Source organism: Azorhizobium doebereinerae UFLA1-100, from assembly GCF_000473085.1.
Lineage (GTDB): Bacteria > Pseudomonadota > Alphaproteobacteria > Rhizobiales > Xanthobacteraceae > Azorhizobium > Azorhizobium doebereinerae.
This window is the reverse complement of the sequence record NZ_AXBA01000013.1, coordinates 110,923-165,655: the sequence shown is the minus strand read 5'-3', so window position 1 is coordinate 165,655 and position 54,733 is coordinate 110,923. Positions and strand designations below refer to the sequence as shown.

57 protein-coding genes and 1 other RNA gene (1 of these 58 cut by a window edge) are annotated in these 54,733 nt (G+C 69.4%); 30 read left to right on the top strand and 28 right to left on the bottom strand.

What is annotated here, in order from left to right:
* The 11 genes from YU1_RS29110 to YU1_RS32650 form a co-directional block, all read right to left on the bottom strand.
* Positions 1–165 carry the start of a GNAT family N-acetyltransferase gene (locus YU1_RS29110; RefSeq protein ID WP_035715010.1) on the bottom strand. It extends 327 nt beyond the left edge of the window, so 165 of the gene's 492 nt are visible here — the first part of the coding sequence; its start codon is at positions 163–165; its stop codon lies off the left edge, out of view.
* A 31-nt stretch (positions 166–196) separates the two neighbouring features.
* The gene (locus YU1_RS0111625) at positions 197–1,216 is read right to left on the bottom strand and encodes a peptidoglycan -binding protein (protein ID WP_029004216.1); all 1,020 of its coding nucleotides are present in this window, start codon (positions 1,214–1,216) and stop codon (positions 197–199) included.
* Position 1,217: 1 nt separating this feature from the next.
* Positions 1,218–2,315 carry a hypothetical protein gene (locus YU1_RS29105; RefSeq protein WP_051356773.1) on the bottom strand — a complete coding sequence of 366 codons (1,098 nt, stop codon included), beginning with the start codon at positions 2,313–2,315 and terminating at the stop codon, positions 1,218–1,220.
* Positions 2,316–2,488: 173 nt separating this feature from the next.
* On the bottom strand, positions 2,489–3,277 hold the full coding sequence (locus YU1_RS0111615; RefSeq protein ID WP_029004215.1) for an inositol monophosphatase family protein: 789 nt from the start codon (positions 3,275–3,277) through the stop codon (positions 2,489–2,491).
* Positions 3,278–3,383: 106 nt separating this feature from the next.
* Positions 3,384–4,469 carry a tetratricopeptide repeat protein gene (locus tag YU1_RS0111610; protein ID WP_035715008.1) on the bottom strand — a complete coding sequence of 362 codons (1,086 nt, stop codon included), beginning with the start codon at positions 4,467–4,469 and terminating at the stop codon, positions 3,384–3,386.
* Entirely contained in the window at positions 4,466–5,083 is a 618-nt protein-coding gene (locus tag YU1_RS29100; RefSeq protein WP_198018907.1) for a thiamine phosphate synthase, read from the bottom strand. The genes YU1_RS0111610 and YU1_RS29100 overlap by 4 nt, the downstream gene beginning before the upstream one ends.
* Positions 5,084–5,289: 206 nt before the next feature.
* On the bottom strand, positions 5,290–6,315 hold the full coding sequence (locus YU1_RS0111600) for a class I fructose-bisphosphate aldolase (protein ID WP_029004213.1): 1,026 nt from the start codon (positions 6,313–6,315) through the stop codon (positions 5,290–5,292).
* 69 nt (positions 6,316–6,384) lie between these two features.
* On the bottom strand, positions 6,385–7,575 hold the full coding sequence (locus tag YU1_RS0111595; RefSeq protein WP_029004212.1) for a phosphoglycerate kinase: 1,191 nt from the start codon (positions 7,573–7,575) through the stop codon (positions 6,385–6,387).
* Positions 7,576–7,603: 28 nt separating this feature from the next.
* Positions 7,604–8,611, bottom strand: coding sequence for a type I glyceraldehyde-3-phosphate dehydrogenase (gene gap / locus YU1_RS0111590; RefSeq protein WP_029004211.1), 1,008 nt, complete (start codon positions 8,609–8,611; stop codon positions 7,604–7,606).
* Between the two features lie 170 nt (positions 8,612–8,781).
* A complete protein-coding gene (gene tkt, locus YU1_RS0111585) occupies positions 8,782–10,776 on the bottom strand; it encodes a transketolase (RefSeq protein ID WP_029004210.1) in 1,995 nt (664 codons plus the stop codon).
* Positions 10,777–11,028: 252 nt separating this feature from the next.
* A complete protein-coding gene (locus YU1_RS32650; RefSeq protein ID WP_198018906.1) occupies positions 11,029–11,547 on the bottom strand; it encodes a DUF3828 domain-containing protein in 519 nt (172 codons plus the stop codon).
* A 157-nt stretch (positions 11,548–11,704) separates the two neighbouring features.
* Between YU1_RS32650 and YU1_RS0111575 the strand changes: the two genes are divergently transcribed.
* The 6 genes from YU1_RS0111575 to YU1_RS0111555 all read left to right on the top strand — a co-directional run bounded on the left by YU1_RS0111575 (position 11,705) and on the right by YU1_RS0111555 (position 15,011).
* Entirely contained in the window at positions 11,705–12,007 is a 303-nt protein-coding gene (locus YU1_RS0111575; protein WP_051356771.1) for a DUF4164 domain-containing protein, read from the top strand.
* A gap of 23 nt (positions 12,008–12,030) precedes the next feature.
* Complete coding sequence (locus tag YU1_RS0111570) at positions 12,031–12,414, top strand: cell division protein ZapA (protein WP_029004207.1); 384 nt, start codon at positions 12,031–12,033, stop codon at positions 12,412–12,414.
* A gap of 73 nt (positions 12,415–12,487) precedes the next feature.
* Positions 12,488–12,642: non-coding RNA, 6S RNA (gene ssrS / locus YU1_RS32645), on the top strand.
* A gap of 14 nt (positions 12,643–12,656) precedes the next feature.
* On the top strand, positions 12,657–13,280 hold the full coding sequence (locus YU1_RS29095) for a 5-formyltetrahydrofolate cyclo-ligase (protein ID WP_051356770.1): 624 nt from the start codon (positions 12,657–12,659) through the stop codon (positions 13,278–13,280).
* Positions 13,258–14,082, top strand: a complete 825-nt coding sequence (locus tag YU1_RS0111560) for a TIGR00282 family metallophosphoesterase (protein WP_029004206.1) — start codon at positions 13,258–13,260, stop codon at positions 14,080–14,082. The genes YU1_RS29095 and YU1_RS0111560 overlap by 23 nt, the downstream gene beginning before the upstream one ends.
* Positions 14,083–14,264: 182 nt before the next feature.
* Complete coding sequence (locus YU1_RS0111555; RefSeq protein ID WP_029004205.1) at positions 14,265–15,011, top strand: YebC/PmpR family DNA-binding transcriptional regulator; 747 nt, start codon at positions 14,265–14,267, stop codon at positions 15,009–15,011.
* A gap of 86 nt (positions 15,012–15,097) precedes the next feature.
* Here YU1_RS0111555 and YU1_RS0111550 read toward each other — a convergent pair whose 3' ends face one another.
* Positions 15,098–15,517 (bottom strand): MerR family transcriptional regulator, encoded by a 420-nt coding sequence (locus tag YU1_RS0111550; protein WP_029004204.1) that lies wholly within the window; start codon positions 15,515–15,517, stop codon positions 15,098–15,100.
* 278 nt (positions 15,518–15,795) lie between these two features.
* Between YU1_RS0111550 and YU1_RS0111545 the strand changes: the two genes are divergently transcribed.
* The 4 genes from YU1_RS0111545 to ruvA are packed head-to-tail and all read left to right on the top strand — an operon-like array spanning position 15,796 to position 19,852.
* Complete coding sequence (locus YU1_RS0111545) at positions 15,796–18,189, top strand: tetratricopeptide repeat protein (RefSeq protein WP_156922075.1); 2,394 nt, start codon at positions 15,796–15,798, stop codon at positions 18,187–18,189.
* Positions 18,190–18,231: 42 nt separating this feature from the next.
* Positions 18,232–18,741, top strand: a complete 510-nt coding sequence (ruvC, locus tag YU1_RS0111540) for a crossover junction endodeoxyribonuclease RuvC (protein ID WP_029004202.1) — start codon at positions 18,232–18,234, stop codon at positions 18,739–18,741.
* Positions 18,742–18,778: 37 nt separating this feature from the next.
* Complete coding sequence (locus tag YU1_RS0111535) at positions 18,779–19,210, top strand: anthrone oxygenase family protein (RefSeq protein ID WP_029004201.1); 432 nt, start codon at positions 18,779–18,781, stop codon at positions 19,208–19,210.
* 21 nt (positions 19,211–19,231) lie between these two features.
* Positions 19,232–19,852: a Holliday junction branch migration protein RuvA gene (gene ruvA, locus YU1_RS0111530; RefSeq protein ID WP_029004200.1), complete on the top strand. Its 621-nt coding sequence runs from the start codon at positions 19,232–19,234 to the stop codon at positions 19,850–19,852.
* 48 nt (positions 19,853–19,900) lie between these two features.
* Here ruvA and YU1_RS0111525 read toward each other — a convergent pair whose 3' ends face one another.
* The gene (locus YU1_RS0111525; RefSeq protein ID WP_029004199.1) at positions 19,901–20,515 is read right to left on the bottom strand and encodes a DUF2239 family protein; all 615 of its coding nucleotides are present in this window, start codon (positions 20,513–20,515) and stop codon (positions 19,901–19,903) included.
* A 96-nt stretch (positions 20,516–20,611) separates the two neighbouring features.
* Here YU1_RS0111525 and YU1_RS0111520 point away from each other — a divergent pair, with 96 nt between their 5' ends.
* The 15 genes from YU1_RS0111520 (at position 20,612) to ubiG (ending at position 36,313) form a co-directional block, all read left to right on the top strand.
* Entirely contained in the window at positions 20,612–20,947 is a 336-nt protein-coding gene (locus YU1_RS0111520; protein ID WP_029004198.1) for a GIY-YIG nuclease family protein, read from the top strand.
* 87 nt (positions 20,948–21,034) lie between these two features.
* The gene (ruvB, locus tag YU1_RS0111515; protein ID WP_029004197.1) at positions 21,035–22,072 is read left to right on the top strand and encodes a Holliday junction branch migration DNA helicase RuvB; all 1,038 of its coding nucleotides are present in this window, start codon (positions 21,035–21,037) and stop codon (positions 22,070–22,072) included.
* Between the two features lie 116 nt (positions 22,073–22,188).
* The gene (gene ybgC / locus YU1_RS0111510) at positions 22,189–22,716 is read left to right on the top strand and encodes a tol-pal system-associated acyl-CoA thioesterase (protein ID WP_051356769.1); all 528 of its coding nucleotides are present in this window, start codon (positions 22,189–22,191) and stop codon (positions 22,714–22,716) included.
* Between the two features lie 280 nt (positions 22,717–22,996).
* Complete coding sequence (gene tolQ / locus YU1_RS0111505) at positions 22,997–23,695, top strand: protein TolQ (protein ID WP_035715070.1); 699 nt, start codon at positions 22,997–22,999, stop codon at positions 23,693–23,695.
* Positions 23,696–23,701: 6 nt separating this feature from the next.
* Complete coding sequence (gene tolR, locus YU1_RS0111500; RefSeq protein WP_029004194.1) at positions 23,702–24,154, top strand: protein TolR; 453 nt, start codon at positions 23,702–23,704, stop codon at positions 24,152–24,154.
* A gap of 11 nt (positions 24,155–24,165) precedes the next feature.
* Complete coding sequence (locus YU1_RS29090; protein WP_156922074.1) at positions 24,166–25,203, top strand: hypothetical protein; 1,038 nt, start codon at positions 24,166–24,168, stop codon at positions 25,201–25,203.
* A 47-nt stretch (positions 25,204–25,250) separates the two neighbouring features.
* Positions 25,251–26,558 (top strand): Tol-Pal system beta propeller repeat protein TolB, encoded by a 1,308-nt coding sequence (tolB, locus tag YU1_RS0111490; RefSeq protein WP_035715065.1) that lies wholly within the window; start codon positions 25,251–25,253, stop codon positions 26,556–26,558.
* Between the two features lie 420 nt (positions 26,559–26,978).
* Positions 26,979–27,473, top strand: a complete 495-nt coding sequence (pal, locus tag YU1_RS0111485; protein ID WP_029004192.1) for a peptidoglycan-associated lipoprotein Pal — start codon at positions 26,979–26,981, stop codon at positions 27,471–27,473.
* A gap of 282 nt (positions 27,474–27,755) precedes the next feature.
* Entirely contained in the window at positions 27,756–28,664 is a 909-nt protein-coding gene (ybgF, locus tag YU1_RS0111480; RefSeq protein ID WP_029004191.1) for a tol-pal system protein YbgF, read from the top strand.
* Complete coding sequence (gene tilS / locus YU1_RS34725) at positions 28,639–29,748, top strand: tRNA lysidine(34) synthetase TilS (protein ID WP_051356767.1); 1,110 nt, start codon at positions 28,639–28,641, stop codon at positions 29,746–29,748. Before ybgF ends, tilS begins: the two co-directional genes overlap by 26 nt.
* Positions 29,749–29,849: 101 nt before the next feature.
* A complete protein-coding gene (gene ftsH / locus YU1_RS0111470; RefSeq protein ID WP_029004189.1) occupies positions 29,850–31,775 on the top strand; it encodes an ATP-dependent zinc metalloprotease FtsH in 1,926 nt (641 codons plus the stop codon).
* 118 nt (positions 31,776–31,893) lie between these two features.
* Positions 31,894–33,417 (top strand): murein biosynthesis integral membrane protein MurJ, encoded by a 1,524-nt coding sequence (murJ, locus tag YU1_RS0111465; protein ID WP_035715003.1) that lies wholly within the window; start codon positions 31,894–31,896, stop codon positions 33,415–33,417.
* A gap of 39 nt (positions 33,418–33,456) precedes the next feature.
* Entirely contained in the window at positions 33,457–34,326 is an 870-nt protein-coding gene (locus YU1_RS0111460; protein WP_029004187.1) for an alpha/beta fold hydrolase, read from the top strand.
* A 131-nt stretch (positions 34,327–34,457) separates the two neighbouring features.
* On the top strand, positions 34,458–35,495 hold the full coding sequence (gene trpS, locus YU1_RS0111455; protein WP_029004186.1) for a tryptophan--tRNA ligase: 1,038 nt from the start codon (positions 34,458–34,460) through the stop codon (positions 35,493–35,495).
* Between the two features lie 77 nt (positions 35,496–35,572).
* Positions 35,573–36,313 carry a bifunctional 2-polyprenyl-6-hydroxyphenol methylase/3-demethylubiquinol 3-O-methyltransferase UbiG gene (ubiG, locus tag YU1_RS0111450; RefSeq protein ID WP_029004185.1) on the top strand — a complete coding sequence of 247 codons (741 nt, stop codon included), beginning with the start codon at positions 35,573–35,575 and terminating at the stop codon, positions 36,311–36,313.
* A 16-nt stretch (positions 36,314–36,329) separates the two neighbouring features.
* On the opposite strand, the gene YU1_RS0111445 is transcribed toward ubiG, so the two are convergent.
* The 7 genes from YU1_RS0111445 to YU1_RS0111415 form a co-directional block, all read right to left on the bottom strand.
* On the bottom strand, positions 36,330–37,718 hold the full coding sequence (locus YU1_RS0111445; RefSeq protein ID WP_029004184.1) for a hypothetical protein: 1,389 nt from the start codon (positions 37,716–37,718) through the stop codon (positions 36,330–36,332).
* Positions 37,700–37,981 (bottom strand): hypothetical protein, encoded by a 282-nt coding sequence (locus YU1_RS29085; RefSeq protein WP_035715002.1) that lies wholly within the window; start codon positions 37,979–37,981, stop codon positions 37,700–37,702. Before YU1_RS29085 ends, YU1_RS0111445 begins: the two co-directional genes overlap by 19 nt.
* Positions 37,982–38,327: 346 nt before the next feature.
* On the bottom strand, positions 38,328–38,798 hold the full coding sequence (locus tag YU1_RS0111435; RefSeq protein ID WP_029004183.1) for a DUF1178 family protein: 471 nt from the start codon (positions 38,796–38,798) through the stop codon (positions 38,328–38,330).
* Positions 38,795–39,676 (bottom strand): carbon-nitrogen hydrolase family protein, encoded by an 882-nt coding sequence (locus YU1_RS0111430; RefSeq protein ID WP_051356766.1) that lies wholly within the window; start codon positions 39,674–39,676, stop codon positions 38,795–38,797. The genes YU1_RS0111435 and YU1_RS0111430 overlap by 4 nt, the downstream gene beginning before the upstream one ends.
* 137 nt (positions 39,677–39,813) lie before the next feature.
* Complete coding sequence (gene grxC, locus YU1_RS0111425; protein ID WP_029004181.1) at positions 39,814–40,071, bottom strand: glutaredoxin 3; 258 nt, start codon at positions 40,069–40,071, stop codon at positions 39,814–39,816.
* 56 nt (positions 40,072–40,127) lie between these two features.
* Positions 40,128–40,940, bottom strand: a complete 813-nt coding sequence (locus YU1_RS0111420) for a ComF family protein (protein WP_245263300.1) — start codon at positions 40,938–40,940, stop codon at positions 40,128–40,130.
* Positions 40,941–40,988: 48 nt separating this feature from the next.
* Complete coding sequence (locus tag YU1_RS0111415; protein ID WP_084539817.1) at positions 40,989–43,667, bottom strand: heavy metal translocating P-type ATPase; 2,679 nt, start codon at positions 43,665–43,667, stop codon at positions 40,989–40,991.
* Positions 43,668–43,783: 116 nt separating this feature from the next.
* On the opposite strand from YU1_RS0111415, the gene YU1_RS0111410 reads away from it, so the two are divergent.
* Entirely contained in the window at positions 43,784–44,059 is a 276-nt protein-coding gene (locus YU1_RS0111410; protein WP_029004178.1) for a metal-sensitive transcriptional regulator, read from the top strand.
* A 1-nt stretch (position 44,060) separates the two neighbouring features.
* Here YU1_RS0111410 and YU1_RS33425 read toward each other — a convergent pair whose 3' ends face one another.
* Genes YU1_RS33425 through rph form a run of 4 tightly spaced genes read right to left on the bottom strand, consistent with a single transcriptional unit; the run spans position 44,061 to position 47,112 of the window.
* On the bottom strand, positions 44,061–44,528 hold the full coding sequence (locus tag YU1_RS33425; protein WP_156922070.1) for a hypothetical protein: 468 nt from the start codon (positions 44,526–44,528) through the stop codon (positions 44,061–44,063).
* 51 nt (positions 44,529–44,579) lie between these two features.
* Positions 44,580–45,767, bottom strand: a complete 1,188-nt coding sequence (hemW, locus tag YU1_RS0111405) for a radical SAM family heme chaperone HemW (RefSeq protein ID WP_245263299.1) — start codon at positions 45,765–45,767, stop codon at positions 44,580–44,582.
* Entirely contained in the window at positions 45,767–46,399 is a 633-nt protein-coding gene (gene rdgB / locus YU1_RS0111400) for an RdgB/HAM1 family non-canonical purine NTP pyrophosphatase (RefSeq protein WP_029004176.1), read from the bottom strand. Before rdgB ends, hemW begins: the two co-directional genes overlap by 1 nt.
* The gene (rph, locus tag YU1_RS0111395) at positions 46,396–47,112 is read right to left on the bottom strand and encodes a ribonuclease PH (RefSeq protein ID WP_029004175.1); all 717 of its coding nucleotides are present in this window, start codon (positions 47,110–47,112) and stop codon (positions 46,396–46,398) included. The genes rdgB and rph overlap by 4 nt, the downstream gene beginning before the upstream one ends.
* Before the next feature lie 239 nt (positions 47,113–47,351).
* Between rph and hrcA the strand changes: the two genes are divergently transcribed.
* Together hrcA and grpE are read left to right on the top strand one after the other, a co-directional pair.
* Positions 47,352–48,452 carry a heat-inducible transcriptional repressor HrcA gene (gene hrcA / locus YU1_RS0111390; protein WP_029004174.1) on the top strand — a complete coding sequence of 367 codons (1,101 nt, stop codon included), beginning with the start codon at positions 47,352–47,354 and terminating at the stop codon, positions 48,450–48,452.
* An 84-nt stretch (positions 48,453–48,536) separates the two neighbouring features.
* Entirely contained in the window at positions 48,537–49,166 is a 630-nt protein-coding gene (grpE, locus tag YU1_RS0111385) for a nucleotide exchange factor GrpE (RefSeq protein ID WP_029004173.1), read from the top strand.
* A gap of 84 nt (positions 49,167–49,250) precedes the next feature.
* Here the strand turns inward: grpE and YU1_RS0111380 are convergent, their stop codons facing one another.
* Positions 49,251–50,198, bottom strand: a complete 948-nt coding sequence (locus YU1_RS0111380) for a hypothetical protein (RefSeq protein ID WP_029004172.1) — start codon at positions 50,196–50,198, stop codon at positions 49,251–49,253.
* Between the two features lie 85 nt (positions 50,199–50,283).
* Positions 50,284–50,913 (bottom strand): alpha-ketoglutarate-dependent dioxygenase AlkB family protein, encoded by a 630-nt coding sequence (locus YU1_RS0111375; RefSeq protein WP_035715000.1) that lies wholly within the window; start codon positions 50,911–50,913, stop codon positions 50,284–50,286.
* Positions 50,914–51,136: 223 nt separating this feature from the next.
* On the opposite strand from YU1_RS0111375, the gene YU1_RS0111370 reads away from it, so the two are divergent.
* Positions 51,137–51,517: a DUF1236 domain-containing protein gene (locus YU1_RS0111370; RefSeq protein ID WP_029004170.1), complete on the top strand. Its 381-nt coding sequence runs from the start codon at positions 51,137–51,139 to the stop codon at positions 51,515–51,517.
* 146 nt (positions 51,518–51,663) lie between these two features.
* Here YU1_RS0111370 and pncA read toward each other — a convergent pair whose 3' ends face one another.
* Complete coding sequence (pncA, locus tag YU1_RS0111365) at positions 51,664–52,323, bottom strand: bifunctional nicotinamidase/pyrazinamidase (RefSeq protein ID WP_245263298.1); 660 nt, start codon at positions 52,321–52,323, stop codon at positions 51,664–51,666.
* A gap of 353 nt (positions 52,324–52,676) precedes the next feature.
* On the opposite strand from pncA, the gene YU1_RS0111360 reads away from it, so the two are divergent.
* Positions 52,677–53,642: an alpha/beta hydrolase family protein gene (locus YU1_RS0111360; protein WP_051356764.1), complete on the top strand. Its 966-nt coding sequence runs from the start codon at positions 52,677–52,679 to the stop codon at positions 53,640–53,642.
* A gap of 61 nt (positions 53,643–53,703) precedes the next feature.
* On the opposite strand, the gene YU1_RS0111355 is transcribed toward YU1_RS0111360, so the two are convergent.
* Positions 53,704–54,417, bottom strand: coding sequence for an alpha/beta hydrolase (locus YU1_RS0111355; protein ID WP_245263297.1), 714 nt, complete (start codon positions 54,415–54,417; stop codon positions 53,704–53,706).
* Between the last annotated feature and the right edge of the window lie 316 nt (positions 54,418–54,733).

Genomic DNA, 54,733 nt, shown 5'->3' with positions numbered 1-54,733 from the left:
GGCGCCCGCCGCGCGCAGCTTGGCGAGATGCTCCAGGAACCACGGGCGCCGCGCCTCGAAATCGATGTCCGGCATGGTGGCTGCCCAGGTGGCGACCCAGAGGTCCGCGGCGGCTTGAAGATCGCCATCCACGAAGGCGCGGACGGGAAAGGTCGGCCCGCTCATGCGGCGCGCCCGTGCCGGTTGATGCGCCCGCTCACCGCTCGGTCAGCTTCAGTTCGATGCGCCGGTTGCGGGCCTGCGCCTCGTCCGACGTGCCGGTATCGATGGGCTGGTATTCGCCGAAGCCCGCCGCGATCAGGTGCTGCGGCTGCACGCCTTTGGCGATCAGATACTGCACCACGGCGATGGCGCGGGCTGCGGACAATTCCCAGTTGGAGGGGAATTGCGGCGTGGAGATCGGCCGGCTGTCGGTATGTCCGTCCACGCGCAGCGCCCAGTTGATGTCCGGCGGGATCTGCTTTTCCAGTTCCAGGATGGCAGAGGCCAGCTTGTCCAGTTCGCTCAAGGCTTCCGGGCGCGGCACGGCGGCGCCGCGGTCGAAGAACACTTCCGACTGGAACACGAAGCGGTCGCCGATGATGCGGATGTCCGGCCGGTTGCCCAGGATGTCGCGCAGGCGGCCGAAGAATTCCGAGCGGAAGCGGCTCAGCTCCTGCACCCGCTGGGCCAGCGCCACGTTCAGACGGCGGCCGAGATCGGCGATCTTGGTCTGGCTCTCCTGGTCGCGCTTCTCCGAGACGTTGAGGGCCTCCTCCAGCGCGGCCATCTGGCGGCGCAGCGCGGCGATCTGCTGGTTCAGCAGGTCGATCTGCGACAGGGCCCGGCCTGCCGCGTCCTTCTGCATGTCCACCTCGCGGGCGAGCGCGGCCTCGCGGGAGGGATCCGGGGTCGAGGGCGCGACACCCGTCGCCGCCTTTAGCCGGTCGCGCTCGGCCTCGGTGGCCTGGAGGCTGGCGCGCAGAGCGGCCATCTCGCCGTCCTGGGTCTGGCCGCTGGCGCGCTCCAGCGACAGCAATTCTGTCAGCTGGCGGATCTGCGACTGGAGGCGCTGGAGCACATTGTCCTTCCCCGCCATGTCCTGGGTCAGGAAGAACTGGGTGACCATGAAGACGGACAGCAGAAAGATGAACACCAGCAGCAGCGTGGACAGGGCGTCCACGAAGCCGGGCCAGTAGTCGATGGTGCGCTCGCGGCCGCGCCGCCCGAGAGCCATCCTAGTTTCTCCTGTGGCCGCCGGCCGCCTCGGCGTCCTCCGAAGCGGTCAGCGCCTTGTCCAGGCGCTCGATGAGGCGGCGGATGTCCGCCTGCTGGGCGCCCTGGGTGTCCGCCATCTGCTTGAGCACGGCCTGTTCCGAGCGCATGTGCGTGACGAGGCCCTGGAGGCTCTCCGCCAGATGGGCCACCGCAGTCGTGACCCGCTGCGAGCCGGATTCGGTCATGGTCCGCTCCAGTCGGGCCATGGCGTCCACCAGGGGGGCGAGGTCGAGCGGGGCGGGCGGCGGCAGGAGGGCGGTGACGGGGCGGGCGTCCGGCAGCTCGCGCTCCACCACCTGGATCGGGCGAGCCTCCACCGGGCGGGCCGCGTAGCCGTCGTCGAGGTCGCGCACGGTGGTGGACAGCCAGTCCTCCAGATCGGTGTAGAAGCGCGTTTGCGCCTGGCTGGCCTGGAGGTCGAGAAAGCCGAGCACCAGGGAGCCGGCGAGGCCGAACAGCGAGGACGAGAAGGAGATGCCCATGCCGGCGAGCGGCGCGGCGAGGCCGGTCTTCATTTCCTCGAACACCGAGCCGGTATCCGGCCCCACCTGGAGCGAGGAGATCACGGCGCCGATGGAGCTGACGGTCTCCAAGAGGCCCCAGAAGGTGCCGAGCAGGCCGAGGAAGACCAGCAGTCCGGTGAGGTAGCGGGCCGTGTCGCGGGCCTCGTCCAGCCGGGTTCCGATGGAATCCAGGATGGAGCGCATGGTGACCTGGGAGATCGCCATGCGGCCCATGCGGTCGCCGAGCAGTGCGGCCATCGGGGCGAGCAGGGTCGGGGCGCGGGAGACGGCGAGGCCGGGATCGGCGAGGCGGAAGGAGTTCACCCACTCCACCTCGGGGAACAGCCGGGCCACCTGGCGGATGGCGAGGATGATGCCGATCCCCAGCACGCCGAAAATGACGCCGTTGAGGCCCGGGTTGTTCATGAAGGCAGCGAGGATCTGCTTGTACAGCACCGCCGCCAGCGCCGCGCAGAGCAGCAGGAACACGATCATCCGCACCAGGAAGATGCGGGGGGACGAAACTTTCAAGAAAGGGTCGACGGCCCGCGTCATGCTCGCTCCCGCTTGTCTTCCCCGCGATTCGAACTATCGCATAACAGACTGCAAAGGGAACCGGATGACATGAGGTTCTGCCGTCCGTAGCGGAATTTCGAACGCTTCTGAACGTGTTCCGCAGAAACTGGCCGCCAGATCAACCTTAAGCTGTGTTTTGCGGCCCGCTCCGGTCAGGCTTTCTTCAGCAGTCGGATCAGGTCTTCGCGGATGGTCTCGTTGCCGGCGATGATGTGGCCGGTGTCGAGCGACTTGTCGCCGCCGTCGAGGTCGGAGACATAGCCGCCCGCCTCGCGGATGAGGATGATGCCCGCCGCCATGTCCCACGGCGAGAGGTCGCGCTCCCAGAAGCCGTCGAAGCGGCCGGCTGCCACCCAGGCGAGGTCGATGGCGGCGGCGCCCGTGCGGCGCACGCCGGCCACCTGGCCCTGAACCAGGGCAAGCTCGCGCTGGAACTTGTTGTGGTCGCCGCGACCGAGATGGGGAATGCCGCAGCCGACCACGCTGTCGGCGAGCTTGCGGCGGGCGGCGACGCGCAGGCGGCGGTCGTTGAGATAGGCGCCCTGGCCCTTCTCCGCGACGTAAAGCTCATCGGTGACGGGATTGAAGATCACGCCGGCGAACGGTACGCCGTTGCGCACCAGGGCGAGCGAAATGGCGAAGATCGGGATGCCGTGCAGGAAGTTGGTGGTGCCGTCGAGCGGATCCACCACCCATTCGTTGGTCTCGTCCGTGCCCTCGACCCGGCCGCGCTCTTCCATGTTGAAGCCGTAGCCGGGGCGGGCGCGGGAGAGTTCGGCGAACAGCGTGTCCTCGGCCTTGCGGTCGGCGGAGGAGACGAAATTGGCCGGCCCCTTCAGCGAAACCTGCAGGTTCTCGACCTCGCCGAAGTCGCGGGCGAGGGCCCGGCCGGCCTTGCGGACGGCCTGGACCATGACGGTGATGAGGGGCGAACGGATCATGCGGACGAGGTTCCTGGGGGCGCGGCGCAGCGAAGGCGCGACCGCCGTGACGGGATAAGGAAGGGGTTCGTGTGCCCCCCTCTCATGGCAAGGTCAAGGCCGCGTTTCACTCGCCCGCCCACTTGCGGGCGGTGTCCTCGGCCTTCTTGCGGTCGGCTGGGGGGAGCGCGGCGACCACGCCGTCGAGATAAGGATCGCCGAGGCCCTTGGATTTGGCCAGCAGATGCCAGGCGGCGGCCATGGTCTTGTCCTGCGGCGCGCCGCGCCCGGCGGAGAGGATGCGCGCATAGCGGTTCTGCGCGATCGCGTTGCCGGCCAGCGCCGCCTTGCGGAACAGCCGCGCGGCGGCGGCCTCGTCCTTCGGCACGCCTTCGCCGTTGAACGTGGCGATGGCGAATTCCACCTCCGCGGTCACATGGCCTTCGGCGGCGGCGGCCTTTAGCATCCGGGTGGCCGCGGCGGGATCGGCGGGCACGCCGTTGCCTTCGCGCAGCAGCACCGCGAGGGCATATTGGGCGTCGGACACCCCGCCGTCGGCGGCCACCTTGAACCATTTGGCCGCGGCGGTGAAATCCTGCGGCATGGCCTCGCCCTGAAGATAGAGCAGGCCGAGATTGTAGGCGGCGGCGGTATGGCCCTTGCTCGCGGCCTGTTCGAACAGTTGCGAGGCCGCCTTCAGATTGCGGGGGCCGCCTTCGCCCATCAGGTTCATCATGCCGAGGGCGAACATGGCTTCGACCGAACCGTCCTTGATGGCTCGGCCGTACCAGTCGGCGGCCTTGGCGGCGTTGTAGGGCACGCCCAGCCCATGGGAGTAAAGCTCGCCCAGAAGGGTTTCGGCGGCCGGGTCCTTGCCGGCCTCGGCGCGCTGCGTCGCCTCCCGGAAGGCGGAGAGGTAGAAGCCGCGCTGGTAGGCGCCATAGGCGCCATCGCCGCCGGGCGGCACAGGCGACGTGTCGGCGGTCACGCTCGGCAGCAGCGGTATGGATGCGGGGGGCGCGGCCGGAGCCGGCGTGGCCGGCTTGGCAGGGGTCGCAGGCTTGGTCTGCTTCGCGGCGGGCTTGGCCGCCGGGTTCTGTGCCTCGGCGGGCGACACCGCGAGCGGGGCGGCGAGCAGCAGGGCGAGCAGGACGGCAGGCAGGCGCGCGCGCGGCAGCCGTGGCTGCACGGGCCGGGACCGGGCCAGCGTCATGCGCCGCGCTCCAGGCTCGCCAGGTGGCGGTCCACGGCGGCGATCAAAGCCGCGCCATCCGCGCCGTCCGGCAAGGCGGCGAGGGCGATGAAATCAGCCCCGGCGGCGGCGAGGGCCTGCGCATCCTCCAGCGTGGTGGCGACACCGACGCAGGGCACTTCGAACAGCTCGGCCCACCAGTTCACCAGATCGGCCACAGGCCCGATGGGGTCGGAACCGTCGAGGCCACCGAACAGCAGGTAGTCGGCGCCGGCCTCGCCCGCTTCCATGGCGTCGTGGCGGCTGGAGAGGCCGACCCCGGCGATGCCGTCGGGCTTCACGCTCTTGAGGGCACGGGCCAGGGCGGCGAGGCTCGCCACATGGACGCCATCGGCCTTGATGGCGCCGGCGATGTCGGGCCGGTCCTCCACGAGGAAGGCGGCGCCTGCCGCCTGCACCGTCTCGCAGAGAGCGCGCAGGGTTTCCAGCGCCGCCACCTCACCGCCGGCGGGCAGGGTGGCGATGACCGCGGCGACGTCGCCGGCCTTGACCCATGCAGCGGCGGCCTCCGCCGGAAGGGCGGGGGGCAGCACGAGCATCAGGCGGCAACGGGGGAGCACCGGATCAGAAGGCATGGCGAGATCGGTCGGCCAGAAAACAGGCAAAAGAGGGGCTGAGGGCGCGGGCTGCCTGGGACGCGCGGCCACCCCGGGCGGATGATCGCCCCGGGCCATCCGGCTCTAAGCCATGCACCGGCCATCAAGCAAGAGCCCGCCGCCCCTTTCGGAACGGCGGGCTCGTATCGGCACGGCCGGCCGGTTGCCCGGCCGGCGGGTCAGGCTCAGGCGGCCTTCTTCTTTTCCTGCTCGGAGCTCCACTGGCCCAGCGCGGCCAGGGAGTTCATGCGCGCGCGGTGGGTGAAGGCGGCCTGGGCGGCGGCCACGTTCTCGGCCTTGCCCGACCACGCCTTCTGCGGCGCCGCCTGGAGGGCGCGACCGTAGGAATAGGTGAGCTTCCAGGGCAGGCTGCCCAGCTTCACCATGGCGTCGAGATGGGCCGTGGCGTCCTCGTCCGACTGGCCGCCGGAGAGGAAGGCGATGCCCGGCACGGCCGCCGGCACGGTGGACTTCAGGACCCGCACGGTCTTCTCGGCCACTTCCGCGACGGAGGCCTGGGTGCGCGCCTTCTTGCCCGGCACGATCATGTTGGGCTTCAGCACCATGCCTTCCAGGCAGACACGCTGGAGGTAAAGCTCGGAGAACACCACCTTGAGGACGTATTCCGTCACCTCGTAGCAGCGCTCGATGCCGTGGTCGCCGTCCATCAGCACTTCCGGCTCGACGATCGGGACGATGCCGGCTTCCTGGCACAGCGCCGCATAGCGGGCGAGCGCGTGGGCATTGGCGGCCACCGCGCCCGGCGTCGGGATGCCGGCGCCGATGTCGATCACCGCGCGCCACTTCGCGAAGCGGGCACCGAGATCGTAATATTCCTTCAGCCGGCCGCCGAGGCCGTCGAGGCCTTCGGTGATGGTCTCGCCGGGGAACAGGGCCATGGGCTTGGCGCCCGCGTCCACCTTGATGCCCGGAATCGAGCCGGCCTGCTCGATCAGGGTCACGAGCGGCGTGCCGTCCTTGGCCTTCTGGCGGATGGTCTCGTCGAACAGGATGACGCCGGAGATGTACTCCTGCATCGCGTCCGCGCGGAACATCAGCTCGCGATAGTCGCGGCGATTGTCCTCGGTGGATTCGACCCCGATGGCGTCGAACCGCTTCTTGATGGTGCTGGTGCTTTCGTCGGCGGCGAGGATCCCCTTGCCGTCGGACACCATTTTCTGCGCGATCGCCTCGAGCTCAGCCTTCATCATCCTGCCTATCCCTGAAGCCGCCAGAGCGGCGCGTGCCAAAGCTTATGGTTGGAATATAACACCAGGGTCTCAGCGACGCAGCGCCTCGACCCCGGGTAACTGCTTGCCTTCCAGCCATTCCAGGAAGGCACCGCCGGCGGTGGACACATAGGAGAAATCCTGTCCGGCCCCGGCATGGTTGAGGGCCGCGACGGTATCGCCACCGCCGGCCACGGAGAGAAGCTCGCCCGCCTTGGTGGCCTCGGCCACCGCCCGCGCCACCGCCACGGTGGCGGCATCGAAGGGCGGCAGCTCGAAGGCGCCGAACGGGCCGTTCCAGACCACCGTCCTGGCGCCCTTGAGCTTGGCCTTCACCAGGTCGACGGTCGCCGGGCCGGCATCCAGGATCATCTCGTCGTCCGCCACCTGGTCCACCGGCACCACGCGGTGCGGCGCGTTGGCGGCGAAGGTCTTGGTGACCACCGCATCCACCGGCAGCACGATCTCGCAGCCGTGCGAGGCGGCGGTCGCGAGGATCTGGCGGGCGGTGTCGGCGAGGTCGTGCTCGCACAGCGACTTGCCGACCTTCACGCCCTTGGCGGCGAGGAAGGTGTTGGCCATGCCGCCGCCGATGACCAGGATATCCACCTTGGCGGTGAGGTTGCCGAGCAGTTCCAGCTTGCTCGACACCTTGGCGCCACCGACCACGGCCAGCACCGGCCGCTGCGGAGCCTCGAGCGCCTTGGTCAGCGCGTCGAGTTCGCCCTGCATGCTGCGGCCGGCGAAGGCCGGCAGCTTGTGGGCGAGGCCCTCGGTGGAGGCGTGGGCACGGTGGGCCGTGGAGAAGGCGTCGTTGACATAGATGTCGCCGAGCGCCGCGAGCTGCTGCACGAAGTCGGCGGCGTTCTTCTCCTCGCCCGCATGGAAGCGGGTGTTCTCCAGCACCAGCACGCCGCCGGGCTGAAGGGCGGACACGGCCTTGGCCGCATCCTCGCCCACGCAGTCATCGGCGAAGGCTACCGGCTGGCCCAGGCGCTCTTCCACCGCGGCAGCGACGGGGGCGAGCGACTGGCTGTCGTCGCGTCCCTTCGGGCGGCCGAAATGGGACAGCAGGATGGCCTTCCCGCCCTGTCCGGTGATGGCCCGGATGGTCGGCAGGATGGCCTGGATGCGGGTGTCATCGGTGACGCGCCCGCCGTCCATGGGGACATTCAGGTCGACGCGGACGAGGACCCGCTTTCCGGCGAGGTCCGCGTCGTCGAGGGTGCGGAAAGTCGGCATGATGCTGCTCTCCCTGACCGTTGGCCGCTCAACCGAGCTTGGCGAGGGCGACGGCGGTGTCCGACATGCGGTTCGAGAAGCCCCACTCGTTGTCGTACCAGGACATCACGCGCACCAGCGTGCCGTCCATGACCTTGGTCTGGTCCATGTGGAAGGTGGACGAGTGGGGGTCGTGGTTGAAGTCGATGGAGACGTTGGGCTCCAGCGTGTAGCCGAGGATGCCCTTGAGCGGGCCGTCGGCCGCCGCCTTGATGGCGGCATTGATCTCTTCCACCGTCGTGGCGCGCTTGGCCACGAACTTGAGGTCGATGACCGAGACGTTGGGGGTCGGCACGCGGATGGAGACGCCGTCCAGCTTGCCCTTCAGCTCCGGCAGCACGAGGCCCACCGCCTTGGCGGCTCCGGTGGAGGTGGGGATCATGGACAGAGCGGCGGCGCGGGCGCGGTAGAGGTCCTTGTGCACCTGGTCCAGCGAGGGCTGGTCGTTGGTGTAGGAGTGCACCGTGGTCATGAAGCCGTGCACGATGCCGACCGTGTCATTCAGCACCTTGGCCACCGGCGCGAGGCAGTTGGTGGTGCAGGACGCGTTGGAGACGACGAGGTGTTCCGGCTTCAGCAACTGGTGGTTCACGCCATAGACGACGGTGAGGTCGGCGCCGTCGGCGGGGGCGGACACCAGGACGCGCTTGGCGCCGGCGGCCAGATGCGCGGACGCCTTCTCCTTGGAGGTGAAGATGCCGGTGCACTCGAGCGCGATGTCGACGCCCAGCTCCTTGTGGGGAAGCTGCGCGGGATCGCGCACGGCGGTCACCTTGATCTTGCCCTGGCCGACGTCGATGCTGTCGCCGTCCACCGTCACCTTGGCCGGAAAGCGGCCGTGCACGCTGTCGTAGCGCAGCAGGTGGGCGTTGGTCTCAACCGGGGCGAGGTCGTTGATGGCCACCACCTGGATGTCGGTGCGACCGGATTCGATGATGGCGCGCAGCACGTTGCGCCCGATACGGCCGAACCCGTTGATGGCCACCTTCACCGTCATTTTTCCATCCTCCATGTGCCGGCCTCAGGCCGGCCTGATCGATTGGTCCGCCGGGCGCCGGAGGCGCCGGCGGCGGTCACAGGCACGCCCGGGCGCCATGTCCGGGATGGTGCTCTGTCCGGCCGGGTTGGGGTGGAGGCTCAAGCGCGGCGGATGCCGCGCGCCCCCCGTCAGCCCTGCCGCAACTGCTCAAGCGCGGCAGCAGCCACCGCCTGAGGCGTAATGCCGAAATGCTTGTAAAGTTCCTTGGCCGGCGCGCTGGCGCCGAACGAGGTCATGCCGATGAAGGCGGCATCCGAGCCGATGATGCTGTCCCAGCCCATGCGGATGGCGGCCTCGATGCCGACCCGCGCCGGGGCCTTGCCGATCACCGCGCGGCGCTCGGCCAGCGGACGGGACAGGAACAGTTCGAACGAGGGCACCGAGACCACGCGGGTCGGCACGCCCTCGGCTTCGAGCAGCGCCTGCGCCTCGACGGCGAGGGAGACTTCCGAGCCGGTGGCGAACAGCGACACCTGCGCCTCGCCGCCGGCGGGGCTGATTTCGTAGGCGCCGCCGGCGGCCTTGTTCTCGCCCGTGGCCTCCTTGCGCAGCAGCGGCAGGTTCTGGCGCGAGAGGATGAGCGCGCTCGGCCGGTCCTTCGCCTCAAGCGCGATCTGCCAGCACTCGGCGGTCTCCACCGTGTCGGCCGGACGCATCACCAGCAGGTTCGGGATGGCGCGCAGGGCGGCCAGGTGCTCCACCGGCTGGTGGGTCGGGCCGTCCTCGCCGAGGCCGATGGAATCGTGCGTGAGCACGTGGATCACCCGCGTGCCCATCAGCGCCGCGAGGCGGATGGCGGGGCGCGAATAGTCGGCGAACGCGAGGAAGGTGCCGCTGTAGGGGCTCAGGCCGCCGTGCAGCGCGAGGCCGTTCATGGCCGCGGCCATGCCGTGCTCGCGCACGCCCCAGTGGATGAAGGTGCCGGAGAAGTCCTCGGGCGTCACCGCCTTCTGGCCCTTGGCGCGGGTGTTGTTGGAGCCGGTCAGGTCGGCGGAGCCGCCGATCATCTCCGGCACCGCCTTGGTGATGGCGTCCAGCACGATCTCGGAGGACTTGCGGGTGGCGACCGCATTGCCGTCGGCGATGGCCTTCGCCTTCACGGCGGCGATTGCCTCCGCCAAGGCGGCGGCGGGCAGCTCGCCGCGCAGGCGACGCTCGAACTCGGCCCGCTCGGCCTCGGGCAGGGCGGCGAAGCGCGCCTGCCAGGCGGCACGCTGGGCCGCGCCACGGCTGCCGGCGGCCAGCCAGCCGTCGCGCGCATCCACGGGCACCTCGAACGGACCGGCTTCCCAGCCGAGCGCCTTGCGGGTGGCTTCGATCTCGGCCGCGCCGAGCGGGGCGCCGTGCGCCTTCTCCGAGCCGGCCCGGCTAGGCGAGCCGAAGCCGATGGTGGTGCGGCAGGCGATCAGGGTCGGCCGGTCGGAGGCATAGGCGGTATTCAACGCGGCGAGGATGGCCGCGGGATCGTGGCCGTCCACCGCCAGGGTGTTCCAGCCGGAGGCGGCGAAGCGCGCGCGCTGGTCGGTGGAGCCGGAGAGCGAGATGGGGCCGTCGATTGAGATGCGGTTGTCGTCCCACAGCACGGTGAGCTTGGCGAGCCGCATGTGACCGGCGATGTCGATGGCTTCCTGGCTGATGCCTTCCATCAGGTCGCCGTCGGAGGCCAGCACCACGGTGCGGTGGTCGACGATGCCGGCGCCGAAGCGCGCCGCCATCAGCCGCTCGCCGATGGCGAAGCCGACCGCGGTGGAAATGCCCTGGCCGAGGGGACCCGTGGTGGTCTCGATGCCCGGGGTAACGAAATTCTCCGGGTGCCCGGGGGTCAGCGAGCCGAGCTGGCGGAAGCGCCGAAGCTCATCCATGGGCAGCGAGGCGAAGCCCAGCAGATGCAGCAGGCTGTAGAGCAGCATCGAGCCGTGGCCGGCGGAGAGGATGAAGCGGTCGCGGTCCGGCCAGGCCGGGTCGGCGGCGTCGAACTTCAGTGCCTGGTTGAACAGTACCGTCGCAACGTCGGCGGCCCCCATCGGCAGTCCGGGATGGCCGGAATTGGCGGTCTCCACGGCATCTATGGCGAGGAACCGGATGGCATTGGCCATGCGGTCGTGGAGATCGCGGCTCGACATGAAGGGCATAGCTCCGGCGCAGGCGGCGCCATTTGGAAAGTGCGGTCAGACAGCTGAGGCAGCGCCTCGCGGCGGCACTGATACCAGTGCGACGCTGGGTGTCAAACGCAGTGGTACGGCAAGGTCAAGGCAGCGGGCGCGGATTGTGGTCGCGTTGGATCGTCGCAGGGCGCGAAGCTGCGGGTCTTTGCCTGCAAAGGCGGCGAGCTCAAAATGCAGGCAGTCGATGGCCGCGAGCCTTGCGTGGAACCTTCAGCGCATAGGCTTGCCGCCGACGAGCAGGCGCAGCGTCTGCGGATTGCCGCCCCACTGCACGTCAGCGATGCGCCAGCCGGCGCTCGTGCGCACCAGGCGGAAGGTGATGCTCTTCTTCTCGTCGTAATTCTCGAACTCCGCCACCACGTTGGCATTCGTCTTGGTGGAGAGCTTCGTGGTGTAGGTGACCGCCTTGATCTCGAAATCCTGACCGTCGATGAAGGGGTCGAAGTTCAGCTTCGGCTCGTCCGCCTTGGCGTCGGCGGCGATCAGCTTGGCGAGGACGGGCTCGAAATAGGTCTTCGCCACGTTCGGGTCGGTGAAATCAAATCCCACCACAGTGTCGGGCGCGGTCTCCAGATAGTGCTGGTAGACGTCCTTCACCAGCGCCTCAGGCGTCTGGGCGGCGGTCGGGGCGGCGACGGGTGGAGCCGCGAGGGCGGAACGGGAAGCGTGCGGCGCGAGAAGAACAGATGCTGCCAGGAAAAAGGCGACCAGAAATCCACGCGCCCGCATCCGTCCAGCTCCCCATTCGGCCAACCTTGACCTTGGCGATGATCGCAACCCGCGCGCGACCCGGCAAGGGCAGCGCAAGAATGCCTTCATTCTCTTTTGTGTTGACGCGGCCCTGCCTGTGGCTCTTTAGCCTCCGACTCGGCTACATTGCAAAACCATGTATGCGCTGAAGCAACGCCCTCCGGAACTAGGCCCCATCGAGGCGGCCACCCAGCGTCTCCACGTCGCGCTCGACCGCCTGTCGGACGCGCTGGATCGCCGGCGCGAGGCGGATCGCCACCAGGAGGCCCTCCAGGCGCAGCTTCACGCGCTGGGCAACGATCGCGCCCGGCTGGCGGCGGAACTGGACGTTGCGCGCGCCGAAGCGGCCGAGGTGGCGGAGGTGAGCCGCGAGGTGACGCGCCGCCTCGACGTCGCCATGACCACGATCCGCGATGTGCTCGCGACCCACGGCGGGTGAACGGAAGAGGTGGGTGAGGGCAGATGGCGCACGTCAGTGTCACCATAGCCGGACGCTATTACCGCATGGCCTGCGACGAGGGCCAGGAGGAGCACCTGATGCGCCTCGGACGGGACATCGATGCGCGCATCAATCAGCTGCGTACCACCTTCGGCGAGATCGGCGACCAGCGGCTGACGGTGATGGCCGCCATCACCATCTCCGACGAACTGGCCGAGGCCCGCAACCGCATCCGCGCGTTGGAAAGCGATCTAGAGGGCCAGCGTGACGCCCGCGCCTCCGCGCTGGCGCGCCTGGAAGCGGGCGAGGAGGCGGTGGCCCGCACCATCGACGAGGTGGCCGAGCGCATCGAACGCCTCGCCGTCGATCTTGCTCCGCGCGAGAAGACCGTCGTGGGCATGGGATAGCCGGCTCGCGATTGCCGGGAATGGCGCCCGATTGCCCCTGGCGCTCGGACGCTGGACCCCCTACATTCCGGAAGCGGGGCTGCGGGGCTCGTTAGGAAACATTTCCCCGGGGCCTTATCGATCCTTAAGGGAGCTGTACCTGACCTCGCCCGTGGGCTTGGACATACGGCGCCCACCTACGTTGTAGGTTTCCCGGGATCGAGTTCCGACGGCTTTTGCGGCTCCGCACTCTTCAGATCTTTATGGCCACCCTTTCTTTCCCGACACCCCGCGCGCAAAAAGCGCGCCTGCGGTCCGAGGCCCTGTCTCGCCGGGCCGCCATGGGCCAAGCCATGCGCACGCAGGCCTCCGAGGCGGCGGCAGCCGCTGCGTTCGGTGCCTTGTCGCCGGTCCTGGGCCGCACGGTCGCGCTGTTCGCGCCGTTCGGCGACGAGATCGACACCGCGCCGCTGGCCCGCCGTCTACGGGAGGTCGGCGTCGCGCTGGCGCTGCCGGTGATCGTCGGGCGCGACCGACCGCTGATCTTCCGCCTTTGGCACATGGACGACCCGCTCGTGCCCACCGGCGCCTACGCCATCCCGACGCCGCAGGCGCATGCGCCTGACGTGCTGCCGGACGACGTGATCGTGCCGCTGGCCGTGTTCGACCGGGCGGGTGCGCGGATCGGCTACGGAGCGGGATATTACGACCGCACGCTCGCCCTGCTACGGCGGCAGAAGCCGATCCGGGCGTTCGGCCTGGCCTTCGCCTGCCAGGAAACCGACGCGATACCCGCCGAACCCCATGACGAACCGCTCGATGGGATGATAACGGAAGCGGGATTTTTTCCATTCGGCGGGTCGCATGCGCATTCTCTTCCTCGGTGACGTGGTCGGCCGCACCGGCCGCGACGTGGTGACGAGCGGGCTTCCCGGGCTGGTGTCGGACTGGGCGCTCGACCTCGTGGTGGTGAACGGCGAGAATGCCGCCGGCGGCTTCGGGATCACCGAGGCCATCTATGCCGACATCCGCGCCGCCGGCGCCGACGCGGTGACGCTCGGGAACCATGCCTTCGACCAGCGCGAGGCGCTCGTCTTCATCGAGCGGACGGACGCCCTGGTACGCCCCTGCAACTATCCCGCCGGCACGCCGGGGCGCGGCGCGGCCCTCGTGGACACGCGCAACGGCGGGCGGGCGCTGGTGGTCAACGTGATGGGCCGCACCTTCATGGACCCGCTGGACGATCCCTTCGCCGCGCTCGACCGCGCGCTCGACGGCGTCGAACTGGGGCGGGTGGCGGATGCCATCGTGGTGGACTTCCACGCCGAGACCACCAGCGAGAAGCAGGCCTTCGGCCATTATTGCGACGGCCGCGTCAGCCTCGTGGTGGGCACCCACACCCATGTGCCCACGGCCGACTACCGCATCCTGTCCGGCGGCACGGCCTACATGACCGACGCTGGCATGTGCGGCAGCTATGACGGCGTGATCGGCATGGACAAGGAAGAGCCGCTCCGCCGTTTCACCCGCAAGATCGGCGCCGGCCGCTTCGAGCCGGCGGCGGGGCCGGCGGCGCTGTGCGGCGTCGCGGTGGAGACGGACCCGGCCACGGGCCTCGCCCGCCACGTGGCGGCGGTCCGGCTCGGCGGCGGGCTTTCGGAGGCACGGCCGAGCTTCTGGGAGGGCTGAGGCGGCCTGGGCGGCTTTCTTGCCCTTTGCCGCCTGACGGACCTATAAGGCGCGCGCAGTGGATCGGGATCGCTCCGGGCGGCGCTCGACCATTCGGCCCTGCCGCGGCGGGGACCGGATGTCCGCCGGCAGACCGCCAGGCAGGCGCGCGGGAGCGATCGGGTAGGATTTGGGAGGCGGCGATGGCCGGACATTCACAGTTTAAGAACATCATGCACCGCAAGGGGCGGCAGGACGCGGTGCGGTCCAAGCTGTTCTCCAAGCTGGCGCGCGAGATCACCGTCGCGGCCAAGATGGGCCTGCCCGACCCGAACATGAACGCGCGCCTGCGCGCGGCGATCCTCGCCGCCCGGGCCGAGAACATGCCCAAGGACAATATCGAGCGCGCCATCAAGAAGGCGTCCGGTGCGGACGGCGAGAATTATGACGAGATCCGCTACGAGGGCTATGGCCCGGGTGGCGTCGCCGTCATCGTCGAGGCGCTCACCGACAACCGCAACCGGACGGCGTCGGAAGTGCGGTCCTATTTCACCAAGTCGGGCGGCAACCTCGCCGAAACCGGCTCGGTGTCCTTCATGTTCGATCGCCTCGGCGCCATCGAATACGACGCCGGCAAGATCGACGCGGACGCCCTGCTGGAAGTGGCCATCGACGCCGGCGCGGAGGACGTGAATTCGTCCGAGGACGGGCACGAGGTGGTCTGCGCGGTGGAGAGCCTGGCGGACGTGCAGCGCGCGCTGGAGGCCAAGTTCGGCGAGCCGCGCAAAGCCAGCCTGATCTGGCGGCCTCAGAATACCGTCGCGGTGGATGACGAGACCGGCGAGAAGCTGCTGCGCCTAGTGGAGACGCTCCAGGACAATGACGACGTGCAGCACGTCACCGCGAACTTCGAGCTTTCCGACGCGCTGATGGAGAAGATCAGCGCGTGAGCGGCCGGCCTTCGCGGCCAGCCTCCTGTGGACAGACAAAAAAAGCCCGGCTCGATGAGCCGGGCTTTTTTAATGGACGTGGAGCCTCAGGCCGCGGCGGCGAGGCGTTCGGCGGTATCGCGCAGTTCGGTGATTGCGGCGTCGATCTCGGCGCGCTGACGCTCCAGCTGGCTGAGCTGGGTGAGGCAGCGGTCGCGGGTGAGGGCGAGGTCACGGCCGCCCTGGCCTTCATGCGCGGCCACCAGGGAGCGGATCTCGGCGAGGGTGAAGCCGAGGCGCTTGCCCTTGAGGATGACCGTGAGGCGTTCGCGGTCGGCGGGGGAATAGAGGCGAGCGAGACCTTCGCGGCGCGGAGACAGCAGTCCCTTGTCCTCATAGAAACGGAGCGCGCGCAGGGTGATGCCGAACTCCCGGGCAAGGTCGCCGATCGTATGGACGTCTTCGGCCGCATAAGATCGGCCGGTGACCGACGACGGGCTGAGCACATCGAAAGCGTTCGCGTCCATCCAATTCTCCTTTTGTGAGCTGGATCCGGCCCCGAAAACCCGGCCGTGAGCGGCCCGCATCGGGTGGATCCAAGTGCCCCTTGGGGAATTTAGGTACGCTGCTCTGACGCATAGGGGGAGCGTGTTGCAGGCTCCGTAAGGGAAAGTAACCGTTACGCATCCCGTCTTTTCAACGGTTAAGGGTCCGTTTACCAAAAGATCCGGATGCTGCTGCAAGCGATTCGCGGATGAGTCGCGGGGCACGACGGGCATCGCCCGCGCCGACCTGGGAGGCGGACATGGGTCGCGGTGACGGTACCATGTACATGGCGAACATGAGCGCTGCGGCGCCGTCGGCGGAGGCTGTCCTCTCTCCCTGGACCATCGAGCATCTGCGGAGCGAGGTGGAGCGCCTGCGCAGCACCTACGCCTTCGCCCCCATTCCCGAGGCACCCGCCTGTGCCGAGGCACCGTCCGCCGAACCGCCGATGGCCCCGGCCGACGCCACGCCGAGCGACCTTGCGCCGGAGCCGCAAAGCGACATGCCGGCCGTCGCCATGGCTGCGGCCGTCGCGGTGCTGTCGCGGAAGCTGGACCTGATCGACGCCAAATCCGTCGACCCCATCGCCATCGCCCGGCTCCAGCGCCAGACGGCGGAACTGAAGGACCTGATCGGCATCGTCCTTGCCCGGGTCCCGGCTCCGGCCGATGAGGCGGAGGCCGCGCAACGGCTGGAGCAGGCGGGCGCGCAGGCCGCTGCGGCGATTACCCATGCCGGCGCGGATTTCGGCCGCGCGGCGTCCGAGGCGCTGGAACGCCTGGAGGAACGGCTCGAACTCTTTGCCGCCGCGCGCGAGACGCAGCCTCCGGTCGCCGGCGAACTCGTTGCCTTGCGCGAGCGTCTCGACACGCTCTCGCAGGACGTGCGCGCCCTCGGCGCTGGCCGCGACGAGGGGCTTGCCGCCCGCATCACGGTCTTGCTCGACCGCATGGACCAGGGCGAGACCGTCGAGGTGGAGGCCCTGGCACCGCTGGTCGGCGTGCTCGAGCGTCACCTTGTGACGCTGACCGAGCGCATGGGGAACGCCAATCAGCAATTGGCCCGGCTCGACGGCATCGAGAGCCTCCTGAAGGGGCTCACTGGCGAAATTCAGCGTTTGCACCGCGGGTCCATCGATCCGGCGGCTGACGATGCGGCGCCGCTGCCGCAGGTTCTCCCTGTCGCTCTCCCGGTCGCCGGGGTGGATGCACAGGATCCCGTCAGCCCGGTGGCGGCCGATCTCGAAGACCGGGAGGACGTCCCTGCCGACCTGCCGGCCGCGCACGGCGCTGCGCTGGAGCCGATGGACGACGTCGTGGACGATGCCGAACTGGACGACGAGGAGATTGCCGGCCGCGCGGCGCCGATGGTGTCCTTGCCTGCCGCCCCCTTGGTGGACTGGCCCCGGCGGGAGCCGCGGGACGAATTAGCTTCTCTCCTGGCCCAACTTGCGGACGAGGTCGGCACCCGCCCCGCGCAAGGTCGTCCGACGCAAGAGGCGGTGCCGGTCTGGCAGGTCACCGAGGCGCCCTGGCAGGGCGAATTGCGTGAGATGCTGGCCACGGCCGAGCAGCGGCGGCGCGCCCATGTGCGCCCGTTCGCGGACGAGCGGCTGGATCTCGGTGCCTTGAAGCCGGGTGCGGACTGGGCATCGCGCCATGTGGCGGCGCTGGAGGCGGCCTTGATGGAGACCGCCGCCGAGGAGGGCGCGCCGGGCGTCCGGGTCGATTGGGTCGCGGCCGCGGACCGGGCGGAAGACCGGGAGAAGGGCGCGGCGCTGGAGCGCAAGCGCAGGTCGACCCGCCGCCTCAACGTGGCGGCTCGGATCGGTGCCGTGGCGCTGGTGGCGGCCGGCCTGGGCTTCGTGACGCTGAAGCTGACCCAGCGCGACGGCGCGGGCCTCAGCCTCCAGGCGGTGGTGTCCGCCCCCGCCATCGCCGCGCTGGGTGGCGGCGCGCCGGTGGACAAGGCCCTGCTCGGCACGCTGCCGCCGCCCGTGGGGCCGGCCGCGCTGAAGCAGGCGGCCATCGCCGGCGATGCGGACGCCGCCTGCGAGGTCGGTATCCGCTATGCGGACGGCAAGGGCACCGACGTGGACAGCGGCGCGGCCATGAGGTGGCTGGCGTTCGCCGCCTCGCGCGGCTCCGTGCCGGCGGCCTACCGGCTCGGCAGCATGTATGAATACGGTACCCGCAACCTCGCCGAGGCCCGGCGCCTCTACCAATGGGCCGCCGACCACGGCAATCTGCGCGCCATGCACAATCTGGGCGTGCTGTATTCCGACGGCATCGACGGCAAGCCGGACTGGCAGAACGCGGTGAACTGGTTCCGCAAGGCGGCCGAACTCGGCCTGCGCGACAGCCAGTACAACCTGGGCGTGGTCTATGCGCGCGGCTTGGCCGGCGCGGTGGACCGCGCGGAAGCCTGGAAATGGTTCTCGCTCGCCGCCAACCAGGGCGACACGGAGAGCGCCCGCAAGCGCGACGACGTGGCGAACAAGGCGGAAGGCGGCGTGGTCGAGCGGGCCAAGGCCGCGGCTGCCGCCTTCGTGCCCGGCAAGGCGGTCGAGAGCGCCAACACCGTGCCGGTCCGGCCTGAATGGGAAGTGGCCGGCCCCGCCGACACGCTGCCGCGCAAGTCCGCCTCCCGGTGAGGCCTGCTGGCGTCCGGCGATGTGACGGCGCAGGTTGGCGCCATGGCAACAGGCATGATTCGCATCATCGGCTTTGATCCGGGACTGCGCCGCACGGGCTGGGGCGTGATCGAGGCGGAGGGCTCGCGCCTGTCCTACGTCGCGTGCGGCACCATCCTTCCTCCCGAGGCGGCGCCCATGGCGGAACGCCTCGCGATCCTGCATCGCGGACTATCCGAGGTGCTCGCCCGCCACCTGCCGCAGGAGGCGGCGGTGGAGGAAACCTTCGTGAACATGAACCCCGCGTCCACACTCAAGCTCGGGCAGGCGCGCGGCGTGGTCATGCTGGCGCCGGCGCAGGTGGGCCTGCCGGTGGCGGAATATGCGCCGCTGCTGGTGAAGAAGACGGTGGTGGGCGCCGGCCGGGCGGAGAAGGCGCAAATCCGCATGATGATCGGCGTGCTGCTGCCCAAGGCCACGCCCGAGACCGAGGATGCGGCCGACGCGCTCGCCGTGGCCATCACCCATGCGCATCATCGCGGCGCCGCTGCACTGCGGCGTGCCGCGCTGTAGGATGGCGGCGGGGATCGGCCCGGGGAGGGGAATGGAGATGGTGTGGGGCCAACTTGCCCTGGTGGATGCGGCCCTGTTCGCCGGTGCCGCCTTCTATATCAATGTCGCCGAGCAGCCCGCCCGCCTGCGGCTGGCCCCCGGCGCCATGCTGGCGCAGTGGAAGCCGGCCTATGCGCGGGGATTCGCCATGCAGGCGACGCTGGCGCTGGCGGGCTTTCTGCTCGGCATGGCGGCCTTCGCCGCGTCGGGGAGCTGGCGGTTCCTGGCGGGCGGCGTGCTGCTGCTGGCCAACTGGCCGTTCACGCTCATCGGCATCATGCCGACCAACCGGCGGCTGATGGCCATTCCCGACGGCAAGGCCGGGCCCGAGAGCGTGCGCCTGATTGCCATCTGGGGGCAGTTGCACATGGTGCGCACGGGGCTCGGCATCATCGCCACCCTGGTTCTTCTCTGGGGCTCGCTCGGCTGAGGCCGGCACGGACGGGACACAATGATCGGCAAATTGAAGGGCGTGGTGGACAGCACCGGCGAGGACCATCTGATCCTCGACGTGCATGGCGTGGGCTATCTGGTGCATTGCTCCGGGCGCACGCTTCAGTCTCTGCCGCGGGAGGGCGAGGCGGCCGTGCTGTTCATCGAGACGCACGTGCGCGAGGACCAGATCCGGCTGTTCGGCTTCACCAGCGAGGGTGAGCGGGAGTGGTTCCGCCTGCTCCAGGGCATCCAGGGCATCGGCACCAAGACCGCGCTCGCCGTCCTCTCCACCCTCAAGCCGTCGGACATCGCCCAGGCGGTGGCGCTCGGCGACAAGGCGGCGCTGGCGCGGGCGCCGGGTGTGGGGCCGCGCGTCGCCACGCGCATCGTCACCGAGCTGAAGGACAAGATGCCGAGCTTCGCCTCGGCCGATCCGGCGCTCGCCCGCCTCGCGGCGGACGTGGGAGCGGCGGAAGCAGCGGGCGGCGCGGCGGCCGATGCGGTGTCCGCCCTGGTCAACCTCGGCTATGCCATGCCCCAGGCCCACGCGGCCATCGCCGCCGCCGCTCGCGGCGCCGGAGAGGGCGCCACTGCGGAGACCTTGATCCGCCTCGGCCTACGGGAACTGGCGAAATAGCACCACGCCGGCGTCAGCCGGGAAAAGCCACGCCTGCCGCCCGCGTGCCTACGGCGCCGTGCCGACCACATGCGGGCTGGTCGGGTCGAAGGCGAGGCGCAGGGCGTAGGCACGCACATCCGGCGGCCAGCCTGCGGTCTCCTGTTCCAGCTGCGTCCGGTTGCCGGCGAACAGCGCGCGCGTCGCCTCCTCGAAGCCGGGCAGGTCGCCCGCCATGGCCGACATGAAGCGGTACGCGGCCTCCTGCGCCGCCCGCACCTGCTGCTGCGGGGCGTCGGTGCGCCTTGCCGCCTCCACAAGCCGCCGCAACGCCACCGACGCTCCGCCCGGCTGCGCCGACAGCCATTCCCAATGGCGCGGCAGCAGCGTGACCTCGCGCGCGACCACGCCCAGTTTCGGCCGTCCCCGGCTCCGCGGGCTTGGCGGTGGATCGTCACCGTCCACCGCCGGAGCCGCGTCGAAGCGGGCCGCAAGTTCCGCCGTGGTTCCGCGCAGGTCGAGGTCGATGACCCGGCCGCTGGCGTCGTCGAAGGCCAGCAGGGTGGCGGTGGTGCCGTTCGCTTGGGCTGCGCGGATGGCCAGCGCGACGTCGAGCAGGCTTCCTGAGGCGAGGCGGTGCTGTCCCGCGAATGCGGTGCAGGAATGGGGGCGGGGCAGGGTCATGCGAGGTCCTCGACGGGGCGAAGCAAATTTTACCCAGATAAATATGGGAATGCAATTTAATCCGGGTATAAATAGTCGCCATTGAGGAGGCAACCCATGAACCGTGAAGACAGAAAGGCGGCCATTGCCGCGTACAGGGAGCGCAAGGTGCCGGCCGGCATCTATGCGGTGCGGTGCGCGGCGGTCCCCACCCCGTGGATCGGCGCAGCGCCGAATCTCGACATGATCCGCAACCGGATCTGGTTCACGTTGCGGCATGGCTCCCATACCAACCCGGCCATGCAGGCGGCGTGGCTCAGTCATGGGGCGGAGAGCTTCAGGTTGGAGATCCTGGAAGTCCTCCCCGAGGAGGATGTCGCCTACGTGCGCGGCCGCCTCCTGAAGGAGCGACTCACGCATTGGCGGGCGGTGCTGGATGCGCCGGCCGCATGACGTCGCGGCGGTGCCCGCGCCGATCCTGCGTGGCCCTCCCAGCACGAACAGACTAGAATCCGCCGACTCGCGATGGCACAAGGCCCCATGACACCTCCCCGCCTGATGACCGCCGAACCGCGTCCTGAGGACGAGGCCGATGCGACGCTCCGGCCGCAGCGGCTGGCCGATTTCGTCGGGCAGGCGCAGGCGCGCTCGAATCTGGAAGTGTTCATCAAGGCGGCCAGGGCGAGAGGCGAGGCGCTGGACCACGTGCTGTTCGTGGGCCCGCCCGGCCTCGGCAAGACCACGCTGGCGCAGATCATGGCCCGCGAGATGGGGGTCGGCTTCCGCTCCACCTCCGGCCCGGTGATCGCCAAGGCCGGCGACCTTGCCGCCATCCTCACCAATCTGGAAGAGCGCGACGTGCTCTTCATCGACGAGATCCATCGCCTCGCGCCGCAGGTGGAGGAAATCCTCTATCCCGCCATGGAGGACTACGAACTGGATCTGGTGATCGGCGAGGGGCCGGCGGCACGCTCGGTGAAGATCTCGCTGCCGAAATTCACGCTCGTCGGCGCCACCACCCGCTCGGGGCTGCTCACGACGCCGCTGCGTGACCGCTTTGGCATCCCGGTGCGGCTGGTGTTCTACACGCTGGACGAGCTTGAATATATCGTCACGCGCGGAGCGCGCGTGCTCGGCATCGGCATCGTGCCCGAGGGGGCGCGGGAGATCGCGCGGCGGGCGCGCGGCACGCCGCGTATCGCCGGGCGCCTGCTGCGCCGGGTTCGCGACTTCGCCCTGGTTGCGGGTGCCGAGGCCATTGACCGCGCCATCGCCGACCAGGCGCTGCTGGCCCTCGACGTGGATGCGGCCGGCCTCGATGCCATGGACCGGCGCTATCTCAGCGTGATCGCCCAGCACTACGGTGGCGGGCCGGTGGGCGTCGAGACGCTGGCGGCGGCTCTGTCCGAGCCGCGCGACGCCATCGAGGAGATCGTCGAGCCCTATCTGGTGCAGCAGGGCTTCATCCAGCGCACGCCGCGCGGCCGCATGCTGACCTCCGGCGCGTTCCGCCATCTCGGCCTTGCCGAGCCGCAGCGGCCGGCGAGCGCCTTGCCGCTGTTCGACGAAGGTGATTAGACACGGTCGCGATGCGCCGCATGCGCGCGGATCGCTGAGGCGGACGCGGCCTGCGGCCGGAACGGACCGGGCGCCGCCGGTTCTCCGCGGCAAACCTTCTGCGCAAGGATCTCTGGATGAAGACTGACCTTTCCGGCGAACGCGCCACGGTGCCCGGTGAGCGCGAAGCCCATCCGCATCTGGCCGGCCACCTGATCCCCGGGGGGCACAGTCTGGCGCTGCGGGTCTATTATGAGGACACTGACTTCTCCGGCATCGTCTACCACGCCAACTACCTGAAGTTCATGGAGCGCGGCCGCTCCGATTACATGCGCCTGCTGGGCGTCGTGCAGGGCGAACTGTTTGCCGAGGCCGCCGCCGAGGCGCCGGGCTTTCACTTCGTCGTGCGCTCCATGCAGATCGACTTCAGGAAGCCGGCGCGGATCGACGACGTGCTGGAAGTGGTGACCCTGTCCAAGGACGTGGCGGGTGCCTCCATCACGCTCGCCCAGTCGGTGAACCGGGGCGACGAGGTCCTGGTTTCAGCGCTGGTGCGGGTCGCCTTCGTCTCGCAGGGCCGCGCCACGCGCATTCCTGATGCGCTTCGGCGGGCGACCCTGGAGGACGCCACGATCCTCGCCGGTGCTGCTGCACCGCAGCGCTAACCCTCCCTTAAGCTTAATGACGGTAGGTTCGCGACGCATCACGGCATGCTGCGTCGCAGTCCATCGCCCAAGTTTGGACAGAGTCCGCCTGGAAAGAGCAGCGGCGGGCCTTTGCCAAAGAGGACGGGGACCGGCGCTCTTTGCCATCGCGCGGTCGGGCCAGCCGAGGAATGAAGATGAAATCAGCCATCCGGGCGCGGGGGCGTCGATGAAGAAATGGATTCCGACGCTGGCGACGCTGCTTGTGCTCGCCGCGTCCAGCGCGTGGGCGCAAGCCGACATGGGCGCGACGGCCCTGCCGGCTCCCAGCGCCAACTTCTCCCTGATCGGCCTGTTCCTGCAGGCGCACTTCGTCGTCAAGCTGGTGATGATCGGCCTCGTGGCTTCCTCCGTCTGGGTCTGGGCGATCATCATCGACAAGACGCTGCTGTACAGCCGCACCCGCGAGGAGATGGACCGCTTCGAGCAGGTGTTCTGGTCCGGCCAGAGCCTGGAAGACCTCTATCGATCCCTCGCTGGCCGGCCCAACCAGGCCATGGCCGCCATCTTCGTCGCCGCCATGCGCGAGTGGAAGCGCACCTATGAGGGCGGCGCGAAATCGCTCACCGGCCTCAACCAGCGCATCGAGAAGGTGATGGATGTGACCATCGCCCGCGAGGTGGAGCGGCTGGAGAACCGTCTTCTGGTGCTCGCCACGGTGGGTTCGGCGGGTCCGTTCGTCGGCCTGTTCGGCACGGTGTGGGGCATCATGACCTCGTTCCAGGCCATCGCCGCCTCGAAGAACACCAATCTCGCCGTCGTGGCGCCGGGCATCGCTGAAGCCTTGTTCGCGACGGCGATGGGCCTCATTGCGGCCATTCCCGCGACGATCTTCTACAACAAGTTCGTCTCCCAGGCCGGGCGCCAGGCCCAGCGCCTGGAAGGGTTCGCCGACGAATTCTCGGCCATCCTGTCACGGCAGATCGACGAGCGGGGCTGAGCGATCATGGGCATGGGCGGAGGCGCCGGGGGCGCATGGCAGAGCAGGCGGTCGCGGCGTCGTCGCAGCGGCGCGGTGATGGCCGAGATCAACGTGACGCCCATGGTGGACGTCATGCTGGTGCTGCTCATCGTGTTCATGGTGGCCGCGCCCATGCTGACCGTGGGCGTGCCGCTGGACCTGCCGCAGACCCAGGCCAAGTCCATGAACCAGGACAAGGACCCGCTGACCATCTCGGTGAACGGGAAGGGGCAGATCTTCCTGCAGGAGACCGAGATCAAGCTCGATGAGCTGGTCGCCAAGCTGCAGGCCATCGCGCAGAACGGCTATGAGGAGCGCATCTTCGTGCGCGGCGACAAGACGGTGAATTACGGCACGGTGATGCAGGTGATGGGGCGCCTTTCAGCCGCTGGCTTCAAGAAGGTGGCGCTGGTGACCGAGACGGAGCAAGGGAGCTGAAGCGGATCAAGATGCGCGTCGGTCTTACCGCATCGACCCTCGCCCATGGGGGCGTGATCGTCCTAGCCTTGGTGTCCTTCGCGGCGCCGAGCCCCTTCGACACGCCCCAGCCGGATCCCATCAATGTGGACGTGATTTCCGCGTCCGACCTCTCGCAGATGACCAAGGGCAACGAGAAGGGCAAGAAGACCGAGACCAAGAAAGTGGTCGCCGAGAAGGTTGATGCCCCCAAGCCCGTGAACGATCCCAACCTCAAGGTGTCGGACAAGCAGGAGGTGGAGCCGAACTCGCCTCCGCCTCCCCCGCCGGCGCCCACGCCTGCCCCGCCCAGGCCGGAGGAGGCCAAGCCGACGCCGCCGACCCCGAAGGTGGAAGAGCCGAAGCCCACCCCGACTCCGCCCAAGGCGGAGAAGCCGCCGGAGCCGAAGGTGGAGCAGAAGGCCGACGAGGGCCTGAAGGCGGATCCCAAGAAGGATCAGCAGAAGCAGGAGGCGCAGACCCCGCCGCCTCCGCCGCTGCCGCAGCGCAAGCCCGCCATTCCGCCGCCGCAGCCAACCCGCACCGCGGCCGACGCCAAGCCGCAGGAGCGGCCGCTCGACTATGACAAGATCGCGGCTCTGCTGGACAAGCGCACGCCGCAGCGCAACGCCGCCGCCGACCAGGCGGTGTCGCAGACCGCTGCCCTCGGCGCGCCGCGCGGCGATGCCCAGACGCTCTCACAGAGCGAGATCGACGCCCTGCGTGCCCGCATCCAGTCCTGCTGGAGCCCGCCGGCCGGCGCCTCCGAGGCGAGCGACCTGCGCGCGGCCGTCACCGTGTCGTTCAAGCCCGACGGCTCGCTGGCGGTCTCCCCGCAGCTCGCGGGCGTGACCCCGGCCTCCTCCCCTTATGGCCCCGCCTTCGCCGACAGCGCCATGCGCGCAATCATCCGCTGTGCGCCCTACAGCTTCCTTCCGGCGAACAAATACAATGTCTGGAAGGACATCGAGCTGGGCTTCAGCCTGAGAGACATGCTCGGCCACGCGGATCAACCGAGAAGAACCCAATGACCGAATTCTCCCGCTTGCTGTCTGATCGCTTTGCCGGCCTTGGCGGGATGTCGCGCCGCTCTCTTCTGGCCGGCGGCGCCGCCCTCGCCGGCGCGTCCGCCCTGTCCGGCGGTGCCGCCCAGGCGGCGCTGAAGCTGGAAATCACCTCCGGCACGCCGCAGCCGATCCCGATCGCCATCACCGATTTCGTCGGCGAGGTGGAGCAGGGCCGAGCGATCAGCGGCGTCATCAGCGCCGACCTGAAGCGCTCGGGCCTGTTCTCGCCCATCGATCCGAAGGCCTTCGTCGAGAATATCAGCAATCCGGACACCGCTCCGCGCTTCCAGGACTGGCGCGTCATCAACGCCCAGGGCCTCGTCACCGGCCGCGTCACGCGCCAGGGCGACGGGCGGCTCAAGGCGGAATTCCGCCTGTGGGACGTGTTCGCCGGCCAGCAGCTCATGGGCCAGCAGTATTTCACCCAGCCGGAGAACTGGCGGCGGGTGGCCCACATCATCGCCGACGCCATCTATGAGCGGCTGACCGGCGAGAAGGGCTATTTCGATACCCGCATCGTGTTCGTGGACGAGAGCGGCGCCAAGGACCGGCGCGTGAAGCGCCTCGCCATCATGGACCAGGACGGCGCCAACGTGACCTATCTCACGCGCGGCGACAGCCTGGTGCTGACCCCGCGCTTCTCGCCGACGAGCCAGGAGATCACCTACATGTCCTACGGGCAGTCGGACCCGCGGGTCTATCTGCTCAACATCGAGACCGGGCAGCGGGAGATCGTCGGCAACTTCCCCGGCATGAGCTTCTCGCCGCGCTTCTCGCCGGACGGGCAGCGGGTGATCATGAGCCTGCAGCAGGGCGCCAATTCCAACATCTTCGTCATGGACCTGCGCTCCAAGGCGACCACGCGCCTCACCGACACCCCGGCCATCGACACCGCGCCGTGCTATTCGCCGGACGGCCGGCAGATCTGCTTCGAGAGCGACCGGGGCGGCTCGTCCCAGATCTACATCATGAATGCCGACGGCTCGAACCAGCGGCGGGTCTCGTTCGGCAATGCGCGCTACAATACGCCGGTCTGGTCGCCGCGCGGCGACGTCATCGCCTTCACGCGGCAGGCCGAGGGCAAGTTCGCCATCGGCGTCATGCGCCCGGACGGCCAGGGCGAGCGGGTGCTGACCGAGGGCTATCACAACGAGGGGCCGACCTTCGCGCCGAACGGCCGGGTGATCATGTTCTTCCGCGATCCGCCCGGGGCTGCTGGCGCCAACCTCTTCACCATCGACGTCACCGGCTATAACGAGCAGCGCGTGCCGACCCCGAGCTACGCCTCCGATCCGGCCTGGTCGCCCTTGCGCTCGTGATCCGCGCTGTTGCCGCTCGGCCACAGCCTACGGCAAACGCCATCGCCGCCGTGAGCCCACGGCTTTGCCTTGATGACGCCATCGGCCACGCCCACTGCTAGCCGCGCCCGGCAGGGTTGTGTCGCGCCGGGCATCCGGGACGCCGTCTGCCTCTCGCGCCAGTGCGCGCCCCTTCAGGATTTGAAAACCATAAATCACAGTCGTGAGCCGGATGCGCCGCCAGGCGCGGCTCGCGGAGGGAATGCGCGGAAGGGCGGAACCTCCGCTTAACCAAGCGGCTGCTAGAGCACGGTCATGAGCTTGCAACGCACGCTGATGAACGGGTCGCTCTTTCATTCGATGAGCCGGCGGCCTCACCGCAGCGTTGAGGTCCGGCTCGCAGGACATCATCCGGGCTGAGTCAGGAAGGGAGACACCGGAATGCTTCATTTGGGTTTCGCACGCGGATTCCGGTTCGCCGCCATGATTGGCGTGGTTCTGGCACTCGCGGCCTGCGCCAACAATCCCAATGCCAACGGCGGAGCCGGTATGGGCGGCGCGGGCGGCCCTCCCGGTTCGCCGCAGGAGTTCGTGGTTTCGATCGGTGACCGCGTGTTCTTCGACACCGACCAGACGGACCTCTCTCCCGAGGCCCGGGCCATTCTCGACCGGCAGGCGCAGTGGCTGCAGCAGTACAGCCGCTACAGCTTCACCATCGAGGGCCATGCCGACGAGCGCGGCACGCGCGAATACAACATCGCTTTGGGGGCGCGCCGTGCCCAGAACGCGCGCGACTATCTGGTCTCGCGCGGCATCGACGCGGCCCGCATCCGCACCATCTCTTATGGCAAGGAACGGCCGGTGGCGGTGTGCAACGACATCTCCTGCTGGTCGCAGAACCGTCGCGCTGTGACGGTGCTGAACCCCACCAGCTGAGGACGGCGCCGGCCCGGCGGTGATGCCGTGCGGGCTGGCGTGGACTGAGGACGGCGGGACATGTCCCGCCGTTCAGGCCAGATTGACCATGATGCGGTCATTACCTCCAATGTCACGACGATTTCATGCTATGGAGCCGGCGCAAACAACGCCGGCTTTTCGTTTTTCTACGGTGTGCGCTGCGGTAGGGGGCCACACTTTGGACGCGATCAAACGCCTAAGGTGCTCAGTTCGCGAGGCACTTCCATGTACTTGCCCCCAGGGTCTTCCAGCAGCGGTGCCATGAATCGGAATGGCTTTTTAAAGATTGTCCTGGTGATTGCCGGCGTTGCCGCCCTGTCCGGGCCGGCGTCGGCGCAGCAGTCCGGTGGCGGGCTGTTTGGCGACATCTTCAAGCCGCCGGCAAATGTTCAGAACGACGCGGTTGCCAACCAACAAAGTGAACTGCTGATGCGCATCGAGCGCATCGAGAACCAGTTGCGGCAACTGACGGGTCAGATCGAGCAGCTTCAGTATCGCAACCAGCAGTTGGAGCAGCAGCTGAATGCCCGTGCCGGCGGCCCGCCGCCCGCGACGGCTGCTGCCCCGGTCGCGCCGCGGCCGGCGATCCCCGCGCCTGCCGCCACCGCGCCCACTGGCCGCCGCTCGGATGCGTTCGACCCCAATGAAGACCCGGCCGCGCCGGGCGTGCCCCAGCCGCTCGGCTCGCCGGCCAGCGCGTCGGCCGCGCCGCCGCGTCCCACCGGCGCGCCGCTCGATATCGGCGCCGGTCAGCGGCCGGCGGCCCAGCCGACCGCGCTGCCCGCCTCGACGCCCAAGGATCTCTACGACCTTGGCTATTCCTATGTGCAGCGGCAGGATTATCCGGCCGCCGAGCAGACGTTCCGCCAGTTCCTCCAGGCCTATCCCGGAGACCGCCTGACCCCGGACGCTACCTTCATGCTGGGGGAGAGCCTCTACCTGCGCCAGACCTATAAGGAGGCGGCCGAGCAGTTCCTCCAGGTCTCCACCAAATATCCCAACTATACCAAGGCGCCCGATGCGCTGCTGCGGCTCGGCCAGTCGCTCGTTGCCCTCAACGAGCGGGAAGCCGCCTGCGCGACCTTTGCCGAAGTGGACCGCAAATTTCCGCGCGCCACGTCCAACCTGCGTCAGGCGGTCGAACGTGAGCAGAAACGTGCAGGCTGCTGAGCGCGGTCGCGCCGCCCCCCTGATCGACGACGATCTTGAGCCGTTGTTCGCCGGCTTTCGCGGCTATTCGCGGATCCTGCTCGGCGTCTCCGGCGGCCCGGATTCGACGGCCATGCTGCTGCTGGCGCGCAACTGGCGCTATGCCCAGCTGGAGGGGCCGAGCTTTTTCGTCGCCACGGTCGACCACGGGCTGCGGTCCGGCTCCGACACCGAGGCCGCCGCAGTCGGCGCGCTGTGCGAGCGCATCGGGCTGCCGCACGTGGTGCTGCCGTGGCGGGGGCCGAAGCCGAGCACCGGCATCCAGGAAGCGGCGCGCGACGAGCGCTACGGCCTGCTGCGCGCCTTCGCCCGGGAAAACGGCCTGGAAGCTCTGGCCCTCGCCCATACGCTGGACGATCAGGCCGAGACGGTCCTGTTCCGCCTGTGCCGGGGGTCCGGCATCGGCGGGCTCGGGGCCATGCGGCCGGTGTCGCAGCGCGGCGGCCTTGCCATCCTGCGCCCGTTCCTGACCACCCCGAAGGCGCGCCTGGTGGCGACCCTGAAGGCTTCGGGCACGCCTTTCGCCCGCGATCCCAGCAACGAGGACCCGCGCTTTGCCCGCCCTCGCCTGCGCGCGTTGGCGCCGGTGCTGGAGGAGGAGGGCCTGGACGCCGAGCGGCTGGCGCTGCTGGCCCGCCGCGCCGGCCGGGCAGATGCTGCGCTGGAGGCGGCGACCCACAGGGCGCAGGAAGAGCTGGGCCTGGGCCCCTGGTCGGCGGATACCGGCATCCGGCTCGACGCGCCCGGCTTTTTCGCCCTGCCTGAGGAAATCGGGCTGCGGCTCTTGGTCCGCGCGGTGACCGCCTGCGCCTCCGAGGGGCCGGCGGAACTGGCCAAGGCCGAGCGGCTGTTCGAGGCGCTGCAGGGCGCGGATGCCCAGGGCATGCGGCTTCGCCGGACATTGGCCGGGGCCGTGGTCACCCTCAGGCAAGGTAGTTTGAGTATCGCTACGGCACCATCGCGGCAGGCAGCGGTGGACAGCCTCGCGGCAAATTCAGCGCTTCCGCAAGCGCTCGTCCTTGGCAAGGAAGGGGGCGACCCCTAAATTACGGGAGGACGCGGCGGGACTTGTCGGCGCGAGGAGGGGGGCTTGACGGCCCAATGCACCTTTCTCGGCGACGTCACGCGGCGCCCCATGAGGGACCAATGAACGCCAACCTACGCAATTTTGCCCTTTGGGTAATCATCGTCCTGCTGCTGCTGGCGCTGTTCTCGCTCTTCCAGAGCCCGGGGCAGCGGAGCAGTGCGAACGACATTTCGTTCTCCCAGCTGTTGTCGGACGTGGACCAGGGCCGGGTGCGCGACGTCGTGATCGAAGGTCCGAACATCTCGGGCGCCTTCACCGACGGCCGCCAGTTCCAGACCTACGCGCCCAACGATCCCTCCCTCGTGCAGCGCCTCTATGGCAAGGGCGTCGCCATCACCGCGCGTCCGCCGTCGGACAATGTGCCGTGGTTCGTCAGCCTGCTGGTGTCCTGGCTGCCCTTCATCGCCCTGATCGGCGTGTGGATCTTCCTGTCCCGCCAGATGCAGGGCGCGGGCGGCAAGGCCATGGGCTTCGGCAAGAGCCGCGCCAAGCTGCTGACGGAAGCGCACGGCCGCGTGACCTTCGAGGACGTGGCCGGCATCGACGAAGCCAAGAGCGACCTCACCGAGATCGTGGACTTCCTGCGCGACCCGCAGAAGTTCCAGCGCCTCGGCGGCCGCATCCCGCGCGGCGTGCTGCTGGTCGGCCCCCCCGGCACCGGCAAGACGCTGCTCGCCCGCGCCATCGCGGGTGAGGCGAACGTGCCCTTCTTCACCATTTCCGGCTCGGACTTCGTGGAGATGTTCGTGGGCGTCGGCGCCAGCCGCGTGCGCGACATGTTCGAGCAGGCCAAGAAGAACGCCCCGTGCATCATCTTCATCGACGAGATCGACGCGGTGGGTCGCCACCGCGGTGCCGGCCTCGGCGGCGGCAATGACGAGCGCGAGCAGACCCTCAACCAGCTCCTGGTGGAGATGGACGGCTTCGAGGCGAACGAGGGCATCATCCTCATCGCCGCCACCAACCGTCCGGACGTGCTCGACCCGGCGCTGCTGCGTCCCGGCCGCTTCGACCGCCAGGTCGTGGTGCCGAACCCGGACGTGGTCGGCCGCGAGCAGATCCTGAAGGTCCATGCCCGCAAGATCCCGATCGCCCCGGACGTGAACCTCAAGGTCATCGCCCGCGGCACCCCCGGCTTCTCCGGCGCGGACCTCGCCAACCTCTGCAACGAGGCGGCGCTGATGGCGGCCCGGCGCAACAAGCGCATGGTCACCATGGGCGAGTTCGAGGACGCCAAGGACAAGGTGATGATGGGCGCGGAACGCCGCTCGCTGGTCATGACCGAAGAGGAGAAGATGCTGACCGCCTATCACGAAGGCGGGCATGCCATCGTCGCCCTCAACGTTCCGGCCACCGACCCGGTGCACAAGGCCACCATCATCCCGCGCGGCCGCGCGCTGGGCATGGTCATGCAGCTCCCCGAGCGGGACAAGCTCTCCATGTCCTACGAGCAGATGACCTCGCGCCTCGCCATCATGATGGGCGGCCGCGTGGCGGAAGAGCTGATCTTCGGCCATGACAAGGTCACCTCGGGCGCTGCCTCCGACATCGAGCAGGCCACCCGCCTCGCGAAGATGATGGTGACGCGCTGGGGCTTCTCGGACGAGCTCGGCCAGGTGGCCTATGGCGACAACCAGGACGAAGTGTTCCTGGGCATGTCCATGGGCCGCACCCAGAGCGTCTCGGAAGCCACCGCGCAGACCATCGACAAGGAAGTCCGGCGGCTGGTGGACGAGGGCTATATCGAGGCCAAGCGCATCCTCACTGAGAAGGCCGACGCTCTCGAAACCCTGGCCCGCGGCCTGCTGGAATACGAGACCCTCAGCGGCGACGAGATCATCGACCTGCTCGACGGCAAGCCGCCGGTGCGCGACACGGTGATCGAGCCTGCCAACCCGCGCGGCCCGACGGTTCCCACCGCCGGCAAGAACCGCCCCCGTCCGGGCGGCTCGCCCGGCAGCGCCGAGCCCCAGCCGCAGGCGTGAGGGCCCGAGGATCGACATCGAAACGCCCGCCTCGTGCGGGCGTTTTGCTTTTCATCCCAGCGGGCTCCGGCCGCCGGGCCGACTTGCCAGAAGGGGCCGTTCCGCGCCACTTGAGCTGATGCGCCTGCCCGTTCCGCCCGCCTCCCTCACCCGCGCCTCCATCGTCAGCGCCGCGACGCTCGGCTCGCGCCTGCTCGGGTTTGCGCGGGATGCCGGGACGGCGGCGGTGCTCGGAGCGGGGCCGCTGGCGGATGCGCTGATGGCGGCGCTGGCCCTGCCCTTGCTGGCGCGGCGGCTGCTGGCGGAGGGCGCCTTCAACGCGGCGCTTATCCCGGCCCTGGCCAGGGCCGAGGCGACGGGCGGCCCGGCGGGCGCGCGGCGGCTCGCCACCGCCACGTCGATCGTGCTGTCCGCGTTGCTGCTCGGCTTCGCCATTCTCGGTGGTCTGTTCATGCCGGCGCTCATCCGCATCCTGGCGCCGGGCTTCGAGGCGGGTGGTCCGCGCGCCGATCTCGCCATCGCTTGCGGGCGCATCGCCCTGGTCTATCTGCCGCTGGCCGGTGCCGCGGCGGTCTATGGCGGCCTCGCCAATGCCGGCGGGCGGGTGGCGCTGCCGGCGTTCGCGCCGATCCTGGCCAATATCGTGGTTCTGGCTGCCATCGTGGTGATCGCCTCGCAGGGGTTGATCGCCACCGCCACGGCGGCGGAGGCCGTGGCGCTGGCGACGGTGGCGGCGGGCGTGGCGCAACTGGCTCTGATGGTGCGGGCGGCTCGCGCCCTTCCCGCCGCGCCGCGCGATCTCAAGGGCGACTGGCGCGGTGCCCGCGCGGTGATGCGGGCCAGCACGCCGGCGCTGCTGTTCGCCGGGCTGGCGCAACTGCGCCTGATCATCGTCGCCGCCGTCGTCTCGGCCGATCCCGGCAGCGTGTCGGCGCTGAACTATGCCCAGCGGCTGGTGGACCTGCCGCTCGGCCTTGTCGGTGCCAGCGCCGGCGCCGTCCTGGTGCCGCTGCTGGCGGCCGGTGGGCGCGGGGCGGGGCGCGAGGCGTCGGGTGCCCTCGTCGCGGCGCTCGGCCTTGCGCTTCCGGCGGCGCTGGGCCTCGCTTTGCTGGCCGATCCCATCGTCGCCGTGCTCTACCAGCGCGGCGGCTTCACGGTGGAGGACGGCCGCGCCACCGCCCGGCTGCTCGCCGTGCTGGCCTTGGCCCTGCCTGCGCAGGGGCTGGAGCGGGTGCTGGCCGCCACGGCGCTGACCCACGGCCTCACGGCGCCGGTGGAGCGGGTGGGGCTCGCCTCGCTCGCGGCCTGCCTCGTCTTGGCGGCAGGGCTGAATGCGGCTTTCGGCCCGGCGGCGGGCGCGGCCGGGATCGCCATCTGCGGCACGGGGAGCGCGCTCGCCATGCTGCTGCTGCTGGCCCGGCGGGGCCTCATCGTGCTCGATGCTCCGCTTCGGCGGCAGGCGCTGATTCTGTTCGGCGCCAGCGGGTTCATGGCCCTGGTGGTGGCCGGTCTCGACGCGGTCTGGCCCGCACCCGCGTCTCAGAGCCTCGCGGGGCTGCTCCGACTTGCCGGGCTCGTCGCGGCCGGCATGGTGAGCTATGGCCTCGTCGTGCTGGCGTTTCGCCGCCGGCGGGCAGTGTAGCGTCGGGGCACCCAGGGGTGGCCCGCAGCGGAGGACGACATGGCTGAGCCACGGTATTTCGCCTATCCGAGCACGGACGGCCTTGCCCTCTTCGGGCGTGTGTGGGGCGAGCCGCAGGCGTCTCCTCCCATCGTCCTGCTGCCGGGCCTGACGCGCAATTCGCGGGACTTCGAAGCCCTGGCGCAAGCGCTCTCCGGCCATCCCGAGCGCCCCCGCCAGGTGGTGGCGCTCGATTTCCGCGGCCGCGGCGGCTCGGCCTACGGTCCCGTCGCCAGCTATAATCCGTTCCAGGAAGCCCAGGACACGCTGCGGGGGCTGGCGGAACTGGGCATCTCCCGCGCCGTGCTGCTGGGCACCTCGCGCGGCGGGCTGGTGATGCTGATGCTCGCTTCCCTGCTGAAGCGAGCGGGCCTGTTCGCGGGCGCCATCTTCAACGACATCGGCCCGGTGATCGAGGCGGCCGGCCTCACCCGCATCGCCGGCTATGTGGGCAAGCCCATTCCCGAAGATTGGCCGGGGCTGGTGGCGGATCTGAAGGGCGCGCAGGGCGCCCTGTTTCCCGCGCTGTCGGACGATGAGTGGGAACGCTACGCCCGCCAGATCTATCGCGACGACGGCGGCCGGCCGCGCCTCGCCTATGACGCCGCGCTGGAGGAGGCATTCCGCGCCTTCGATCCGGCAAAGCCCGCCCCTGATCTCTGGCCCGCCTTCGACGCGCTGGTCGAGGTGCCGATGATGGTCGTTCACGGCGCGCTCTCCGACATCCTGTCCGGCGAGACGGTGGCGCAGATGGCGGCGCGCCATCCCGGCCTCGCGGTTTATTCCGTCGCGGACCAGGGGCATGCCCCGCTGCTCTGGGACGAGGCGTCCCACGCGGCCATCCAGGCCTTCCTCGACGGCATCGCCTGAGGGGGACACCGTGCGCCCTTGCATCGCGGGGCGGGGGCTGGCATGACGCGGCCTCATCCTTCAGGCGGGCTCGCGAGGGCCGCCGTCATCATGCGGATGGCGCAGGGGCGCCGTCCTTCAGGAGGTCGCCAATGGCGGCGGTCGCGGAACGCGTCTTCTCCGGTGTCCAGCCCACCGGCAATCTGCATCTCGGTAATTATCTCGGGGCCATCAAGCGGTTCGTGGCGCTTCAGGACAGCTACGACTGCATCTATTGCGTGGTGGACCTGCACGCCATCACGGTCTGGCAGGACCCGGCCGAGCTGAAGCGCCACACCCGCGAGGTCACGGCCGCCTTCATCGCCTGCGGCATCAACCCGAAAGACCATATCGTCTTCAACCAGAGCCAGGTGTCCGGTCATGCGGAACTGGCCTGGATCTTCAACTGCGTCGCCCGCATGGGCTGGATGAACCGCATGACGCAGTTCAAGGAGAAGGCTGGCAAGGACCGCGAGAACGTCTCGCTGGGCCTGTTCGCCTATCCCAGCCTGATGGCGGCCGACATCCTGCTCTATCGCGCCACCCGCGTGCCGGTGGGCGAGGACCAGAAGCAGCATCTGGAGCTGACGCGCGACATCGCGCAGAAGTTCAACGTGGATTTCGCCCCCTCCATCGCCGCCACCGGCCATGGCGAGGGCTATTTCCCGCTGACCGAGCCGCTGATCGCCGGCCCCGCCACCCGCGTCATGAGCCTGCGCGACGGCGCGAAGAAGATGTCGAAGTCGGATGCCTCCGACATGTCGCGCATCAACCTCACCGACGATGCGGACGCCATCGCCTCCAAGGTGCGCAAGGCCAAGACCGATCCCGAGCCGCTGCCGTCCGAGGAAGAGGGCCTGAAGGCGCGGCCGGAGGCGGACAATCTGGTGGGCATCTATGCGGCGCTCTCCGACACCACCAAGCAGGCGGTGCTGGGCGAATATGGCGGCGGCCAGTTCTCCACCTTCAAGATGGCGCTGGTGGACCTCGCCGTCGCCAAGCTCGGCCCCATCGGCGGCGAGATGAAGCGCCTGATGGACGACGTGGCGGCCATCGACGCCATCCTGTCGGACGGCGCGGACCGGGCGCGGGTGATCGCCGACCAGACTATCCGCGACGTGAAGGACGTCGTCGGCATGGTCCGCGGCTGAGGCCGGCACGCCCGGCGCCTCGCCTTGTGGCGGCCCCGGCCGGGGCGTAGACCTGTCCCGATCAAGGAGGCGTTGAGATGCAGGCGAACGCGACCATCGACCCGTCCGAAGTGGCTCGCTTCGACGCGCTCGGCGCCGAATGGTGGGACCCCAAGGGCAAGATGGCGCCTCTGCACGCCATCAACCCGGTGCGGCTCGGCTTCGTGCGCGACGTGCTGGTGCGCCATTTCGGCCATGACGGCCGGGCACTGCGCCCGTTGAAGGGGCTGCGCATCCTCGACATCGGCTGTGGCGGCGGGTTGCTCAGCGAGCCGCTGGCGCGCATGGGCGCGCACGTGGTGGGCGTCGATCCCGCGCCGGGCAATATCGAGGTGGCCAAGGCCCATGCGGCCGAGGGCGGGCTCGACATCGACTACCGCCAGGGCACCGCCGAGGAACTGGCGGACGCCGGCGAGCGCTTCGACGTCGTGCTGGCCCTGGAAGTGGTGGAGCACGTGGCGGACGTGGGCCTGTTCCTGCGCCGGGCAGGGGAGATGGTGAACCCCAACGGCGTCATGGTGGTGTCCACCCTCAACCGCACGCCCAAGAGCTTCGCCCTCGCCATCGTCGGGGCGGAATACATCCTGCGCTGGCTGCCGCGCGGGACCCACCGCTGGGACAAGTTCATCACCCCCGACGAGCTGGAGGCGAGCCTTGCGGCGGCGGGCTTCCAGGTGAGCGAACTGGCGGGGATGGTGTTCGACCCGCTGCGTGGGGAATGGCGGATCGCGGCGGATACCGACGTGAACTATTTCCAGGTGGCCACGCCGGCGCGCTGAGGGCGGCCGGTGCGTCTCAGCCGGCGCCGCCGTCCGGCAGGGTGGCAAGCTCGCCCCAGGGCAGGGATTTCGCCCGGCAGGCCCGGTCGGCGACGACGCCCAGCACCGGGCGGTGCGCGGGCGTGAGCCCCAGGCGGCGCAACAGCAGGGCCTCGTAGAGATCAAGGCGGGTCCGCCAGACCGGCTGGCTTTCCGAGACCGTCCCGGAATAGACGAAAAACACCTCGTCCTGCGGGCCGGCCATGTGGCGCACCACGCCGACATGCCAGCCCTGGGGCGCCAGGATGGCGACGGCGAGCCGGCAGCCGTCCGGTCCCGTTCCCCGCAGGATCGCCAGATCGAGGTCGCGTCTGGGCTGCCGCACGGCGAGGCCGTTGCGGTTGAGGAAATCCATGGTCGCCTCGATGCTGGCCTGCCGGGGGTCCGGTGCCGCGTCGGGGGCCGCGCCGGGTTGCTTGAGCGCGACGCCGGCCAACAGCGCGATGGCGAGGAAGACCATGAGCCGTGTCGGCGCCGGAGCTGGAGCGGGCAGGGCAGTCGGCCTGTCGGGTGCATCCACGCCACGGTGGCCGGCGCCGAGGCGGCGGACACCGACCCAGCAGACGGCGAGCAAAGCGGCGGTGGTCAGCCAGTTCATCGCCGCGTTGCCCACGGGGCCGTGGAGGACGGCGTGCTCCGCGGGATTGAGCGCCAGGACCGCGAGACGGGCCACATTCAGGGCCATGGCCGCCAGGCAGGCGAGCAGGCCCCAGCCGGCGGCCCGGGCGGACCAGGGGCTGCGGGCTCCCACCATGAACGCCACCCAGCAAAGCAGCGCCAGCGCAACGGTGACGAGCGACGAGCAGGTGGGGGCGATCCACAGCACGCCGGAGCCGCCGGGATAGAGCACGGCATTCTCCACATGCTCCGTGCCGACGAGAGAGGCGACGAGGGCGGCTTCCGCCGTCAGGACGGGACCGCTGAAGGCCGACAGCAGCAGGCGGCTCCACAGCATGGGGATGGTGATCGCCAGCAGCAGCCGGCCGCCATCCCGCAGGGCCGGTTCGCGCGCCGGGGCCCAGGCCAGATAGAGGCCGAGGCCTGTCATGGCGAGCCAGCTGGCCTGCGCCACCGGCACAAGGCAGGCCGCGAGGCAGAGAAGGCCGACGGCCATGTCGGGGCGGGACGCCCGCTCGTCGCCGCCCTCCCGGAGCCGGGCCACAGCCATCGCCATGGCGACCCACACGATGGGACTGATGTCGAACGTGTCCATCAGCGCGGCCGTCCAGCCCCGCGCGAGGCCGCTATCGCTGACGCGGATGACGAGGCCGTTGGCGAAGCCGAGGGTCGCGAGCGCGGCGAAGAGGTCCTTGCGTCGCGGCTCGAAGCGCTGGGCCGGCCGGGCGATCAGCGGCGACGGTGCCATTTGAACGCCTTGTAGGCGGCGAAGGCGGCGAGAAGGGGCAGGCCGGCGGCCGCCACGGGAGCCGGTGCGCCGTTGTTGTCGTCGCCGCCCCCATGATCCTCGCCGCCGTGGCCACCACCGCCACCGCCACCACCGCGGCCGGGCCACCACCCGCCGCCGATGTTGATCTGGATGAAGCCGAGATCGATGGTCAGGGCGTTGGCCGCGTTGAGCGAGCCAAGGCCGATGACGGCCGACAGGAGGGCGAGACGCAAGACGTACATGGCAAGTCCCAAGCGCTGGCAGCACCGGGCGGGTCGCCAGCCTCATTCAGTCACGGGCTGGCACCACTCCCCAAGCGGCCTCCTGGGGCGAGGCCTGCGGTCGAGATGCCACTTGTGGGGGGGTAGGCCAGTCACGCATCCCTGGCGAGCGTCGGGGCATGGCGTTTACCTCCGATCTGGCGGGCACTTCGCATGAAATGGCCCCTCTCGCAGGCGGTGAGGCCATGCCGGTCCGTTCTCGGCCCATGCGCCCCATGGGCCGAAGGCTGCCCAAGCGGCAGCCCGGTCGCGCATCGCTATCTATCCAGGCTGGATGCGTCCCGCGCGGCGCGGTTGTGGCGCAGCGTCAGTTGCGGTCTTCCGGCAGCACCGGAAGGGGGAAGACCTCCACCTCGTCCTCGCGCAGCGCTTTCAGTTCCTCGGATGTCGCCTCGCCATAGATGGAGCGGTGCTCCAGCGTGCCGTCATGCATCTGCCGGGCGAGATCGGCGAAACTGTCGCCGACATAGTCCGCATTGCGGGTCACGTGGTCCCGCAGTTCACGAAGCAGCTTGCGGAAGGTCTCCTCCTGCTCGCCCATGATGGCGACGGAGGTGGCGGGCGCTTCGGCCTGGGGCGGCGCGGCTTCGGTGGCGCGGGGCCGCCGCTTGTCGCCGCGGGTGACGGCGGGCGCCATCATCGCCTTCTCCACCTCGGTGGTGCCGCAGGTCGGGCAGGCGACGAGGCCGCGGGTCTTCTGCGCGTCGAAACTGTCGGAGGAGGGGAACCAACTGTCGAACGTATGGTCCTGGACGCATTTGAGCGTGTAGCGGATCACGACGAGGCCCCCACCACATGCAGATGGCTCGACGTGCCTTCCGCCATCTCGAAGCGGCGGCCGTGGCGCAGCGAGGGGATGCGCGCCCGGGCCGCCTCCACTTCCGCCATGTCCAGCTCGGCGAGGATGACGGCGGGATCGGTGCCGCCTTCCGCGATGACCCGGCCCCAGGGATCGACCACCAGCGAGTGGCCATAGGTCTCGCGGCCGTTCTCATGGCGCCCGCCCTGGGCGGCGGCGAGCACATAGGTGCCGGTCTCGATGGCGCGGGAGCGCAGGAGGATGTGCCAATGGGCTTCGCCGGTGGGGCGGGTGAAGGCGGACGGAACGGTCAGCACCTGCGCGCCGCTTTCCGCCAGCGCCCGGTAGAGGGCTGGGAAGCGCAGGTCGTAGCAGATGCTCATGCCGAGCGTGACGTCGCCGACGGCGCCCAGCACCGCCCGTTCGCCGGGACGGTAGGCGGTGGATTCGCGGTAGCTCTCGCCATTGGGCAGGTCCACGTCGAACATGTGGATCTTGTCGTAGCGGGCGGCGATGTCGCCGTCGGGACCGATCAGGAAGCCGCGGTTGGCTGCCCGGTTCTCGGAGACCTTCACCGCCAGCGAGCCGATATGGAGATGGATGCCGAGCTCGCGGGCCAGGGCGCGGAAGGCGGCGAGGGCTGGGTCGGCGGCCTCCTCCTGGAGGGTGGCGAACAGCACAGCGCGGTCCATTTCCATGAGATTGGTGGTCTCTGGCGTCTGGACGTAGCGCGCGCCGTCGCGCGCCGCTTCACGGATCAGGGCCGAGGCAAGCTCGATATTGGCCGCAACGTTTCGCCCGGTGCGCAATTGCACGAGGCCCACGCGCAGGCGCCCGGTCTTGGAGGTGCTGTTCATCGGTCTGGCTCACACGAGGGTGACGTCTTCGCCGGTCGCGGGATGACGGGCCTCAGAGACGAGAGGACGCTGCTGCGTCCATCTCACGGACGGCTGAAAGAGGCAAGCACGGGCGCGGGTATGGGCCGGCGGCGGTGTCAGGCGGCCGTCAGGGCATCCAGCCGGCCGGCATCTTCCAGCGCATAGAGATCGTCGCAGCCGCCGACATGGGTCTCGCCGATGAAGATCTGCGGCACCGATGTGCGACCGCCTGCCTTCTTCGACATCTCCTGCTGGCCGGCAGGATCGGTGGTGACGTCGATCTCGGTGAAGGTCCAGCCCTTTCGCCGCAGCAATTCCTTGGCGGCATGGCAATAGGGGCACCAACTTTTGGTGTAGATGACGATCGATTTCATGCAGATCCTCGTCGCGACGTATGTGACGTCACGAAAGCGTCGCATGATAGCCTGGGTCAGCCAGCTTCCACAACCCGCGCGAACGTCAGGACGTCTATGCCGGAAGCGCCGGTCCGGCGCAGTGTCCGAGCGCAGGCATCGACTGTAGCTCCGGTTGTAAAAACGTCATCTACCAGCAGGACGCGCCGTCCGGCCACCGCGCCGGCCTGGCGATCGGGAACGGCGAAGGCGCCCGCGACATTGGCGCGGCGTTCGGCGCGGGTCAGCGAGATCTGCGACGGCGTGGCCCGGCGGCGCACCAGCGCCTCGGTGCGGGTCTCCACGCCGCTGAGGCGGGACAGGTGCCGGGCGAGCAAAGCGGACTGGTTGAAGCGCCGCCGCCACAGCCGCAGCGGATGCAGCGGCACGGGAATAAGCACGTCCGCCTCCGCCAGGAGCTCGCGGCCGGCGCGGGCCATCATCCGGGCCATGGGCACGGCGAGGTCCATCCGGTCGGCATATTTCAGCCCGTGCACGAGATCCTGCGACACCGGGCCGAACAGGGTGGCGGCACGGGCGCGGTCGAAGGCGGGCGGGTCGGTGATGGCTTCCACCGACAGCCGGCCTTCGCTGGCCTCGAAGGGAAAAGGCGTGCCGAGGCGTTCGCAGAACGGCCGCTCGATGAGGCGCAGGCGGCTCCAGCACGGGCCGCACAGGGGGCCGGAGGTGGCGACGATGGCGCGGCAGGAGATGCAGGTGGGCGGGAGCACGAGGTCGAGCACCGCCCGCCCGCCGGCCCGCGCCATATGCCTGGTGCTGCGGCCCGCCGTCTCCAGCCAGTGCCGGACGATCGCGTTCCTTCCGGTGGCTTCCCTTCCCGTGTCTTCCATCGCCCCCTCCCGCGCCATGGTGCGCTGGAGGGGGTTGGGCGTCGAGGCCTATTCGGGCGTCCAGCGCCGCAGCAGCAGGGCGTTGGCGATGACGCTGACAGAGGACAGCGACATGGCCGCCGCCGCCACCATGGGCGAGAGCAGCAGGCCGAGGACGGGATAGAGGATGCCCGCCGCCAAGGGCACGCCCGCCGCATTGTAGATGAAGGCGAAGAACAGGCTGCGGCGGATGTTGCGCATGGTGGCGCGCGACAGCGAGCGGGCCTGGGCGAGGCCGGCGAGGTCGCCCTTCAGCAGCGTGATGCCGGCGCTTTCCATGGCGACGTCGGTGCCGGTGCCCATGGCGATGCCCACGTCCGCCGCCGCCAGGGCGGGGGCGTCGTTGACGCCGTCGCCGGCCATGGCCACCACCTGGCCTGCGGCGCGCAGGCGGGCCACCACGTCGGCCTTGCGGTCGGGCAGCACGCCGGCCTCCACCTCGGAAATGCCCAGGCGCCGGGCCACCGCCTCGGCTGTGGTGCGGGTATCGCCGGTGAGCATGACGACGCGCACGCCTTCCGCCGCCAGGGCCTTCAGGGCGGCGGGGGTGCTGGACTTCACCGGGTCGGCAATGGCGATGAGGCCGGCCGCGACCCCGTCCGCCGCCGTGAAGATCACCGTGGCGCCGTCCTGCCGCAGGCGCTCGGCTTCCGCCGTCAGCGCATCGGTGGCGATGCCCTGCTCGGCGAGGAAGTCCGCATTGCCCACCAGCACGCGCCGGCCCTCGACGGTGCCGCTGACGCCCTTGCCGGAGATGCTCTCGAAATCCCGGACGTCGCCGAGCGCCAGACCTCGCGCGGCGGCCTCAGCCACGATGGCGGCGCCGAGCGGATGCTCGCTGGAGCGCTCCAGGCTGGCGGTGAGGCGCAGCAATTGGGCGTCCTCCACGCCGACAGCGCGCAAGGCGGTGACCTTGGGCTTGCCTTCGGTGAGCGTGCCGGTCTTGTCCACCACCAGCGTCGTCACCTTCTCCATGCGCTCCAGCGCCTCGGCGCTCTTGATGAGGATGCCGGCCTGGGCGCCGCGGCCGACGCCGACCATGATGGACATGGGCGTTGCGAGGCCGAGGGCGCAGGGGCAGGCGATGATGACCACGGAGACCGCGGCCATGAGCGCGAAGGTGAGGCGCGGCTCCGGCCCCACCAGCATCCACACCGCGAAGCTCGCCGCCGCCGCCGCCAGCACCAGCGGCACGAACCAGCCGGAGACCTGATCGGCGAGGCGCTGGATGGGCGCGCGCGAGCGCTGCGCCTGCGCCACCATCTGCACGATCTGGGCGAGCAGCGTCTCGCGCCCCACCTTGGTGGCGCGCATAACGAAGCCGCCGGACTGCACCAGCGTGCCGGCGATGGTGCTGCCGCCCACCTCCTTGGTGACGGGCAGGGATTCACCGGTGACGAGGGATTCATCCACCGCCGCGCGGCCGTCCTCCACCGTGCCGTCCACCGGCACTTTTTCGCCGGGGCGCAGGCGCAGGCGATCGCCGGGGTGGATCTCCTCGATGGCCACGTCCGCCTCGCTGCCGTCGGCGGCGATGCGGCGGGCGGTCTTGGGGGCGAGGCCGAGCAGCGCCTTGATGGCGCCCGAGGTGGCGTCGCGGGCGCGCAGCTCCAGCACCTGGCCCAGCAGCACCAGCACGGTGATGACGGCGGCGGCCTCGAAATAGGCCGGCACCGCCCCGCCGTGGCCGCGCAGGGCCATGGGGAACACGCCAGGCAGGAAGGTGCCGACGAGGCTGTAGAGGAAGGCGACGCCGGTGCCGAGGGCGATCAGCGTGAACATGTTGAGGTTGCCGCTCTTCACCGAGGCGACGCCGCGCTCGAAGAAGGGCCGGCCCGCCCACAGCACGACGGGGGTGGCGAGCACGAACTGCACATAGTTTGATACCTGCGGGTCGAGCAGGTGCAGGCCGAGATGGCCGCCCATCTCCAGCACGAAGACCGGGATGGTGAGCGCAAGGCCGATCCAGAACCGGCGGGTCATGTCCACCAGTTCGGCATTGGGGCCGTCGTCCAGGCTCACCACGTCCGGTTCCAGCGCCATGCCGCAGATGGGGCAACTGCCCGGGCCGATCTGACGGATCTCCGGGTGCATGGGGCAGGTGTAGACGGTGCCTTCCGGCACATCCGCCGCCGGCGGCTTGCCGTCGCCGGTGTAATGCTCGGGATGGGCATCGAACTTGGTCTTGCAGCCGGCCGAGCAGAAATAGACCGGGGCGCCGTCGTGGCTGGATTGGTACTTGGCGGTGGCCGGGTCCACGTCCATGCCGCAGACCGGGTCTTTGGCGAGCTCTGTGCCGTGGGCGTGGTCGTGATGGTCGTGGCCGTGGTGGGTGTGGTCGTGGGCTGCCTGGGCGGCCTTGGCCTCCGCCCGCGCCCTGGCCTTGGCGAGCTGGGTCTCCGGGTCGGCTTCGAACTTGGTCTTGCAGCCGTTGCAGCAGAAATAGAAGGTCTTGCCGTTGTAGGCGGTGCTGTGCTTGGCGGTGGCGATGTCCACGCTCATGCCGCACACCGGATCGATGGCCTTCGGCGACAGGTCGAGCGGTGCCGGCGCGGCGCCGCCGCAGCAATCGCCACCTGCGGCCTTCGCGGCGGGCGTCGCCGAAAGGTGCAAAGGCGACGGGGCCTTGCCGCCGCAGCAGGAGCCCTGGGCCTCGCCGGGGGCGTGGGTGTGATCTTCGTGTGCCATGATGCCTCCAGCCAAGCGGAGGTGCGATGCCGGCGCCTTGCGCTGCATCACATCTCATTACCCCCTAGGGGTATCTAGCCTTGCCTTTTATACCCTCAGGGGGTATCTCATCAAGCATGAAAGAGCCGGCCAGATCTTCCGTCCTGAAACGCCTCAACCGTATCGAGGGCCAAGTGCGCGGCATCGCCCGCATGGTCGAGGAGGATCGATACTGCATTGACATCATTACCCAGATCGCCGCCGTCCGCGCCGCCCTGCGGCGCGCGGAGGAGGAGGTGCTGCGCGATCATGTGGGCCATTGTGTCGCGCACGCCATCCGCTCCGGCGACGCAGAGGAGCAGGCGAAGAAGATCGACGAGCTGATGGACGTTCTGGTGCGCGCGGAGCGGTAGTTTAATTCGCGCAGGAAATTATTTGATCTAAAATGCAGAATATCAGTGCGAATACAAATAATATTGCCGATAGGGCGGTTGTTATTGTTTTTGGAGCGTAGATCGACAAGCCCGCTCTGGTTGAAGGGCGTTCAATATAATCCATTTTAACATCAATAATTGATGATTTTAATTCATTTTCTCTGATATATTTTGAATTATATATGATAAAATAACCACTATAAGAAGATAGCGTTATTAGGCCTAGCATAAATAAAATAAATGCTATCATATATAGCGTGTCTAAATTTCCTTTTTTTAATAGTAGTCCTGCTACAAGGGTCGCTCCCGCCCCGTGTCCGGCCCATAAGCGGGAAATGAAATTTTCGTAAGCTAAAGACGTCTCATTGATTCTATTTTGAATCGCCTCCCGCAGTGCCTCCTGACCGAAAGGAGGTCTAACTGTATGTTCGGCATTATCGTCTCCCATCGCGTATGCTCCAGGCCCCCCACGAAGCCAGCATAGCATCGAAACGGTAACTCAAGCCGCCAGCGCCGCGATCACCGCATTCAGCACCGGGAAGCCGGCGGGCAGCACGCGCAGGCGCTGGCCCTCCAGCGCCACCAGCCCCTCGTCGGCCAGGGCCGCGATGCGGGCCGGGGCGATGGGCGCGCCGCCGAGGCGCGCATGGCGGGCGAGGTCAACGCCCTCGGTGAGGCGCAGGCCCATCAGCAGCATCTCGTCCGCCTGATCGGGCCGGCTCAGCACCTCCTCGGACAGGATGCCGTGGCCATCGGCCTCCACCTTGGCGAGCCAGGCCTCCGGATTGCGCTCCGTGACGGTGGCGCGGCGTTCGCCGCTTGTGCCCACGCGGCCATGCGCGCCAGGGCCGATGCCCGCATAGAGGCCGTAGCGCCAATAGACCAGATTGTGCCGCGCCTCAGCGCCCGGGCGGGCGTGGTTGGAAATCTCATAGGCCGGCAGGCCGCAGGCCGCCGTCACTTCCTGGGTCACGTCCCATAGCGCGCGGGCGTGGTCGTCGTCGGGGATGATGAGCTTGCCGGCGGAATAGAGCTTCTCGAACGCCGTGCCCGCCTCGATGGTGAGCTGGTAGAGCGAGAGGTGCTCGCAGCCCTGGTCGATGGCGCGGGACAGTTCCCGGGCCCAGTCCTGCGGATTCTGGCCGGGCCGGGCATAGATGAGATCGAACGACACGCGGTCGAACACGCTGCGCGCCAGCGCCACGGCCTTGAGTGCCTCGTCCACGCTGTGCATGCGCCCCAGCGCCTTGAGCTGGGCATCGTCCAGCGCCTGCACGCCCAGCGAGACGCGGTTGACGCCGGCCGCGCGATAGCCGCGGAAGCGTTCCGCCTCGACGCTGGTGGGGTTGGCCTCCAGGGTGATCTCGGCGTCCGCCGCCAGCGGCCAGGCCTCGCGGATGGCATCGAGGATCGCCGCCACCGTCTCCGGCGCCATCAGCGAGGGCGTGCCGCCGCCAAAGAACACGCTGCCGGCCGTGCGCGGCCCGGTCAGCGCGCGGGTGTGCGTGATCTCGCGCCGGAAGGCAGCGACGAAGCGCGCCTGGTCCGGCGGGGACTGCCGGACATGGCTGTTGAAGTCGCAATACGGGCATTTGGCGCGGCAGAAGGGCCAATGCACATAGACGCCGAAGCCGCCGGCGGAGGCATCGTCCGCCGGCATCGTGTCCAGCATGGCGGTGCCGGCCATCAGCCCTCCAGGCAGGCCAGCGCGAGCTGGCGGAAGGCGCGGGCGCGGTGGGAGAGGCCGAGGCCCAGCGGCGGCATGGAGTGCTTCTCCACCGAGGTCATCTCGCCGAAGGTCTGGCTGTAGCCGTCCGGCAGGAAGCAGGCATCGTAGCCGAAGCCGTGCGGGCCGCGCGGCGGCGCCACCACCTGGCCCTCGACGATGCCCTCGAATTCCTCCAGGTGCCCGTCCGGCCAGGCGATGCACAGCGCCGAGACGAAGCGGGCGGTGCGCTGCGCGGGCGTGACGGCGCCGCGGGCGTTCAGCTCCGCATCCACCTTGCCCATGGCCATGACGAAATCCTTCTCGGGCCCGCCCCAGCGCGCGCTGTAGATGCCCGGGGCGCCGTCGAGCGCGTCCACCACCAGCCCGCTGTCGTCGGCGAAGGCGGGCAGGTTGGCGGCCTTGGCGGCCGCCTCCGCCTTGATGCGGGCGTTGGCGCGGAAGGTGGTGCCGGTCTCCTCCGGCTCGCCGAGCCCCAGTTCCCCGGCGGACACCGCCTCGATGCCGTGCGGCGCCAGCAACTCCTGCATTTCCCTGAGCTTGCCGGGATTGTGGGTGGCGATCACCAGCCGCCCGGTCAGCGTCCGGCTCACGCCTTCACCGCCTGCTTCTGCAACTCCACCAGCTCGTTGATGCCCTTGCGGGCGAGGCCGAGCAACTCCAGCAGTTCGTCCTGGGAGAACGGGGTCTTCTCGGCGGTGCCCTGGATCTCGACGATGCCGCCCGAGCCGGTCATGACGAAATTGGCGTCGGTCTCGGCCTTGCTGTCCTCGGCATAGTCGAGGTCGCACACCGGCTTGCCCTCATAGATGCCGCAGGACACCGCCGCCACGTGCTCCTTCAGCGGGATCGTCTTCAGCATGGAGCGCTGGTACATCCAGCTCAGGCAATCATGCAACGCCACCCAGGCGCCGGTGATGGCGGCGGTGCGGGTGCCGCCGTCCGCCTGGAGCACGTCGCAGTCGAGCGTAATCTGGCGCTCGCCGAGGCCCACCAGATCGGTGACCGAGCGCAGCGAGCGGCCGATCAGGCGCTGGATTTCCTGGGTGCGGCCGGACTGCTTGCCGGTGGTGGATTCGCGCCGGGTGCGCTCCAGCGTGGCGCGGGGCAGCATGGCGTATTCCGCCGTCACCCAGCCCCGGCCCTGGCCCTTCAGCCACGGCGGCAGGCGCTCCTCCAGCGTGGCGGCCACCAGCACGTGGGTGTCGCCGAACTTCACCAGGCAGGAGCCCTCGGCATGGCGCAGCACGCCCCGTTCGAAGGAAACGGCGCGCATCTCGTCATGGGCGCGGCGGCTGGGGCGCATGGACTGGTCCTTTCAACCTTGAGGCCGCCCCCATGTTGGAGGTCGTGGCCGGCGCGATGTCCGGGCCGGGCAGGGGGCTGCCGAAAACTGGATGGGTCAGGAGGTGTCCGAGACATCTGGTGTCTTCGGGCATCCCGCGACGGCGGCCTCCTTTTAGGGGCGCGACGCGGTAGGCCGCAAGACCGCTTGAATGCAAAGGCGGGAAACGACACATAATAGGGCCGAGGAGAGGCCGCGCCGTGCCGATAGAACCGATCATCTCGCCTTTCTCCGCCGCGCTCGCGCAGATCGACGAGCGCTCGCGCGAGATCTTCCGTCAGATCGTAGAAAGCTACCTGGCTACCGGCGAGCCCGTAGGCTCGCGCAACATCGCCCGCCTCATTCCCATGACGCTCTCCCCCGCCTCCGTGCGCAACGTGATGGCGGACCTGGAGGCGGCGGGCCTGATCTATGCGCCCCATACCAGCGCCGGGCGCCTGCCCACCGAGCGCGGGCTGCGCTTCTTCGTCGATGCGCTGCTGGAGATCGGCGACGTCACCGAGCGCGACCGCCGCAATATCGAGGCCCAGGTGGCCGCCGCGGCCAAGGGCCATACGGTGGAAGGCGTGCTCCAGGAGGCCTCCGCGCTGCTTTCGGGGCTCGGGCGGGGAGCCGGCGTGGTGACGGCGATGAAGACTGATCCCCGCCTCAAGCATGTGGAGTTCGTGCCGCTCGATCTTGGGCGCGCGCTGGTGATCCTGGTGTCCGAGGACGGGCAGGTGGAGAACCGCGTGCTGCCGCTGCCCTCCGGCCTGCCCGGCTCGGCCCTGGTGGAGGCGAGCAATTTCCTCAACGCCCACATCCGCGGCCGCACCCTGGGCGAGGCGCGGGCGGAGATGGAGACGCTGCTGGCGGACCTGCGCCGCGAGCTCGACGTGCTCACCGCCCGCGTGGTGGAGGAGGGCCTCGCCTCCTGGTCCGGCGACGCGCCGGCCGAGCGCAAGCTGATCGTGCGCGGCCAGGCCAAGCTGCTGGAGGACCTGCACGCGCTGGAGGACCTGGAGCGCATCCGCCTTCTGTTCGACGACCTGGAGAGCAAGCGCGACGTGGTGGACCTGCTCGGCCGGGCCGAGGAGGGGGATGCGCTGCGCATCTTCATCGGCTCGGAGAATAAATTGTTCTCCATGTCCGGCTCCTCCACCATCGTCGCGCCCTATCGCGACGGGCAGGGCCGGGTGGTCGGCGTGCTCGGCGTGATCGGTCCCACGCGCCTCAATTACGGGCGCATCGTCCCCATGGTGGACTTCACCGCCCGCGTGGTGAGCCGGGTTCTCGGCGCGCCGGGCGCCGACGCCGCTTGATTTTTCGGCCCAACGCACCGATATGCGAGGCGAATTGTGGATATGCGGCCGTCACGGGCGGCCGGTGGGAGTGAGGAAGAGCGCATGAGCGATCAGGGTAGCGCCGCCGGCGAAGAGAACCGCATCAACCTCGCGGTCGATCCCGAGCGCGCCGAGGTCAATCAGGGCGAGGGGCAGGCGGAGAACCTCCAGGTGGAGAAGGAACGCCTCGAAGCCGAGGTGGCGTCCTTCAAGGACAAGTATCTGCGCGCCTTTGCCGAGGCCGAGAACATCCGCCGCCGGGCCGACCGCGAGATCGCCGACGCAAAGGTCTACGGCATCGCCTCCTTCGCCCGCGACGTGCTGAACGTGGCCGATGATCTGTCCCGCGCCCTCGCGGCCGTGGACCAGCAGACCCGCGACACCGCCGAAGGCGCGCTGAAGGGCCTCATCGACGGCATCGAGCTGACCGAGCGCAGCCTGCTCAAGGGCCTGGAAAAGCACGGCGTGCGCAAGGTGGAGCCGGTGGGCGAGAAGTTCGACCCCAACCTGCACCAGGCCATGTTCGAGGTGCCGGACCCCGCGGTGGCCGCCGGCACGGTGGTGCAGGTGGTGCAGTCCGGCTTCGTCATCGGCGACCGCGTGCTGCGCCCGGCCCTGGTGGGCGTGGCGCGGGGCGGCCCGAAGGCGGCCCCGGCGGCGGATGCGACCGCGGGCGAGAATTCCGCCTCCTGAGGCGATCTGGTCCAAGTTTTTGCGAACACATAAAAATGCCGCCCGGTGGGGCGGCATTTTTCGTTTCCGGGCCGGGAGCGGCGTTCAGCGCGGCTCCGCGCCGCCGGTCTCCACGCCGTCGCGGATGGCGCGCAGGCGGGAATAATAGTCGGCAAAGGCATCCGCCTTCACCACGCCCATCATGCGCATGTAGCCATTGGTGCCGAAGCGGACCCACTGGATGATCTTCACCTCGGTGCCGCTCGCCCCTTCCTTGGCGTTGGCCATCACCTCGAAGCCCGGCATGTTGTTGATGCGCAAGGGTTCCGCGCGCTCGATCTTGAGGTCGCGGAAGCCCGGCGTGGTGGTCAGCGTGCGCACGGCGAAATTGGCGCGGTCGTCGTCGCGCGGGGCGCCAGCGGCCACCGAGACCACGAACAACGGCTGGGCCGCGGCGTCGAACTCGGCCTTCGGGCCGTCGGTCAGGAAGGCCGCGCTGTTGCCCAGCACCCGCAGCACCCGGAAGCCGCCGAGGTTGGTGAGGTGGAAGGGCAGCGTCTTCATCTGCTCCTCGATGGTCGGCGGGGTGCGGAAGGCGAGCGTGGCGAGGGTGGCGCGCACCACCGGGTCCGGCAGGCTGGCGGCATTGGCCTCCGGCACCTGCACGGTGACGAGGGCCGTGCCCTTGGCCGAGCCGGCCAGCAGCACCCACTTGCGCACCGAGATCGGGCCGGCGGTCTGGGTGCCGGTGACGAACATGGTCTTGGCGTCGGGAACGGCGAGATTGTCGCGCGATTCCACGGCGATGCCCTTGGTGCCCAGCGCCGCGTCGGTGAAGCCGGCGGCGACCTGCTCATAGGCTTCCGGCGGCATCTCGACGATCAGGATGGAGGCCGACTTGGCGCGGTCCTCGAAGCCGGGGAAGGTGGTGGCCTCGGTCATGCCCTCCGGCGGCACGAGGCCCACCAGCGAGCCGCGGGGAAACACCGCCTCCGCCGCGCAGGCGAGACCCGCGGAGAGCAAGAGCGCGGCAAGGGCCAGCGGCAGACGCATGGGAGGCTCCTGGATGTCCGCCCGGGCCGGGTCGGAAAAGGGTTGGAACGACTGGATTTCAAACGGTTCTGGGTGGCAAAGCCGGCTAAACCGTGGCGCTGGGGGTAACCCGGCGCAGCGTCAGGTTGATGCGTCCGGCCGCGCCGAGCAAGGTGGAGGAGCCCGGCAGGATGCGGTCCACCCCATGGAAGGCAAGGCGGCTACGGCCTGAGAGCAATACCGCGTCGCCCGAGGCAAGCCGCACCGAGTGCGTTGATTCGGAACGGTTTTCGCCACCGATGCGGAACAGGGCGGTGTCGCCCAGCGAGAGCGAGAGCACCGGGGCGGTGAGGTCCTGCTCGTCGCGGTCCTGGTGCAGGCCCATGCGGGCCTCGGGGCCGTACCAGTTGATCAGGCAGGCTTCCGGCGGGGCGGGGAAGCCGGTCAAGGCGTCCCATAGGGCCAGCAGGCGGGCGGGGATCGCCGGCCAGGGCTGGCGGGTGTCGGGATGGAAGGCCTGGTAGCGATAGCCCGAGACGTCCGCCACCCAGCCCAAAGGCCCGCAATTGCTCATCTTCACCGACAAGGGCTTGCCGGAGCGGGGCATGGCGGGGGCGAACAGGGGCGCCGCTTCCAGCACCGCCCGCACGTCCGCCAGCAGGGCCTCCTGGGCCGGGCGGTCGAGATAGCCGGGCCACCACAGGCAATCGGGGGCGATTTCAAGTCTCTGCGGCAAAGCCGAAGTTTCCTTCCCAAAAGTGTGCCCGAGGGCGGGCATTCTGTTTTGAACCGGGCAATAAACACCTGTCTTCGCTCGGCATTCGGCATGAAAAGCGGAGGGTTCGCAAGGCGGAGAATGCGGTCGGAATAAGGTTTTGCGAAGCGCGAGCGTCGCCCACTGGAACGTGTGGCGCCGCTCAACGTTCTGGATGCTGATGAAACCGGAAGGGAGACTTCCCATGTCCCATCGTCTTATCGCCGCGGCGGCTCTTGCCGCCCTCGTCGGCCTTCCCGCCGCCGCCTCGGCCCAGACCGCCGTCATCGTCACCGAGCCGCAGGCGGTGGTGGCCGCGCCGCAGGGCTATGTTGTGGTGAACCCCGATCAGACCGCCTACATCCAGCGTTACGTGGTGGATCATCCCGCCCCGCGCGCCAGCTTCACCACCACCTATCGCCCGGCGGTCGGCACCGAGCTGCCGTCCGGCGTCGCGGTGCAGACCTTCGCCCCCGGCAGCTACGGCGGGTTCGAGGCGCAGCGCTACGGCTACATCCTCACCGATACAGACCAGACCGTGCTGGTGGACCCGACCACCCGCCGCGTGATTCAGGTGCTCCCCTGAGGGGAATCTGAACGGACTGACAGACTGTCATCGACACGGACTTCCCCGCGATTGACACCATAAGACACCGTGTCTTGCGACACGTTTTCGCCGGACGGCGCGACGGGACCCGCTCCCCGCCGCGTCGCGGCACGGGCAAACTAGCCTCAGCCGGCCAGATCGGCCATGCGCACGCTGTGCACCCCGGCCCGGGCCATGTCCTCCAGCGCGTGATGCAGCGAGCCATGGGTGTCGATGGCCCGGCAGGCGTCCTCCACCACCGTGGTGCCGAACCCGTCGCGCGCCGCGTCCAGCGCCGACCAGGCGACGCAGAAGTCGAGCGCCAATCCCATCAGAACCACATTGGCGATGCCCCTGGCGCGCAGATAGCCGGTCAGGCCGGTGGATGTGCGGCGATCCGCCTCATAGAAGGTGGAATAGCTGTCCACCCGCGCATGGTGCCCCTTGCGGATGATGAGCTGGGCATGGGGAACATCCAGGCCGGGGGCGAAGTCGGCGCCCGGCTCCCCCTGCACGCAATGGTCCGGCCACAGCACCTGCGGCCCGTAGGGCAGGGTGATGACGTCGAACGGCGCGTGGCCGGGATGGCTGGAGGCGAACGAGATATGCCCGGCCGGATGCCAGTCCTGCGTCAGCACCACGGTCTCGAAACGCCGGGCGAGGCGGTTGGCCAGCGGCACCACGGCGTCGCCGTCCGGCACCGCCAGCCGTCCGCCGGGCAGGAAGTCCACCTGGAGATCGACGATGACGAGCGCCGTCGAAGGGGCGCGGGCGGCGTCGCTGGGCACGGCGTGCGTCTCGGGCAAGGGCGGGGCTCCGGCGGAGGATCGGGGCAGGATCCTAGAGCGCGATCCGATCAGATTGAATCAATCTGATCGGTGAATCGCCCTCTATCACTTTGATAGCGCCCCGGACGGCGCCTGTTAAAGGCGCCCCCGGCGACGGGGCGGAATGCGGGGCAGAGGCGGTGCGGAAGCGCATCGCATGCGTGCCGCCGGCCAGCTCGGGCTGTCATGGGCGGGGGTGGACGGCCATTGCGAATTGCGCTTCGGGGTGGATAGCCGTCATCAAAGGTCCAGCGTCTTCCCTTATCGGCTGGGGGAACGCACCCGCTGCCGGTAGGGTGCGTGGTCACGATACTCCGATTTAGACCTTGCTCATGATCCGCAGCCTGCTCGCCACCTTCCTCTTGTTCACGGGCTCCTTCGGTGCCACGGCCGAGGATGCCCGGTTTCATGCGGGCGTCATTCGCGCAACCGTTGTCGGGGAGCCGTCGTTCGACAGCCTCTATTGGTATCCCACGCCGGTCGATGAGACCCCCTGGCAGGCAGGTCCGTTCACCATGCCCGCGACGCGGAATGCGCCGGTGGCCGACGGAAAATTCCCGTTGCTGCTGCTGTCGCACGGCGGCGGCCTGAGTGGCGGGACGCCGCTTCTCTTACGGGAACTCGCTGCCAACCTGGCGCGGCGAGGTTTCGTTGTCGTCGCGCCGTTCCACGGCAAGTCAGGCTTTCAGGAGCGCTCCAGACAGATGAAAGGCGCTCTTGACGCGGTACGGGCTGATCCGCGGCTCGGTGCGCATACCGATGCGTCAAAGATCGGAATGGTGGGATTTTCACTTGGGACAGCCGTCACCTTGCAGCTTGCCGGCGCCGTGCCCAACCCTGGACATCTGGCCGCTTACTGCGCAGCGCATGCGCAGGACGTGATGTCATGCTCCCATGCGCCCGACGGCCGAAATGCTCCCGATCCCGCGCTGTCTCACGCGGCAGGTGCCGCGCAGCCAATCATGCCGCCATTGAAGGCGATCGCGCTTCTTGACCCATATGCCGTTCTGTTTCAGCGCCCGGAGCTGGAGGCGGTCACGATGCCGGTCCTGATTTTCCGACCGGAGCAGAGCGCGCTTCCGGCGGAGCCCAACGTCGTCGCTCTGACCACCGCGCTCCCGCGTCCTCCGGACGTCCGGTCTGTTCCCGGCGGACACTTTGTGTTCGTCGATGTCTGCCCGGACAGTCAGATGTCGAGCAGCGGAGATGTCTGCAAAGACCCGCCGGGGGTGGATCGAACGGCAGTTCATCGCGCGGTCGAGGCGCAATTGGGCGATTTCTTTCGCCAGCATCTTTAGGGCGGCCCCGCGCGGCGGGAGGCGGGCCGGGGTCACGGCGCCGTCCGGGGAGCGGGGGCGGTCACCGGGCGGCGAAGCCGGCGACGGCGGACACCACCTGCCCGTCGATGCCGTTGAAGCCGTGATGGGCGCGGGCCTCGCAGGGGTCGCCCTCCGTGCTGCCGCCGTCCAGCCAGACCGCCTTGGCCTTGCCGTGCGCCCAGGCGAGGAAGGGCTCCACGCCGGCCGGCAGGGTCTTGCGGCAGCCGTCCTGGCGGTGCGCGATCACCAGGGTCGGCGGCAAGGCGGCGGGCGAGCCGAGGATGCGCATCACGTTGTCGGGGTCGCCCGAGGCATCGCTGAGGAAGCCCGAGGTCAGCACCAGCCGCGTCGGCCGGGCGCCGGCGGCGATGCCGCGCGCGGCCCGCTGGGTGCCCCGGCTGGTGCCCACCAGGGTGGTCGGGCCGAAGCGGGACATCATCTCCACCGCCGCCGCGACATTGACGCCGCCCTCGGGGACGAGCACGGCGAACCCGCGCGCCGCATAGGCCTGCCGGGTCCGCACCAATTGGTTGCCGCCATGGGCGATGCTCCCGTCGCTGCCGACGCCGATGACGCCGCTTCCCCCGGCGAGCAGGATGATGCCGCCGCGCGGCCTGGGCGGCGTGAGCAGCGCCGCTTGGACGCCCCCCACGGAAACGCCCGTCACCTGGACCTCGGCGGCATCGGCCGCGCCGCAGGCCAGGACCGACAGCAGGACGAGGGGCGACAGCAAAACGGCGACGATCCATTTCATGGAAGCCTCCTGCGGGATGGACGTCTCCTGCGGGCCTTGCGTCCCGCCGCATGCGGACGAACCGGAACGGAGAGTGCGGCAGCGGGGCACCGCCTTCAAGCCCGTTCGTGGGCGCCGCCGCCCTCCGCCCCGCGTGGCGGGGCGTGCCGTGGGGCGGGCGCCGGGGGGCACGGCCTCTCCCGGTGAGGACGCGGCGATCCTGGCCCCCCGGCGCGGCGGCCGGAGCCCGCCCCGCGCCGGCCCGCCGGGGCGGGGGCGGCATGGCGGGACCCCACCCGCCACGGGACCTGCGCACGGTATCGGGGGAGGGCGAAAA

Excerpts from the sequence above, each read along its gene's own strand:
- YU1_RS0111625 (WP_029004216.1), bottom strand. The coding sequence starts at position 1,216 with ATGGCTCTCGGGCGGCGCGGCCGCGAGCGCACCATCGACTACTGGCCC.
- YU1_RS29105 (WP_051356773.1), bottom strand. The coding sequence starts at position 2,315 with ATGACGCGGGCCGTCGACCCTTTCTTGAAAGTTTCGTCCCCCCGCATC.
- YU1_RS0111615 (WP_029004215.1), bottom strand. The coding sequence starts at position 3,277 with ATGATCCGTTCGCCCCTCATCACCGTCATGGTCCAGGCCGTCCGCAAG.
- YU1_RS0111610 (WP_035715008.1), bottom strand. The coding sequence starts at position 4,469 with ATGACGCTGGCCCGGTCCCGGCCCGTGCAGCCACGGCTGCCGCGCGCG.
- YU1_RS29100 (WP_198018907.1), bottom strand. The coding sequence starts at position 5,083 with ATGCCTTCTGATCCGGTGCTCCCCCGTTGCCGCCTGATGCTCGTGCTG.
- YU1_RS0111600 (WP_029004213.1), bottom strand. The coding sequence starts at position 6,315 with ATGATGAAGGCTGAGCTCGAGGCGATCGCGCAGAAAATGGTGTCCGAC.
- YU1_RS0111595 (WP_029004212.1), bottom strand. The coding sequence starts at position 7,575 with ATGCCGACTTTCCGCACCCTCGACGACGCGGACCTCGCCGGAAAGCGG.
- gap (WP_029004211.1), bottom strand. The coding sequence starts at position 8,611 with ATGACGGTGAAGGTGGCCATCAACGGGTTCGGCCGTATCGGGCGCAAC.
- tkt (WP_029004210.1), bottom strand. The coding sequence starts at position 10,776 with ATGTCGAGCCGCGATCTCCACGACCGCATGGCCAATGCCATCCGGTTC.
- YU1_RS32650 (WP_198018906.1), bottom strand. The coding sequence starts at position 11,547 with ATGCGGGCGCGTGGATTTCTGGTCGCCTTTTTCCTGGCAGCATCTGTT.
- YU1_RS0111575 (WP_051356771.1), top strand. The coding sequence starts at position 11,705 with ATGTATGCGCTGAAGCAACGCCCTCCGGAACTAGGCCCCATCGAGGCG.
- YU1_RS0111570 (WP_029004207.1), top strand. The coding sequence starts at position 12,031 with ATGGCGCACGTCAGTGTCACCATAGCCGGACGCTATTACCGCATGGCC.
- YU1_RS29095 (WP_051356770.1), top strand. The coding sequence starts at position 12,657 with ATGGCCACCCTTTCTTTCCCGACACCCCGCGCGCAAAAAGCGCGCCTG.
- YU1_RS0111560 (WP_029004206.1), top strand. The coding sequence starts at position 13,258 with ATGCGCATTCTCTTCCTCGGTGACGTGGTCGGCCGCACCGGCCGCGAC.
- YU1_RS0111555 (WP_029004205.1), top strand. The coding sequence starts at position 14,265 with ATGGCCGGACATTCACAGTTTAAGAACATCATGCACCGCAAGGGGCGG.
- YU1_RS0111550 (WP_029004204.1), bottom strand. The coding sequence starts at position 15,517 with ATGGACGCGAACGCTTTCGATGTGCTCAGCCCGTCGTCGGTCACCGGC.
- YU1_RS0111545 (WP_156922075.1), top strand. The coding sequence starts at position 15,796 with ATGGGTCGCGGTGACGGTACCATGTACATGGCGAACATGAGCGCTGCG.
- ruvC (WP_029004202.1), top strand. The coding sequence starts at position 18,232 with ATGGCAACAGGCATGATTCGCATCATCGGCTTTGATCCGGGACTGCGC.
- YU1_RS0111535 (WP_029004201.1), top strand. The coding sequence starts at position 18,779 with ATGGTGTGGGGCCAACTTGCCCTGGTGGATGCGGCCCTGTTCGCCGGT.
- ruvA (WP_029004200.1), top strand. The coding sequence starts at position 19,232 with ATGATCGGCAAATTGAAGGGCGTGGTGGACAGCACCGGCGAGGACCAT.
- YU1_RS0111525 (WP_029004199.1), bottom strand. The coding sequence starts at position 20,515 with ATGACCCTGCCCCGCCCCCATTCCTGCACCGCATTCGCGGGACAGCAC.
- YU1_RS0111520 (WP_029004198.1), top strand. The coding sequence starts at position 20,612 with ATGAACCGTGAAGACAGAAAGGCGGCCATTGCCGCGTACAGGGAGCGC.
- ruvB (WP_029004197.1), top strand. The coding sequence starts at position 21,035 with ATGACACCTCCCCGCCTGATGACCGCCGAACCGCGTCCTGAGGACGAG.
- ybgC (WP_051356769.1), top strand. The coding sequence starts at position 22,189 with ATGAAGACTGACCTTTCCGGCGAACGCGCCACGGTGCCCGGTGAGCGC.
- tolQ (WP_035715070.1), top strand. The coding sequence starts at position 22,997 with ATGGGCGCGACGGCCCTGCCGGCTCCCAGCGCCAACTTCTCCCTGATC.
- tolR (WP_029004194.1), top strand. The coding sequence starts at position 23,702 with ATGGGCATGGGCGGAGGCGCCGGGGGCGCATGGCAGAGCAGGCGGTCG.
- YU1_RS29090 (WP_156922074.1), top strand. The coding sequence starts at position 24,166 with ATGCGCGTCGGTCTTACCGCATCGACCCTCGCCCATGGGGGCGTGATC.
- tolB (WP_035715065.1), top strand. The coding sequence starts at position 25,251 with ATGTCGCGCCGCTCTCTTCTGGCCGGCGGCGCCGCCCTCGCCGGCGCG.
- pal (WP_029004192.1), top strand. The coding sequence starts at position 26,979 with ATGCTTCATTTGGGTTTCGCACGCGGATTCCGGTTCGCCGCCATGATT.
- ybgF (WP_029004191.1), top strand. The coding sequence starts at position 27,756 with ATGAATCGGAATGGCTTTTTAAAGATTGTCCTGGTGATTGCCGGCGTT.
- ftsH (WP_029004189.1), top strand. The coding sequence starts at position 29,850 with ATGAACGCCAACCTACGCAATTTTGCCCTTTGGGTAATCATCGTCCTG.
- murJ (WP_035715003.1), top strand. The coding sequence starts at position 31,894 with ATGCGCCTGCCCGTTCCGCCCGCCTCCCTCACCCGCGCCTCCATCGTC.
- YU1_RS0111460 (WP_029004187.1), top strand. The coding sequence starts at position 33,457 with ATGGCTGAGCCACGGTATTTCGCCTATCCGAGCACGGACGGCCTTGCC.
- trpS (WP_029004186.1), top strand. The coding sequence starts at position 34,458 with ATGGCGGCGGTCGCGGAACGCGTCTTCTCCGGTGTCCAGCCCACCGGC.
- ubiG (WP_029004185.1), top strand. The coding sequence starts at position 35,573 with ATGCAGGCGAACGCGACCATCGACCCGTCCGAAGTGGCTCGCTTCGAC.
- YU1_RS0111445 (WP_029004184.1), bottom strand. The coding sequence starts at position 37,718 with ATGGCACCGTCGCCGCTGATCGCCCGGCCGGCCCAGCGCTTCGAGCCG.
- YU1_RS29085 (WP_035715002.1), bottom strand. The coding sequence starts at position 37,981 with ATGTACGTCTTGCGTCTCGCCCTCCTGTCGGCCGTCATCGGCCTTGGC.
- YU1_RS0111430 (WP_051356766.1), bottom strand. The coding sequence starts at position 39,676 with ATGAACAGCACCTCCAAGACCGGGCGCCTGCGCGTGGGCCTCGTGCAA.
- grxC (WP_029004181.1), bottom strand. The coding sequence starts at position 40,071 with ATGAAATCGATCGTCATCTACACCAAAAGTTGGTGCCCCTATTGCCAT.
- YU1_RS0111420 (WP_245263300.1), bottom strand. The coding sequence starts at position 40,940 with ATGGAAGACACGGGAAGGGAAGCCACCGGAAGGAACGCGATCGTCCGG.
- YU1_RS0111415 (WP_084539817.1), bottom strand. The coding sequence starts at position 43,667 with ATGGCACACGAAGATCACACCCACGCCCCCGGCGAGGCCCAGGGCTCC.
- YU1_RS0111410 (WP_029004178.1), top strand. The coding sequence starts at position 43,784 with ATGAAAGAGCCGGCCAGATCTTCCGTCCTGAAACGCCTCAACCGTATC.
- YU1_RS33425 (WP_156922070.1), bottom strand. The coding sequence starts at position 44,528 with ATGGGAGACGATAATGCCGAACATACAGTTAGACCTCCTTTCGGTCAG.
- hemW (WP_245263299.1), bottom strand. The coding sequence starts at position 45,767 with ATGGCCGGCACCGCCATGCTGGACACGATGCCGGCGGACGATGCCTCC.
- rph (WP_029004175.1), bottom strand. The coding sequence starts at position 47,112 with ATGCGCCCCAGCCGCCGCGCCCATGACGAGATGCGCGCCGTTTCCTTC.
- grpE (WP_029004173.1), top strand. The coding sequence starts at position 48,537 with ATGAGCGATCAGGGTAGCGCCGCCGGCGAAGAGAACCGCATCAACCTC.
- YU1_RS0111380 (WP_029004172.1), bottom strand. The coding sequence starts at position 50,198 with ATGCGTCTGCCGCTGGCCCTTGCCGCGCTCTTGCTCTCCGCGGGTCTC.
- YU1_RS0111370 (WP_029004170.1), top strand. The coding sequence starts at position 51,137 with ATGTCCCATCGTCTTATCGCCGCGGCGGCTCTTGCCGCCCTCGTCGGC.
- YU1_RS0111360 (WP_051356764.1), top strand. The coding sequence starts at position 52,677 with ATGATCCGCAGCCTGCTCGCCACCTTCCTCTTGTTCACGGGCTCCTTC.
- YU1_RS0111355 (WP_245263297.1), bottom strand. The coding sequence starts at position 54,417 with ATGAAATGGATCGTCGCCGTTTTGCTGTCGCCCCTCGTCCTGCTGTCG.